This is a genomic window from Tropicimonas sp. TH_r6 (genome assembly GCF_033101155.1).
GTDB lineage: Bacteria > Pseudomonadota > Alphaproteobacteria > Rhodobacterales > Rhodobacteraceae > Tropicimonas.
The window spans coordinates 1-56,634 of the sequence record NZ_JAWMPX010000001.1 but is presented as its reverse complement, the minus strand read 5'-3'; the positions used below and the strand labels follow the sequence as shown (position 1 = coordinate 56,634).

Here is a 56,634-nt window from a genome sequence, read left to right as displayed (position 1 = left end):
TCATGCGAACGTGCTGACAGATTTCCACAGCAGAGTCGGATTGTTGCGGTTTTTCCAAGCCTTGGCAGGGTTTGCCCTGACGGTTGCGCTGACTTTCCTGGGCCTGCTGGCGATCACCTTCTTTATTGGGCGGGTGGTTCCGATTGACCCGGTGCTCGCGGTTGTGGGCGATCGGGCGACTCAGGAGCAATATGACGCGATGAAGATCGCCATGGGTCTGGACCGCCCGCTGTTCCTTCAGTTCGTTTCCTATGTCGGCGACGTGGTTCAGGGCGATCTTGGGCGCTCGGTGTCGACCAACCGGCTTGTCGCCGACGATCTCGCACGCGTCTTCCCGGCGACGCTCGAAATGGCAACGCTCGGCATCATGATCGGTGTCGGCCTTGGCGTTCCCATGGGTGTCATGGCCGCCGCGCATCAAGGCAGCTGGCTGGATCAGGGCATTCGAGTGCTGGCGCTGCTTGGCTATTCCGTTCCGGCTTTCTGGCTGGGCCTCGTCGGGCTGGCGCTCTTCTATGCCAGCCTTGGCTGGGTCTCGGGCCCCGGACGTGTCGATATTTTCTATGACGGGGTGGTGGATCCGGTCACTGGCCTGCTGCTTGTCGACAGTATCCTCGCCGGTGACTGGGAAGTGTTCCGGAACGCGCTTGGCCATCTCGTCCTGCCGGCCGCGATCCTCGGGTTCTTCAGCCTCGCCTATATCGCCCGGATGACCCGTTCTTTCATGCTGGACCAGCTGGGGCAGGAATACATCACCACCGCGCGGGTCAAGGGCGTGTCGGAATGGCGGGTGATCTGGGTGCATGCCTTCGCGCCGATCCGGGTGCCACTGATCACGGTGATCGGCCTGTCCTATGCTGGCTTGCTGGAAGGGTCGGTGATGATCGAAACCGTCTTCAGCTGGCCGGGGATCGGCAATTACCTGACCGTCGCGTTGCTGAATGCGGACATGAACGCGGTGCTTGGCGCCACGCTGATCATCGGCGCTGTGTTCATCGGCATAAACAAGACCTCGGACGTGCTCTATCGCGTCCTCGACCCGAGGAGCACGTGATGCGCGCGCGCGACTGGCTCCTCGACGAGTCCCCCAATTCCCGCATACAGGCCAGTGCCGGCCGGTTCTACCGCATGGGACTTGCTCTCTTGCACAACCCGCTGGCTGTGCTCGGCGCGCTGATCATCCTGTTGCTGATCGCCACGGCGCTCTTCGCTCCCTGGATCGCCCCCGAAAGCCCTGTCGGACAGATGCTCGATCGCCGACTCCTGCCGCCGTCCTCTGCCAACTGGATGGGGACCGACGAGCTGGGACGGGACATCTTTTCCCGCGTTGTCTACGGCGCGCGGATCACCCTGATGATCGTGGCGCTGGTGGCGATCATCGCCGCGCCGCTCGGGCTGATCATCGGCGCGGTCGCGGGGTATTTCGGCGGCTGGGTCGACAAGCTGCTGATGGGCTTCACCGACATTTTCCTGTCGATGCCCAAGCTCATCCTGGCGCTGGCCTTCGTCGCCGCGCTTGGGCCGGGTATCGAAAACGCCATCATCGCCATAGCCATCACCGCCTGGCCCGCCTATGCCCGCATCGCGCGGGCCGAAACCATCACCTTCCGCCGGTCGGAATTCATTTCGGCAGTCAAGCTGATCGGCGCCTCTGACGCGCGCATCATCGGCCTGCATGTCATTCCGCTGTGCATGTCCTCGATGATCGTCCGGGTCACGCTGGACATGGCCGGGATTATCCTGACCGCGGCGGGTCTGGGCTTTCTGGGCCTTGGCGCGCAGCCACCGCTGCCGGAATGGGGCGCGATGATCTCGCGCGGACGGGTGTTCATCCTCGACCAATGGTGGGTGGCCACCATGCCCGGCTTCGCGATCATCCTGGTTTCCCTTGGCTTCTGCTTCCTCGGTGACGGGCTGCGCGACGTTCTGGACCCCAAACAGGCGGGCAAGTCATGACCCCGCTGCTCGAAATCGACAACCTGCGCGTCAGCTTTCCCACCCCCAGGGGGCGCATAGACGTGGTCCAGAATGTCAGCTTCACCCTTGGGCGGGAACGGCTCGGGATCGTCGGCGAGAGTGGATCGGGAAAGTCGATGACCGGCCGCGCGATCCTGCGGTTGATCCGCCCGCCCGGCGAGGTCACGGCAGACCGGATGATCTTCGACGGCACGGATCTGCAAACCCGCAGCGAACGGGCGATGCGGCCGCTGCGCGGGGCGCGGATTTCGATGATCATGCAGGATCCGAAATTCTCGCTCAACCCGGTGATGACCGTCGGCTCCCAGATCGCCGAAGCGGTGCGTGCGCATGAAAGCGTGCCCCGCCGGGCGCTGGCCAAAAGGGTGCGCGAGATGCTCGAAGCCGTGCGCATCAACGATCCCGACCGGGTGGCGCGCATGTATCCGCACGAAGTGTCCGGCGGCATGGGGCAACGGGTGATGATCGCCATGATGCTGATCCCCAAACCCGATTTGCTGATCGCCGACGAGCCGACAAGCGCGCTGGATGTCAGTGTTCAGGCACAGGTTCTGGACCTGATCGACGAGTTGATCGTCAATAACGGCATGGGCCTGATCCTGATCAGCCACGACCTGAACCTGGTGGCGCGCTATTGTGATCGGATCCTGGTCATGAACGGCGGTCGGGTGGTGGAAAGCTGTGCCGCGGCGGATCTGCACGCGGCCACGCACCCCTATACACGCGGTTTGTTGGCGTCGATCCCGCGGATCGATGAGACGCGCGATGTGCTCCCGGTTCTCGATCGCAGCAGCTGGGGCGGAACATGAGCGCAATTTCCCTCAACGGGCTGACGATCTGCTATGGCGGCATTCCCGCCGTGCATGACCTGTCGCTGGACGTGGCCGATGGAGAGAGCTTCGCCCTTGTCGGCGAAAGCGGATCCGGCAAGTCGACGGTTCTGCGCGCGATTTCCGGTCTTGCGCCGGAATGGACAGGCCAGATCAGCGTGCTTGGCGCGTCGCGCGGCCACGGGCCGGATCGCGCGTTCGCCCGCACCTGCCAGATGGTGTTTCAGGATCCGTATGGATCGTTGCACCCGCGCAAGACGATGGATTCGGTTCTGAGCGAACCGCTGATCGTGCATGGCCTGTCCGACCGATCCGAGCGGGTATCCGAAGCGCTTGACATGGTCGGCCTCGGGCAGGACTTCCGGTTTCGCTTCCCGCACCAGCTATCGGGCGGCCAACGTCAACGCGTGGCAATCGCGCGGGCCTTGATGCTCAAACCGCGGATCATGTTGCTGGACGAGCCGACCAGTGCGCTCGACGTGTCCGTACAAGCCGAGATTCTGAACCTGTTGAAACGGCTGCGCCGCGATCAGGGGCTGACCTATCTGATGGTCACACACAACCTGCCGGTGGTGGCCTTCATGTGTGAACGTATGGCGGTGATGAACGGCGGCCGCGTGGTGGAAACCGCGCCGTCATCGGCGCTTCGAACAGGCGATTTCTCCGACCCCTACGCCCGGCATCTCTATGCCGCAAGCGGCGGTGACGAAATCGTACCAGAGGACCAGGAATGACCGACACTTCCCGCCATCTTCAGATCTTTCGCGTGGCCCTGGCCGCCGCAACGACACCAGAGGCCGCTTTCGAGGCGCTGTGCATGCTGACGCAGGCCACAGTCGGGGCCAAGTTGTTCACCATCATGAGCGTCGACATGGCGGCCGGTCTCGCCCGTCGGAACTTCTCGAATGATCCGGTGAGCTATCCGACCTCGGGAACCAAACCGGTCCAGCACAATTCCTGGTTCGATATCATCCATGTCCGCGGCGAAATCTTTGTCGCCAACACCCTGGCCGAGATCGCCGACGTGTTTCCGGACCATGCGGTGATCGGCGGCCTTGGATGCGGCTCCGTCGTGAATCTGCCGATTGTCCTCGGTGGGTCTCTCGTTGCCACGATGAACATCCTGCACGAGGAACACTATTATACCGACGCCCGCGTCGATACTGTCCGCGAAGACCTGTCCTTGCCGTGCATGGCCACATTGGCTGTTGCGCGTGCGCTTGAAGGGGACATGGATCGGGGTATCTTGCAAGGCTGAACAGTCTCGTCCTGCCTGGCTAGCGACATCGCATCATGCCACACCGCGAGAAATAGATCCGGACACCGGAGCCTGAGCGCCTTGAGATCCGAAAGCGGTTCGGTTCGCCTGCTGCCGTTGAAATCCCCGATGCGGATCGATGCGCGTCGCGCAGCGAACGGCACCAACGAGCGCATTCTGGGAAATCCCACCGAGGAATGAACAATGTCTATGGCGGAAGGCATAATCTGAAGGGCAGGCAGAGGCGACCGGCCTCGTGGTCGAACGCGGCTCTATTGGGCCTCGCCCTGCCGAATGATCTCGAAGTTGAACAGGCGCGATGCCTTGCCGTCATCATTCACGATATAGAGACGCTCCGCCTGCGCATCCTGGGCGATGCCCTCGGCATGGGAGATCTCGCGCCGCTTCTTCCCGTCCAGCCATTCAAGCGGGTAGCTGCGGGCCGGGCTATCACCGTCGGGACCGAACAGGAACAATCGCCTGGCGCGATCGCTGACGATCCAGAGACATCCCGTGGCAGCGTCGACGCTCAGCCCGGAGACGTCGAGGTCGTGGTCGGACTCGTCATCGTCGACGAAGCCGAGCGCGGGGGTCAGTTCCGTCACACGGCGGATCTCGGTCAGATCCATCGAGATTTCCAGCAGAAGCCTCGGGCGTTTCTCCTTCAGAAGGAAGATCCGCTCCCTTTGCGGATCGACTGCGATCCCCTCCAATCCGTCATTCGGGTCGGACGTCTTGAAGTCCCGCTTGACGGTCACATATCCCGCCATGTCCTTCAGCGAGACCTGTGTCGCAGCGCCGGACTGCGCATCCACCACCAGAAGCCCGTTCATCGCTTCGCTCACTGCCAGGATCCGGTTTCCGACGGGATCGAGGGCGATCCCTTCAAGGTCGTCGACCTCGAAACTCGCCTGGGGCGGTGTTCCCTGCGCACCGTCCAGGTCGAGCAGGAACAGCGCCGACATGTCGTCGCTGACGCTCAGAAGCGTGTCAGCCTCAACACCCAATGACAGGCCCGAGGGTTCGGAATAGCCGAGCGTCTTGCTGGAGATCCGGTCGCTCTTCAGGAACCGCACGGAGGGGTGGCCGCACTCGGCCAGCGCACCTTGCGCGAGGCCAGTCAGGGCGAGCGCCGCAAGGATGCGGACTATCCGCAGGTGGGTCATCAGGATGGTCCTTTCACGCAAGATTCCAATCCACGATGAACTCCGGGCGCGCCGCGTCCCGCTCCATCGCCGCCGTCATCGCTGTCACCGCGATGAGACTGAACAGAAACTGACCTATCTTGGCCAGCGGCGTCAATTGCCTCCAACGCGAGCCGCCCAACGAAACCCGATCTACAGGCCGCAGCTCCTGAGCCGCTCAAGATCGCTCTCGTCGAAAGACGGGTTTTGCGCAGCGAAGCTGCGTGGCAGTTCCAGATCATCGAACACGTCGAACCCGCCGGCAATCGCGGCGAAGCCGCAGACGGTTTCTGGTTCCGGCGAGCTGCGCAGAAGTTCACTCAGGATGTCCAGTTCGCCGTTTCCGAACATGATAAGGGCGCCGGCGCGGATCAGCGGTTCGATCGCCGCGAGATAGGCCTCGCCGGAGAGCTTTCCATCGAGGAAAAGACGGTTGAGGGTGCCGATTACCACGGCGCCCTGGCCGGTCTCGACCGGGTAGCCGGCATCGATCAGCTTTTGCACATTGCGTCCGGGCGCGTCCGAATAGGCGGCAAAGCCCATCGACTGGGGATCGATCTGGCCAGTGGTGATATCACTGCGCACACAGTCGCTCAGCTTGTCATTGCCTTCGGGCACCGGGTCCTTGAGCAGCACCTTGACGTAGTCGATACACTGTTCGCGGTAATCAGAGGCCAGAGCCACGTCTTGTGAGGCAAGCACGGCAATCGCGCAAGCGGCGAGGGTTGGAAGCACCGTTCGTCTGTGCATAGTGCGTCTCCAATCCTCCCGCGCGTCCTGCCCGAAAATGGGCCGTCAATCCTCGGCCTGCGCCTCGCTGCGGCTCTTGCCGGCGACATCCTGTGCCAGGGTCGCGGCCATGAACCCGTCGAGATCGCCATCGAGCACGCCGGAGGTGTCGGAGGTCTCGTGGTTCGTCCGCAAGTCCTTCACCATCTGGTAGGGTTGCAGCACGTAGGAACGGATCTGGTTGCCCCAGCCGGCCGAACCCTTGGCGGCATGGGCCTCGTTGATCGCCTCGTTGCGCCTGTCCAGCTCCATCTGGTAGAGCCGCGACTTCAGCGCTTTCATGGCGATGTCGCGGTTCTGGTGCTGCGACTTCTCCGAGGAGGTTACCACGATCCCGGTGGGAAGGTGGGTGATCCGCACCGCCGAGTCGGTGGTGTTCACGTGCTGGCCGCCCGCGCCCGAGGAGCGGTAGGTATCGAGGCGGATATCGGCCGGGTTGACCTCGATCTCGATATTGTCGTCGACCACCGGATAGACCCAGACAGAGGCAAAGGAGGTTTCGCGCGTGCCCTTGCCGAAGGGCGAGATCCGCACCAGCCGGTGCACACCGCTCTCCGATTTCAGCCAGCCATAAGCGTTGTTGCCGGAAATCTTGTAGGCAACGGATTTGATCCCTGCTTCCGTGCCGCCTTCTTCCGATTGCAGTTCGACCTTGTAGCCGCGCTTTTCGGCCCAGCGGACATACATCCGCTGCAGCATCGCCGCCCAGTCGCAGGCCTCGGTCCCGCCGGCGCCGGCATTGATCTCAAGGAAGGTGTCGTTGCCGTCAGCCTCGCCATCGAGCAGCGCCTCCAGCTCTTTCTCGGCGGCCCTGATCTCGAGCGCCTTCAAAGCCGCTTCGGCCTCGGCGACGACATCCGCATCGTCTTCCATCTCGCCCAGTTCGATCAGCTCGATATTGTCTTCGAGCTCCTGCGCGATGCTCTTGTAGAGGGCAATGGAATCCACCAGCGTCTGGCGCTCGCGCATCAGCTTCTGGGCCGCGTCCGGATTGTCCCAGAGACCCGGATCCTCGACCCGGGCATTGAATTCCTCCAGCCGGAAATCTGCCGTCTCCAGGTCCATCCGCTGCCCCAGCAGGGCGAGGGATTTCCGGATCGCATCAACAGTGTTCTGGACTTCGGCGCGCATGTCGTTCTCCTGGATCAGCCCTGCTCATACAGCGCCCCGGCAGCAGCGGCAAGCGAGCAGCCTCGTGCAAGGTACCGTTCCAGCGGCGCAAAAGCGGGGACACCGCGGACCCTGTCCGGTGCTACTCGGCATCTGTTGATGTGTCCGGGGCGGATTGTACGGAGTCTGCGGTCCAGTAGGTGTAATGCGGGCCCACATCGATCACCTCCAGACCCGTCACATAGGGCTCGACTGTGTACATGTCCTTGGTCCTGCAGAGCCCGCGCATCGGGCCAACCAACGCGCCGCTTTCGACCATCATCGAGACGCCATCAACACCCTCGCGCATGAAGAAGGGGCGGTTCGCCGTGCCGTAATAGGAGATCGCGCCGGGCGGGATACGCTCCCGCGAGCGTATATTGCAGAAGACCAGCTGCTCGGAGGGATCCTGATCCTCGGCGACACGCTTGAGTTGTTCGATCTGGTGCAACCGGAGATCGCGCGGGAAGAGCCGCAGGTCCATGGCCGAGCGTACCGGCCCGCCAATGGCCAGCGCCAGCAGGACGATGAGTGCTGTCAGGGTCCGGGGCTTGATCGGCAGTGTGACCAGCAGGGCCGCCAGCCCGACGACGAGCGTGGAGAGGATGTAGAGTGCGTAGCGCGGCGACAGTCCGCCGCCGGAGAAGCCAACCGCCACGAGATAGCCAAGCACCATCAGCGGCAAGGCCAGCAGGTCGTATCGCTTGAGCCAGAACGGCAGGACCACCAGCGCAATACCGGCCGGAATGCGCAGGATCTCCTCATTGCCGAGGAAATGGCTGACGACATAGGATATTCCCTTTGTCCGGGCGGGTTCGGTCACGGGCGCGAAACGGTCGAACATCTGCTCGCCAAAGCCGATTTTTAGAACGACGAGCCCGTGCTGCGCCACCTGCACGACATACCAGGAGGCCCAGATGGCGACGGCAAGGAGCAGAGAGAGCTGGAAATGCCGGTTGCGCAGGAAGGTTCTGAAGCCATGGTCATGCCAGCGCGCGGTCAGTCCGGTGGCGGTCAGGAAGAGCGCGATGAAACAGAAGGCGATCGGCGCCTTCTGAAGCGCGCCCAGTCCGATGCACAGGCCCGCGACATACCACCAACGCGGACGGCGCAGCGCAAAGATCGTCGCCGCCAGCGACATGGTCACGAAGAACAGGGCGCCGGTGTCGAGCATCGCCTGCGAGGCGTTGATCCAGAAGGGGCGCGAGGTTGACAGGAACAGGACGGCGACCGGGATGGCCCAGGGCTGGCCGGGCAGGACGGCCGCAGCCAGCAGTCCGGTGGCGATCAGGCAGCCGAGCGCGAAGATCATCGACGGTCCACGCACCGCCACGGTCAGGTCCAGTCCCTGCTCGAGCAGGGCGGCGCCAAACCAGTAGTGCAGCGGCGGCTTGCGGAAATTCAGCTCGTTGAAAGTGTAGACGTTGAACCAGTCATTGGCACGGGCAAAGCCGGTTGTTCGGTCCAGAGTGTAAAACTCGTCATAGAGATCGAGCGCGCCAAGATGGATCATCCGTCCCTGGAAGGACCAGACAAAGAGGATGAGGATCGTCGTTACGAAGATCGGCAACCAGGTCGAGGGCGTCTCGAAAAAACCGATGGAATACATCTTCTCGTGCCGAGTGGATGTCTCGGTCTCTGTGTCTTTCGAAGTCACCTTTGGTCCCCCGTGCGGCCTGCACCCTCGCTAGGCCAGATCGATCCGCTGGACAAGGCATCAGCATGACGGAGCGACCGGTGCCGCCGCAATGGCAACTGTTCCCCATGAGGGGACTTCCGTCAGGACGGGCTTGACGAGTCAGTAGAGACCGCCGGAACTCAGTGAGCCGAAGCTTGCCTTTGGCGCAATCCGAACCTTCTCGCCTGTCGCTGTCGTTACGGTCTTGGACGAGAAGGTCTCGTCCTCGCCGCGCGCGAACATCGGCACGTTTGATCCCATCACGAACCCGCCATCGACAACGGCTGCAATACCGAAGATCGGCTCTTCACCCTCGCGGAAATACTCGGCAACGACGTTTTCGCCACTTGCATCGTCCGAAAGGCGTGCGCCGCTAAACCGGTCGATCTTTACGAAATAGCCGCCCGGCGGCACCTCGAAGGGCCCGCCGCCATATTTTGCGATGGCTTCCTTCATGAAGCGCGAGAAGACCGGGCCGCACATGCCGCCGCCCGAGGCGCCGCGCCCCATCGATCGGGGTTGATCATAGCCGATATAGCAGCCGGCCACGATGTTTGAGGTGAAGCCGATGAACCAGACATCCTTGGCGTCGTTGGTCGTGCCGGTCTTGCCGGCCACCGGCACGCCCAGACCGGCCCCGCCGACTGTCCGCGCCGCGGTGCCGCGCTCGACCACGCCGCGCATCATCGAGGTCAGCTGATAGGCGGTGATTGCGTTGATCGCCTGTTGGCGGTTGGAAACGATCCGCGGCGACACCCCTGACGGCAGCGCCACGATCTCACAATCGGGGCAGCTTCGCTGGTCCTGCCGGTAGACCGTCTCGCCCCAGCGGTCCTGGACCCGGTCGACCAGTGTCGGCTCGATCCGTTCGCCGCCATTTGCGAACATCGCATAGGCCGAGACCATCTTGTAGAGGGTGGTCTCCTGGGAGCCGAGCGCATTGGCGAGATAGCGACCCAGATGGTCATAGACGCCAAAATCCTCGGCATAGCGGGCAACCGTGTCCATGCCGACTTCCTGCGCGAGGCGGATTGTCATCAGGTTCCGCGAGCGTTCGATGCCTGTCCGCAGCGGTGTCGGCCCGTAGAACTTGTTGGAGGCGTTCTTGGGCCGCCAGACACCCTGGGGCGTGTCGATCTCGATCGGGGCGTCGACGACGATGGTCGCGGGCGTGTAGCCGGAATCCAGCGCGGCGGCATAGACGAAGGGCTTGAAGGACGAACCGGGCTGGCGTGTCGCCTGGGTGGCGCGGTTGAGTTCCGAGCTCTGATAAGAGAAGCCGCCCTGCATCGCCAGAACGCGCCCCGTATGCACGTCCATCGCCACGAAGGCGCCCTGCACGCGCGGCTCCTGCCGCAGGCTCCAGCGCTCGAACGCACCGTCCTGGGTCCGTTGGCGGACATGAACCACGTCGCCGGTCTCGAAATTGTCGAAGAAATTGCCCTTGATCCACTTGATGTCCTCGCGCGGGACCTGGATCGTGCCGTCGACCTCTTCTGCACCGAGCGTCATCGACTGCTCGGAAATGCCGAGAACAACGGCCGGGTGCCATATGCCGTTCAGCTCGATGTCGCGGGCAATATCGACATTCGACAGTGCCGCGCGCCAGGTCGCTTCGTCGCCAAGCTGGTCGGCGGGGATCTTCTTGGTCGACTTGCGCCAGATCCCGAGAGAGCGGTCGTAATCTTCCAGAGCCTTGCGCAGCGACTTCGTCGCATCGTCCTGCAGCTCGGGATCGACCGTCGCCCGGATCGCAAGCCCGCCGCCATGGAATTCATCCGTGCCGAACTCGCCGGACAGCTGCCGGCGGATCTCGTCGGTGAAATAGTCGCGCGGCGGAAGGGAGCGGCGGAAGGAGGGGAAGTCGCCATTCTGCACCGTACGCAGCGGCAACTCGCGCTCATATGCATAGGTCTCCTGGTCGAGAACGCCGTTCTGGTACATCTCGCGCAACACGTAATTGCGCCGCTCGGTGGCCCGCTCGACCTCGCGGACAGGGTGGTAGTTGGACGGCGCCTTGGGCAAGGCGGCGAGATAGGCCGCCTCATGCGGCTCCAGTTCGTTGAGATTCTTGTTGAAATAGGTCTGGGCGGCAGCTGCCACGCCATAGGAGTTCTGCCCGAGGAAGATCTCGTTGAGATAGAGTTCGAGGATCTTTTCCTTGTCCAGCGCCTGTTCAACCCGCGCGGCCAGCAGGATTTCCTTCATCTTGCGTTCGATGGAACGGTCCGAGGAGAGCAGGAAGTTCTTCATCACCTGCTGCGTGATGGTCGAGGCGCCGCGCAAGCGCGCGCCCTGGGCGGCGTCCACCACGGCGGAGGCGATGCCCATCGGGTCATACCCCTTGTGCTCGTAGAAATTCTTGTCCTCGGCCGAGATGAAGGCCTGTTTGACAAGATCCGGGATGTCCTCCGCCGGCACGAAGAGACGCCGCTCCAGCGCGAACTCATCGATGATCTTGCCCTCGACCGAGTAGACCCGGCTGATCGTCTTCGGTGTATAGCGGGCGAGGTCCTCGTGCGCGGGCAGGTCGCTGCTATACATCCAGATCACGCCGCCAGCGATCAGTGCCACGAAAAGCGCACCGGTAACGATCAAGGTGAAGATGCCTCCGAAGAAGCGGAGAAGTGCGCGGAGCATGAAATGTCCTGTCTCTGGTTGGCGCGGTTATACGCAAGCCTTCAAGGGCGGTCAAAAGCATCTGTCGCGGGAATGCGCGACCTTCAGCCGGTCGGGGTGATCACGTTTGCGTTTTCCAGTTGCCAGTGAGACGCAGGCCGAAGCGGGATTCTTGGTGGGATGGGCGCCGAGAGGTCTTCCGGCTTCTCCGGTGACGTCAACATGTCGCCGAGAGGCAGCGCCTGCCCACGGTGAGCCGCAGGCACGGCGCTCTACTGCCGCGTCAGAGCCTTGCGGGCCCGATCCGCCTCGTCCCAGGCGCGCAGGGAGGAGACGATCGCCGCCTGCGCGGCAGCCCGCCAGTCTGGATTCTGCAGCTTCTCAAGCTCCTTCGGGCTGGACATGAACCCGACTTCGACAAGCACAGAAGGGATATCCGGTGCCTTGAGAACCGAGAAGGCCGCGTGTTCGCGCGGCCGCTTGTGCAGCTGGACACCGCCCTCCCGGAACCCATCGACCAGCGCGTCGGCGAGGGCCTCGGTGCGCGGTGCGGTTTCGGTCCGGGCAATGGACATCAGCACGCGGGCCATTTCGTCATCCTGCCCTGAGAGATCCACGCCAGAGAGAAGATCGGCCCGATCATGCCGTTCCGCGAGCTTGGCGGAGGCGGTGGAAGAGGCTTCTTCCGAAAGAGTATAGACCTGCGCCCCGCTCGCGATGCCCTCGCTGACTGCGTCGGCGTGCAGGGAAAGCAGGATCTCCCCGCCTGCGCGCCGCGCCCGGTCGATTCGCGCTTCCAGAGAGACAAAGGAATCGTCGCTCCGGGTCAGGGCCACATCGAATCCGCCTGCGCGCAACAGCACGTCGCGCAGTTCCAGCGCGAAGGTCAGCACGAGATCCGCCTCATGCACATCGTCGCGCACGGCGCCGGGGTCGATGCCGCCATGGCCCGGATCAAGCACGACCGTCAGCCTGCCGTCATCGGGGGACGCGGGCAGGGCCGGTTGCCCGGCGCTCGAGGAGACCGGGTCCGCAGAGGGACCGGCTCGGGCGGCGAAGGTGGTCGGGTCCGTCTCGCGCAGGGATATTTCGATCCGCGCCGTGCCATCCTCGGCGCCGGTCTGCATGCCAGCGCTTTCGACGAGATAGGGGCCGGTGAGGTCGATCACCATCCGTGACCAACCTGCCTGGATCGCGCCGAAGCGCACTGTTTCGATTGAGGAACTGTCGCCGAGCGCTCCCGTGCGCAGCCGGTTGAACTCCAGTTCCCGGAAGTCGAGCACCAGCCGGGGCGGGGTGTCGAGCAGCGTGACCTTGTAGGGAATCGGCTGGCTGAGGGTCAGCGCGAGGTCGAACCCGTCGGACCGGTCCTCGATGGCGGATCGTTCCGGGTCCAGCCGCGCAACGGCGAAAAGGTTCTGCGCTGACGCCGTGAGCGGCAGGCAGGACATTGCCAGAATCAGCAATGCGAGAAGAGATTTCATGTGACTGCCCGGGATTTGCCCCTGTTGGCCGCGACCATAGTCGTCCCGGCCCGATATGGCAAACTGCGAAGCGTTACCTGCGGCCCATGAAGTCGCGCAGCCGCGTCAGCCCCTCGGCGATATCCGCTGTCGCGCGCGCATAGGAAAAACGCAGCGTCCCGGCACCCCGAGCCGGGTCGAAATCCAGCCCGGGGGTGACGGCGATGCCGGCTTCGGCGAGGATCTCACGCGAGAAGGCGAGGCTGTCGGAGGTCAGCTCCGAGACGTCGGCATAGACATAGAAGGCGCCGTCGGGCGGCGCGATCCGGTCGAACCCGGCCTTCGGCAACCCCTCCAGCATCAGCCGGCGATTCTCCGTGTAGACCGCGAGATTGGCCTGAAGCTCCCCGTCGCAGTCCAGCGCGGCAAGGGCGGCGACCTGGCTGACATGGGGCGGGCAGATGAACATGTTCTGCGCCAGCCGCTCATAGCGGCGCACCTCGGCCTCCGGCACGACCATCCAGCCGACCCGCCAGCCGGTCATGGAGAAATATTTCGAGAAGGAATTGATGACACAGACATCGTCGCTGATCTCCAGCGCCGAGATCGCCCGGCCCTCATATTGGATGCCGTGATAGATCTCGTCGGAAACGAAGGCCGCGCCGATCTCGGAGGACCTCTCGATCAACGCGGCGAGCGAGTCGCGGCTCAACATGGTCCCGGAGGGGTTGGCCGGCGAAGCGACGATCAGGCCCGCGAGATCGGATGGGACATCCTCCGGAACGGGTTGCAACCGATTCTCGGACCGTGTGGGCAGGCCGACCGGTTCCAGGCTCAACGCCTTGAGGATCTGGCGATAGGACGGATAGCCCGGCTCCCCGAGCCCGACCTTCTCGCCGGCCTCGAACAGCGCGGTGAACGCCAGCAGGAAGGCACCGGAAGAACCCGGCGTGACGATCACGCGGTCCGGGTTCAGCTCGATCCCGTACCAGTCGCGATAGAGTCGGGCGATGCGCTGTCGCAGCGCGGGCAGGCCGAGGGCAACCGTGTAGCCAAGCGGATCCGCTTCCAGCGCGCGGGAGAGCGCGGCGCGCGCACCGGCCGGGGCGGGGGTGCTCGGTTGGCCGACTTCCATGTGGATGATGCTGCGTCCGGCGGCCTCAGCCTGTCGCGCTGCCTCCATCACGTCCATCACGATGAAGGGATCGACCTCGCTTCGTCTTGATGCGCGCATGGCTTTCTCCTTACTCTGGCCGACAGACAGGGATATCTCAATCGCGACAGGGGCAGTCAATGGCGGCAATGCAGCAAGGAGGCAGGACACGCCATGTCTTTGCGCTGCGCGGCCTCTCCCGCGACAGCCTCACTCCCGGCATTGCTCTGGCCTGTAGCGAGCAGACAGGCAAATCCCCGCGGGCCATAGCTGAACGGAATGCAGTCTCCGGCCTGTTGAAGGAAGACGCCATCCATGCCAAACGCGCCGTGGGGCGTCTGCCCCGCGGATCCACCGGGTGGCGTCGTGTTGAATACATCCTGCGCGCGCCCGAGACCCAAGAGAAAAGGAATAAGCGGAAATGAAAGCCCTCTTCCCCGCCGCGTTGCTGGCGGCCGGACTTGCCCTGCCTGCCGGGGCCCTCGACCTGACCAGCATGAGCGCGGCCGAGCGTGCCGCTTTTCGCGCCGAAGTCCGGGCCTACCTGATGGAGAACCCGGAACTGATCATGGAAGCCGTCGCGGTGCTCGAGGAACGCCAGCAGGCGCAGCAAACCGCCGACGATGTCGCGCTGGTCAAGACCAATGCGGACGATCTCTTCGAGGACGGCGTGAGCTGGGTTGGCGGCAACCCGGAGGGCGATGTGACAATCGTCGAATTCGTCGATTACCGCTGCTCCTATTGCCGCAAGGCCTATCCCGAAGTGAACCAGCTGGTTTCGGATGACGGCAATATCCGTCTGATCCTCAAGGAATTCCCGATTCTCGGCGAGCAATCCGTCGCCTCTTCGCGCATGGCGCTGGCCGCGAAGCTGGCGCTTGGCGACGAGGCCTACAAGCAGGTCCACGATTCGCTGATCGCCTTCCGGGGGGAGGTCAACGATATCAGCGTGAAGGCGCTGGCCTCCGATCTGGGGCTCGACGGCGACGCGATCCTCGCGAAGATGAACGCGCCCGAAGTCGATGCCATTCTGGCCGGAAACCATGCCCTTGCGCAGCGAATGCAGATTTCCGGCACCCCGACCTTCGTCGTCGGCGACCAGCTTCTGCGTGGCTATCTCCCCTATGACGGCATGCAGCAGGTCGTCGAGCAGGTGCGCGACGAGGGGTGAGCGTTTCTCAGCTGGGCAGGTTGTCCAGCCAGTGCCGTGCGCCAAGACCGGCCCACCGGCCACTGGCAAGGCAGGCGGTCAGCAAGTAGCCGCCCGTCGGCGCTTCCCAGGACAGCATTTCGCCCGCGCAGAAGACGCCCGGGCGGGCATGCAACATCAGATTCGCATCCAGCGCATCGCGCCGCACGCCGCCGGCCACGGAGATCGCCTCGTCCAGCGGACGCGTCCCGTCATGGCGCAGGGGGAGTGACTTGATCCGGTCCGGGAGGCTGTCATCCAGCGCGATGCTGCCACCGAATTCTCGCAGCAAAGCGAGCTTCACCGCGTCGAGGCGCAGTGCCTTGCGCAGGAAATTCGTCGTCGATTGCTTGCCGCGCGGCTGTTTCAACCGGTCCCGGAGCCGCTGCACCGGCCATTCCGGCATCAGGTCGATCCGGATCTCCTGGCCCTCGCGCGCGGGGCGGCTGATCGCGTAGATCCCGCTGCCTTCGAGCCCGCGGCTGGAGATCACGAATTCTCCGCGATGCCGCCGTCCGCCCTCAAGCAGCGCAGCGCCTTTCACCGGCTGTCCGAAATGCCGTTCCATATGCGACGACCATCCAACACGCAGCCCGACATTTGCCGGCGCAAACGGGTCGAGTCCGATACCATCGTCCTCCAATGCCTCGCGCCAGAGCCCGTCCGATCCCAACCGCGCCCAACTTGCCCCGCCAAGCGCCAGGACCTGTGCCCTGGCCGCTATCTGTCGCGTGCCGTCCGGCGTTTCGAAGCGACAACCTGCCCCGTCCCAGCCAGAGAACCGCCACTTGGCCCGCATCTCGACGCCATTGTCACGCAGGCGTGCCAACCAGGCGCGCAGGAGCGGCGACGCTTTCATGGCAACCGGAAAGACCCTGCCGGCAGACCCGGTAAACACCTCCTGCCCAAGCCCGCGCGCCCAGTCCTGAACCTCTTCCGGCCCGAACGCGTCAAGCATGGGGGCAAGCCAGCCCTCCGCTTCGGCATAGGCCGCGCGGAAGGCGTCCTCCCGCTCTGCCTTGGTCAGGTTCAGGCCGGATTTGCCGGCCATGAGCAGTTTGCGTCCCGGCGAGGGTTTGGCTTCGGTCAGGACCACCTGCCGGCCATCGGCCGAGAGCATCTCCGCAGCCATGAGACCAGCCGGGCCCGCCCCGATCACCAGCGCTTCAACCTGTTCCGTCATCTTCGGCCTGCATTCCCTGATTTGTGCCGCCACGGCGGCAAGAGCATGTCTAGGGCAGAGAGGCCCGGGGCGCCACTGTTTGCCAAGGCGTAGGCGCATGGCAGGGCGGACGGGTGTTCGCGAGGTGGGGCTCTCATTCGAAAGGTTTGATCGACTGATAGAACTCGAGATCTGACATATACTTGGAATGACAGGTCAGGGCGGCAGGGGACTCGCTCCCTGCCGCCCCTGCGTGGAGGCAGAGCTCTCCACGCAACTGCTGACCGGCGTCCTGAAGGAAGCCGGTCGCCTCAAACTCACTGGATGCGGAAGCCTTCGCGCTTCAGGCAGTTGCGTTTCCACCCGGTCAGGGTCTTGCGCCCACCGCGGACTTCGATGGCGCGCTCGCACCGGTCGGGGAGTTTCGAGACCCGGACGCCCTCATTTATCAGGCAACGCTTCATCAGGAAGGTTCGCCCCCCGTTTGCCACATTGAAATTGCGCTCGCAGGCCCGCGGCAGCACCCGGCGCTTCTTCGCGGGCTTGACGACGACGGCCTCGCGCGGCCGTTTCACCTTGGCGACCTTTGGTTTGGGCGGCTGAACCGGGGCTTGCACGGCCGGTGCCGGTTTGGCCCGCGCGACCGGCGGTGCGGGACGGTGCTTCTTCCTGGCCTTCTTCTTGTCGTTGTTGTCATGCATCGCGGCTGCGGCAATCGCAAGGACACTGAGGCCGAAGAGAATCGGAGCGACATTTTCGCGATTCTGCGCCATGGCCGGGCTTGGGGCGAGGCTCGTGGTCGCGAGGGCAATGGACAGGGTCGCGGCGGTCAGGGTCTTGAACATCAGGAGGCTCCCGTGGAGGTCAATGTGGGGCCGGGGCGCTCACCGCCACGGCCTGGACATCCCAGCAATCGCCCCTAGCGCCGAAATCAGGCAATATCGCCGGCCTGTTATCCGATATCCATCCTCCAGGCCCCTGCTGTTATTGAATATAGCCGCGTTTCCGCGCAGGTTGCGGATATGCGAAAAAGATCCTTCTTCCCGGCCGTTCTGGTCCTTAGCGCCCTTCTCGCCGCGCCTGCAAGCGCCGCCTGCTATGCCGATTACAAGGCTAAGCGGGACGACCCTCTCCGCCTACACTACGGCACGGCGCGCATCGACGGCGCCACCTGCAACACCACCGTCGCCGAGGCGCAGATTCGTGACCGGATCGCGCGCGACGGATGGACCCTTCTGAATGTGCTGGGCGTCTTCGACGAGTCTGGCCTGGCCCAAAGGAAAGATAGTGCCGGACAATACCATCTCCGTTATTGACGCCCGCCGGGCTGGCGGTCGCGTGCTCATCGTTGGAGTGTCGGCAATTGTCGGCATCCTCGCGCTCGCTGCGGTCCTTCTCTTCGCCAACCTGCCCGATGCGGATGCCTTCAACGCCCGGGTCGAGCAGATCTTCGTGGAGAACGACAACCTGACATCGGGCGCCGAGATCCGGCTGCTGGAGATTCTCGCGGAGAGCGGGACCTCCTTTTCCGATGTGCTGCAGAGCTATCGACAGATCATCTTCGTCCTGCTGATCTTCGCCGCCGCGCTCCTGGTCGCGGCGCTTGGGCTTCTCGTGACTGTGGTTGTCATGAACCGGCGCATGAGCGAGATCGAACGGCAGGGGATTCAGGTCACGGACCTGATCATCAGCCGTCAGGAGCGGCTGGTCTTGCTCAACAACATGGAGTTCAAGCTGACAGAGGCGGCCATAGAGACCCTTGCCGTGCTGGCGGAAGCGCGGATGGACGAGGAAGTTCTGACCGGTGCACAGCTTGAATCGGTGATCCAGGGGCGGCGTCCCGAGGATTGCGAGGAGGCAGCTGGCGCGACCCGGATCAAGCGCCTGCGCGATTCACTCGGCAACCAGATGGTCAGCGAGCTTCTTGTTCGCAACATTGCCCGCAAGGGCTATGTGTTGGCGATCAACAAGGATGTCATCCGGATGCTGTGAGACGGTCGCCGTCTGTACTCGCGAAAGCTCATGTGAAGAGCCGACATAAAAAACGAAAAAGGCCCGGACAGATCCGGACCTTTCCATGGATTTTTGGCTCGAGACCCCTTCGGGAAACGGATCAGTTGGTTCCGGTCGTACCGGAGGTCGAGCCGGAGCCGCCATCGTCGTCGCCGGCAAGCGCCCCCAGCAGGAGAAGCGCAGCCACACCACCGGCGGCCAAAGTGCCATTGTCGAGCGCGACGCCGGCATTGTTGCAGGTCACCTTGAGGACCTCCTTCGTCGCATCTTCCCAACGTGCGGAGGCGATACCGCCGCGATCGTCACAGAAGCCACTCGCAACAGCTGCGTCATAGGCGTCGTCTGCCAAGGCTTGTCCGGCGGTCAGAGCGAGGCTGACCGTCGCAATCTTGATCAAATGTTTCATTTGCCAAACTCCAAAAGGGCGCATTTGATCACTGGTTACCATAAGGCCGTAATCAGAACAACTGCTGGCGTTCGGCGGTGGAAGTGATCCGGTTTCGATGGGGCCATTCGAAAGAGTTCAAACATGGTAACTAGCCGTAAACCCTGACGCGTTAGCCAGATGTGGGATGAACCAGAAAGGCGCCCACATGTTTGCAACGATTTCCGGTCCGTGCCCAACCATGGGGCGTTGGTGCAGTGGCGTTTTCAGTACATTCACGCATGTCGCATGTTTCCTGAGCGCGTTATGCATTTCCGGGGCGGTCTTGGCCTCGTCGGGAGCCGATATCTGCCTCGAAGCCGCCTCAAGATCGGCGACGCAGCATGGCATTCCCGAAGCCGTGATGCAGGCGGTTGCAACCGCCGAGAGCGGAAAACTTCAAGGAGAGACCGTTCGTCCCTGGCCCTGGACGGTTGAAGCGGATGGAAAACGGCGCTGGTTTTCGGATCGCGACTCGGCTCAATCCTATCTGGGTCAGCTGCGTAGGTCCGGGCGGGACGACTTCTTTGTCGGTTGCTTCCAGCTCAGCCACTTATCGCATGCCGCGGCGTTTGCCTCTTCGGATGAGATGATCGACCCGGCCCGCAATGCCGATTTTGCCGCCCGGTTCCTGCTTGAGCTGCATGATCGTGCAGGAAGCTGGGAGGCAGCGTCCCGTCTCTTCCGGATCGCCAATCCGGTTGCCCCGCCAGAGCTGGCTGTCTCGGAACCCCGTGCGCCGGCAGAAGGCTCCGTTGCGCCGCGAATGGCCGCCCGGTCGGCTTCCGCCGGCCTGGGGTCGCTCGTCCCGGTGGCCTCTCCCTGGCGGAAAGTCGACTGAACATGGAGCAACTGAACCTCCGGAGCATCTTCAACCCGACTGTTCTGCTCTCCGTCGCATTGATGGCGGTCATCGTCATGATGGTCCTGCCGATGCCGGCCTGGGTGCTGGATCTCGGCCTGGCGTCTTCCTTCGCACTCGCGATTTTGATCTTCACCGTGACGCTCTTCATCGAGCGGCCGCTGGATTTTTCGGCCTTTCCGACGATCCTTCTCGCATCGTTGATGCTGCGGCTCTCGCTCAACGTCTCCTCGACAAAGCTCATCATCGGGCAGGGCCATACCGGCACCGGTGCCGCGGGCGACGTGATCGAGGGATTCGCCATGTTCGTCATGAGCGGCAGCGTGTTCCTTGGTTTGGTCGTCTTCTGCGTCCTCCTGATCGTGAATTTCATCGTCATCACAAAAGGTGCGACCCGGATGGCCGAGGTCGGCGCCCGTTTTGCGCTCGATGGTATGCCGGGCAAGCAATTGGCCATCGACAGCGACATGTCGGCGGGGGCGATCGATCATGCAACCGCCAAGGCGCGGCGGGAACTCGAACAGGCAGAGACGACCTTTTTCGGATCATTGGACGGTGCGTCGAAATTCGTGAAGGGCGATGCGATTGCCGGATTGCTGATCACGCTGTTGAACCTCGTGATGGGCCTGATCATGGGGCTCGCAATACACGGGATGCCGCTCTCCCAGGCGCTGGAGACCTATGCGATCCTGACCGTCGGCGACGGCCTGGTCTCGCAGATCCCGGCGGTCATCATTTCCGTGGCTTCGGCCCTCCTGCTCGCCCGCGGTGGCGAGAGAGGCGCGACGGACCTGGCGATTTTCAAGCAACTTGGCCGTTTCCCCGCTGCACTGATCACTGTCGGGTCCCTGATGCTCGTCTTTGCCGTCGTTCCCGGCTTTCCATTCTTGCCCTTCGTACTGGGCTCGGCTGCCCTTTTCTACGCAGGGTTTCGGGGGCTGCAGCGACAACGCGAGGCCGACGCGCAAGAAAACCAACCCGAGGAGTCGCCGGATGCTGCCCCGAGCGAGAAACCGATCGGCGACCTGCTGGATCTCGACGACATTCACCTCGAATTCGCACCGGATCTGGTGTCGATGGTGCTCGATCCGGGGACCGGGCTCGATGCCCGGATCTCGAATATGCGCAATCACGTCGCTGCGCAGTTCGGCGTTGTCCTGCCCGAGGTGCGTCTGACTGACAATGCCGGCCTGCCACACGGGACCTACGTGCTGCGGATCCAGGGCGTCGAGCAGGCGCGCGACAAGCTGCGGCCCGACAATGTTCTGGCGCTCGTCTCCGACCCCAACAATCCTTATCCCGAGGGCGAGTCCGTGAGTGAGCCGGTCTACGGTGCGCCGGCGCGGTGGATTTCTCAGGCGCAACGCGAAGAGGTTGCGCTGGATGGCACCACCATCGTCACGCCGACCGAAGTCCTTGCGACGCATCTTCTCGAAGTCATCAAGCGCAACTTCTCCCGCCTCATGACCCTCAAGGCGCTTCGCCGGCTGCTCAGCGAATTGAGCAATCTGTCAGATTCGCGCCGTGCTGAGGCCAACCGTAAGCTGATCGACGAGCTTGTCCCCGATCGGGTGCCTATCGACATGCTTCTGGCAGTCCTGCGGCTGCTGCTGGATGAGCAGGTTTCGATCCGCAACATGCCACTGATCCTTGAGGCGATCTCAGAAGCGCGCGGCAGCTTCACGACACCGGAGGCGATCTGCGAATATGTCCGTCAGCGCCTCGGCTTCCAGATTATCTCAGAGTTGCGGCGCGAAGACGGGACCCTCCCGCTCCTGCAACTGGCGCCGGAATGGGAGGAACGATTCACGACCTACCAGATCGACGGTCCGGGCGGGACGAATGAGGTTGCTCTGCCTCCCGAGGATTTCGGTCGCCTCGCTGCCGGTGTGTCGGAGAGACTTGCCCGCGCAGCGGAGACCGGTGTCTACCCGGCGCTCGTCACCTCCAGCCGCCGACGTCGGTTCCTGAACAACGTGCTGGCCGCGAAGGGGGTAATGTCTCCTGTTCTGTCCTTTGAGGAGATCGGCCTCGATGCCCGTCCATCCATGGTCGGGGTGGTTCCCGCATGATCGAGTTGCCGCCGGACCTTCTTGCAATCAGCCAAGAGGGCCTGTTGCAGGCCGTCGTGGTCTTCTTGCGGATCGGCGCGATCGTTTCCTTCCTTCCTGCCTTCGGAGAACGGCTGGTTCCGCAGCGTGTCAAGCTCTCGGTCGCCTTTGCCTTCACATTCATGGTTTTCCCGGCCGTGCCGGATGTCGCCTTCCCGCCAGACGGCGCGGAGCTCTTTGCGCTTATCCTGTCGGAGACCGTGATCGGTGTCGTGCTCGGCCTGACGCTTCGTTTCATGATCATTGTGTTGCAGATGGCGGCTTCGATGGCGGCGCAATCGACCTCCCTTGCCCAGATCTTCGGTGGGTCCGCGACAGAGCCGATGCCGGCCATCGGCCATGTGCTGGTGATGGGTGGTATCGCCCTTGCCGTCATGGCTGACCTGCACATTTTCGTCATCTCGGCCATGATCGACACCTACCGACAATTCCCGACCGGCACCGTTCTGCAGCCCGCCGATCTCGCCGAGTTCGCCGTCGCGCATGTCTCCTACTGTTTCCGCCTTTCCTTCTGTCTCGCGGCGCCCTTCGTTCTTTCGGCCTTCATCTATTACCTGGCGCTCGGCGCCATCAATCGCGCGATGCCGCAACTGATGGTCGTCCTCGTTGGTGCTCCGGCAATTACCGGTGCCGGGCTTGCCATGCTCGCCATGCTCGCTCCCTTCCTCCTGCAAATCTGGCTCGATGCGTTTCACGGCGTGCTCGGCGATGCTTTCGGAGTGCGGTGATGGCTGACGACGAACAAGACAAGCAACACGAACCCAGTCAAAAGAAGCTCGACGACGCACGCAAGAAAGGGGACCTCCCGCGCTCGCAGGATGTGAACGCCGCGATTTCTTACGGGACGATCCTGATCACTTTCGTCGTTATGGGGCCATGGATCGGAAGTCATTTTGGCGATCTGGGGGTTTCGATCCTTGGGCGGATCGGACATTCCTCAGCGACACGCGCCCATATGGGGGTGCCGCTGGATGCGGCCTCCCTCCTGCGCGAACTCGGCACCGGCCTTGTCCCTATGATCGTTCCTCCGGGCCTGCTCGTGATTGCCGCCCTGCTGGCTCAACGCAACCTTGTCTTTGCGCCGAGTAAGCTCGCGCCGAAGCTGTCACGAATATCGCCTGTCTCGAATGCAAAGAACAAATACGGGCGCTCCGGACTGTTCGAGTTTGCCAAGAGTTTCCTGAAACTCGTGATTGTTTCGAGCGTCCTTGCACTCTTCCTGTCGCGACGGATGGACATGATCGTGACCACGATGACCTCGACGCCCGGCGGTGTCTCGCAGCTGATGGCGCGGCTGGCAACGGAGTTCCTGACGATCATCGTCATCGTGTTTGGCTCGATCGGCGGCATCGATCTGCTCTTCCAGCACGCCGAGCATATTCGCCGAAACCGTATGTCCCACAAGGAACTCAAGGACGAGATGAAGGAGTCGGAAGGCGATCCCTACATGAAGATGGCCAGGCGTCAGCGGGCCCAGGAAATCGCCCTGAACTCAATGCTGGCAGATGTGAAAGAGGCGAACGTGATCATCGTCAATCCCGAGCACTACGCCGTCGCGCTGAAATGGGACACAACATTCACAGGACCGCCCATCTGTGTTGGCAAGGGCGTGGACGAGGTCGCCGCCCAGATCCGCGAAGTGGCCATGGAGGCCGGCATTCCGATTCAGCGCGATCCACCGACCGCACGTGCTATCTTCGCAGCAACGGAGATCGGTCAGGAGATCCATCCGGATCACTACCGTCCTGTCGCGGCGGCCATCCGTTTCGCCGAAGAAATGCGGGCCAAGGCGCGCAAGAGGTTCATCGATTGAGGCCGGGATGAGGAATCGCAGACAGGACTTGCAGAGATTGAAACAGGTTACGGAGGCGGTCTGGCTCGCCTCCAGCCAGATGTTGCGACACAAGGCCGAGGCGGAGCGCGCGGCATCCGCGCGCCTTGGCAACCTGCAGAAAGATCGCGAGAGCTGCATGGAAATGGTCACTGGGGAAGGGGAGACAGATGGCGCGGTGATCGTGTCCGCCGCGCGTTGGATGCGCTGGTCGGAAAAAGAACGTGCGCGGTTGAACATGGATCTCGCGCGTGTTCGCGCAGACCTCGCCAAGGAGCAGGAGGTTGCCAGGAAGTCCTTTGCCAAGGACCAGGCACTCGACAAGCTGCTGCGTCAGATGCCGCGAAATCCCAAGGGCTGAGCGCACGACTATAGCGAGCAGCTCAAGGCGTTCGTGGAAATAATATCTATATTGATGTTTGACATATCAATTCTTTTACTTTAACGGCGACTTATCCTGCCAAAGGCATCAATATGATCACATCTGCACAGATGCGCGCCGCCCGGGCGCTTCTCGGACTCGACCAGAAAACCCTGGCCGAGCTGTCGGGACTGTCCGTGCCGACGATCCAGCGCATGGAGGCGAGCCCGGGCAATGTCCGCGGTGTCGTGGACAGCCTGATCCGGGTGGTCGAGGCGCTGAACGCGGCGGGTGTCGAACTGATTGGTCCGGGGAGCGCGTCGACGACGGGAGGACGTGGCGTGCGGCTGACATCCCCGGATCCGGAAACTGACAAGCAATCTTTGCGACGGTGACCGCCGACGATATGCCGACGATCCCGCCGCTTCCTTCGAAAAGGCGCGGCAAGACATGGACTCCAGCACGCAAGCGCGGAACCAGACTCCCGGTTTCGCCGAACTCTACACACCGAAACTCGTCACCGTTTTGCGAGAGGGTTACGGGTTGGCGCATTTGCGGGCCGATGCGACATCCGGACTGACGGTTGCGGTCGTTGCCCTGCCGCTGTCGATGGCAATTGCCATCGCCTCCGGGGCGACGCCTGCACAGGGGCTGATCACAGCTATTGTCGGCGGCTTCTTCGTCTCGTTGCTCGGCGGCTCGCGGTTCCAGATCGGCGGACCGGCAGGGGCCTTCATCGTGCTGGTCGCGGCCACCGTGGCGGAACATGGGATCGACGGGCTGATCCTTGCGACTTTCCTGTCGGGCCTGCTGCTGGCGACGGCAGGTTTCCTGCGGCTGGGCACGTTCATCAAGTTCATTCCCTTCCCGGTCACGGTCGGTTTCACGGCCGGGATCGCGGTGATCATCTTCGCCAGCCAGTTGCGGGACCTGTTTGGTCTCTCGCTGGTCGCGGAACCCGGTGCACTTGCGGACAAACTGCCGGCGCTCTGGCAGGTTCGGGATACGCTGACCCCCGCGGCTCTCGGCCTGTCGGCCGTGACAATGACAATCATCGTTGGGCTCGGGAAGCTTCGTCCGGGCTGGCCGGGCATGCTGATCGCCGTCGCATTTGCGGCCATTGCGGTGCGGGTCTTCGGATTGCCGGTGGAGACCATCGGGTCGAAATTCGGTGGCATCCCCTCGACCCTGCCAATGCCGAGCCTGCCGGAGTTCTCGCCAGTGAAGGTTCGCGCCGTTCTGCCGTCTGCCGTTTCTTTCGCGTTGCTCGGGGCCATTGAATCGCTCCTCTCGGCGGTTGTGGCCGACGGCATGACCGGGCGTCGCCATCGGTCAAATTGTGAATTGGTTGCGCAGGGGGTGGCGAATCTTGGATCGGCGCTCTTTGGCGGCTTCTGTGTCACCGGTACCATCGCGCGGACGGCGACCAACGTTCGCTCAGGGGCGCATGGGCCGGTCTCTGGCATTCTGCACGCGGCCTTCCTGCTGATCGTCATGCTGGTGGCCGCGCCTCTGGCCGCCTTTATCCCGCTCGCGGCGCTGGCCGGGGTGCTGGTTGTTGTCGCCTGGAAGATGGTTGAGAAGACGGCGATTCGGACCCTCCTTCGGTCTGGGCGAGGTGAAATCGCCGTACTCTCCGCCACTTTCCTTCTGACCATCTTCCGCGATCTGACGGAAGCGATCGTGGTTGGCCTTGCCATTGGTTCAGTAGTGTTCATCCAGCGTATGGCGCAGGCAACCGAGGTGGATTCCCATATGCCGCTGGTCAGTGGAGACCTCGCGGACAGCACGTCGCCGCGCGGAGCCTATCATGAGGAACTGGCGGCTGATCCGGATGTCGTGGTCTACCGAATCAAGGGCGCGCTCTTCTTTGGTGCTACCGCGTCGATCGGCACCGTGCTTGACCGGATCAACGATCACCACAAGGCGCTTGTGATCGACTTCTCGGCCGTGCCCTTCCTCGATTCCACAGGGGCGCAGATGATCGCGGAACTGGCGCGCAAAGCAGAGCGGCAGGGCGTGATTCTCTGGCTGACAGGCGCAGATCGCGCCATTCGCCGCGCGTTTCTGGCGCGCGGGCTACGTCGGCCACAGGTTCGATATGCACCGACGGTGGAGGCTGCGCTGCTCTCCATGAAGGAAGAAGATGAAAGGCATGAAAGCGGAGGCTCGGCCTCCATGTCCGCGTCCAACCCGTTGGCAAATCCTGCGTGACTTGACCGAAACCGTCGGTCCCAAGACTGCCCCGCAGGCAGTGGGGGAGCTCTCAATCCTCTGAAGGCGCTGCCAGAACGAAGAGAGGGTCGCCGCAATCCCGTTGCATCCTGGCGGCAAGGCCGACCAGTTCGGCGGTGGACCGGACCTCCAGCTTCTCGAGGATCCGAGCCCGGTGATGGTCGATCGTGCGCGGGCTGATCCCGAGATGGCGGCCGATCTCCTTGCTGCTGATCTCTGCCGGGCAAGCCACGATCCGGGAAACGATCTCGGCTTCACGGGCCGTCAGCCGCTCGAAACGCATCCGGATATCGGCGCATCTGTCTTGCAACTCCAGCCGATCACGCACTTTCGCGAAGGCAGCCTCGATCCGCTCCACAAGGGCTGAAGTTCTGAAGGGTTTCTCGATAAAGTCCATCGCCCCTCCCTTCATCGCCTGTACAGATTCCCGAATGCCGCCATGGCCGGAGATGAAGATCGTCGGCAGAAGGTGCGCGCCGGCACCCAGTCGTTGCTGCAACTCCAACCCGGACATCTCCGGCATCCGCAGGTCGAGCACCAGGCAACCAGGTGTCTTGCCGTCATGATGCTCCAGAAAGTCCGGTGCCGAGGCGAAAACTTCGACCTCGTAGCCGCGCATGCGCAGGGTGCGCGGAAGGGAGTTCCGCATCGCCGGGTCGTCATCGACCACAAAAACCGTCAAGGCCGGCTCAGACATCGTTTTTCTCTCCATGCGTGCCGTGAACAGGCAAGGTAAAGCAGAAACGCGCGCCGGAAGCGCAGCTGCTATCATGCCAGATTTTGCCGCCATTGGCTTCCACCAACGAGCGGCTGATGGACAGGCCCAGCCCCATTCCCGTTGGCTTCGTGGTTTCGAAATCGGAGAACAGGCGGATCGTCGGATCCAACCCCGGACCGCTATCTTCGACGTAGACGGTAACCATCTTGTCCGAGAGGCTGGCCCCGACACGGATCAGCGGCGCGCCGGAGTCAGCGTCCGTCGCCATCGCTTCGATCGAATTGTGCAGCAAGTTCACGAGTACCTGAGCGACCTGCACCCGGTTTGCCTCGACCAGTGGCAGCCCCTCCAGCTCGGTTTCTATCCGGGCGCCGATCTCGGCGGCCTCGGCATTGACGAGCCGCCAGGATTGCTCGACCAGCAAGGCGACGTCGAATGCACTTCGTCCGCCTTCGTCGCGCCCGATGAAGCCACGCAGCGCACGGATGATCTCGCCGGCGCGGATCGCCTGTTCTTCGATCTCGCTCAGAATCAGTTGAAGGTCTTTGTTTTCGGTTCCCATCTGCGCCACCGTCAGCATCGCGGAGTCAACATTCTGGGCGATGGAGGCGAGCGGCTGGTTCAACTCGTGGGCCAGTCCGGCCGCGAGTTGCGACATGGTGGTGGTCCGGGCCAGGTGGGCGAGTTCGCGGTTCAATGTCTGGATCTGGTGGTCCTGGTCGCGCGCGCGGGTCATGTCCTCGACGGAGAGCACGATATGCAGCGCCGTGCCTGCCTGGTCGCGCACCACGATGCCGTTGACCTGCAGCCAGACCGGCTCGCCGTCCTTGCGTCGGCAACACAGCTCCGTGTGCAGCGGCAGGTTGAATTTACTCAGGTCTCTGGCCTGGGCGATACCGGTCGGGTCTGAGGGCATGGCCAGATCAGTGGCGCGCATCTCGAGCAACTCAGCGGCCGAATAGCCGGTCAACTCGCAGAACTGCTTGTTGACACGCAGAAAACGGCCATCATCGGCGGTGATTTGTGCCATTCCGCGAGAGGCCATCTCGAAGGTCTGGCCATATTCCTGCTCCACCTTGCGGCGTTCGGCAATCTCCTGGACAAGCGCGTCATTGGCCCGTTCAAGCTCGCCATAGGTGCGCGGCAGCGGCTCGGACGGGTCGAGCTCGCCCTGTGCAACCAGGGCCGAGCGCACCGCGAAGGCGCGCACCGGGCGGTAGACGAGATTGGCCAGAATCAGGCCGACCAACCCGGTGGCGATGGCCAGCGCGGCGGCAATCCAGATGTTGACGGCGCGGTTCTGCTCGATCTCGGCGGTAAAGTCGCTCTTGGGCGCGTAGACCGCGATCGTCCAGGGCATGATGTCATTGCCGACGGGCATGACCTGCGCGACATAGGTTTCGTCGCCGTACTGAAAGTCGCTCCGCGTGGCGCGTCCCGGTGGCGCGCCTGCCTCGAACAGCGGCCCGAAGGCGGCGCGCGCGATCGGGTCGCCGAGCTCCCCGATGGTGGCAAAGCGATAGGTCCCGTCAGCATTTCCGGTCTTGATCAGCGACTTGTCCGGATGTGCGATAACATCGCCATTCTCGTTGATAATCAGAGCTTGCCCACGCCTTCCGATCTTCAACCGGGACAGGAAATCGGAAATCGAGCTGATCTCGATATCGACGCCCATGACACCGAGCAGGCTTCCGTCAGGGTTGGTCACAGGCGCGGCGAGCGTGATGCCGGGGCGCTGCGAGGTGAAGAAAATATAGGGATCAGTCCAGACGGAGCGCATTTCGGCCTGGGTTTGCTGGTACCAGGGGCGCACCCGCGGATCGTAGTTGTCCTGTGGGTCGAGGCTTTGGGAGTCGATGCTGAAATCCGTGTCGCGCCAGATCAGCTCGGTGCGCCGCGCGCCTTCGGGAAAAGTGACGAGCTTGGAGCGGATCAATCCGGTCTTCTCATCCCGCATGACATAGTAGAACTCGCCCTCTTCGGTCCCGAAGAAGATCCCGGAGACCTGAGGCACAAGCTGCAATTGCTGGAACAGGAGCTTTTCGAGCTCGCTGGGATCGTCGCTTGCCACCACTTCATTTTGCGCCAGCCGGGCGGCCAGAACCGCCGCGCCGCGGGCCGGGCTCAGGAAGCTCCGGGAATGCTCAATCGTGTTCGTGCCGACATCGCGCAGGATTTTCCGCGCATGCCCGACAAGGGCGGCCTCCGAGGACAGGTAAGACGAGAACACAACCAGCATGACGGCGAGGAACTGGATGCCAGCAAAGCCGAGCGCCAGGAGCGGTCCGAGAGATCGTTTCATTGCGCGGCCTCGCGGCGCGAACTCATGCCCCGACAAGGATGTGCTCCGAGGGTGGCGTCGGCGGCGGGCCATGACGGTTCCCCATTGGTCAATTCACCATCTCTCCCAGCATTCGATTTCGGGTTCCGGCGCATTTGCAGCGGCGACAAACTATCGCCGGCATCGGGGCGAAACAAGCAAATAGGTAGGTTTGCCTACGCAATGCTGCGAATTTCCAAAGCTCAGGAATTGTGAGATTCATAGTCTCAAGCCGGTTGGATTTTATGTTCAGGCAGCCCGGTCGCCTCAAAAGGACATCCTCCCTTGGTGACGAATTTTGTTGGTACGAGTTTTTTTGCAAAAGTCCTTAGTCAATAACCTGTTTGTGTGAGTGGTGGCCTCTTCGGAGGCCGGTTACGGGAGATCGGTGTCGCGCCTTGCGTGTGATGCCGGTCTCCTTTTTCATTTCCGGGAGGTGCTGCGGCACCGACGGGCGCGTGAACAGAAACCGGTCTGTCCTGCTGACGGAGGAAGAAATGCCGGTTTTCAGGCCTTGGCGCCCTTTTTCCCGGAGCCGAGAAGGGCTGCCTGGCGGGTATCGAGCGGCCAGCGCGGACGCGCGACCAGGTCACGGTCCTCCGCTAAGCCAAGGCGCATCTTCTCGATCCCGGCCCATGCAATCATCGCGGCATTGTCGGTGCAGAGCCGGAGCGGCGGTGCAACGAAGCGCACCGCCATCTCCGCGCAGAGTTCAGTGAGGCGGGTTCGGATCGCCTGGTTCGCGGCAACACCGCCGGCAACCGCCATGGTCCGGCGCTCCGGTGACAGCGCCAGATACCCCTCCAGGGCACGTCGGCTCTTCTCGGCCAGCACGTCGGCGATCGCCGCCTGGAAACCGGCGCAGAGATCGGCCCGATCCTTGCGCAGGAGGCCTCCATGTTCGGCTATGCAAGCGTCGCGCGCTCGCAACAGGGCGGTCTTCAGGCCGGAGAAAGACATGTCGCAGCCGGCGCGATCGAGAAGTGGGCGCGGAAAGGCGAACCGGCGCGCGTCCCCATCCAGAGCGGCCGTCTCGACGTTCGGGCCCCCGGGTTGAGGCAGCCCAAGAAGGCGCGCCGTCTTGTCGAACGCCTCTCCGGGCGCGTCGTCGATTGTGCCGCCGACCCTGTGAAACCGGTCCGGCGCCTCGACGAGCAGGAACTGGCAATGGCCGCCCGAGGCGAGCAGGACGAGATAGGGAAAGGCAATGTCGTCGGTCAGGCGCGGGGTCAGGGCGTGGCCCGCGAGGTGGTTGACGCCGATCAGGGGCAGCCCGCTCCCCGCCGCCAGCCCGCGCGCGCACATCACGCCGGAGAGCACGCCGCCGATCAGGCCCGGCCCGGCGGTCACCGCAATCGCATCCAGCGCATCGAGCCCGAGACCTGCCTGCTCAAGTGCCGCCTGAACCGTGACATCCAGCTTCTCGGCATGGGCACGCGCGGCGATCTCCGGCACGACGCCGCCAAAGGCCGCGTGCAATTCCGCCTGCCCGGTCACGACATTGGAGAGGATCCGGTCTTGCTCCGAGCGAACGATTGCCGCCGACGTATCGTCGCAGCTGCTTTCTATCCCGAGGATCGTGAGCGGTTTGTCTGAAGCTGAATGTTGCACTGGGAGGGGACCGGAGGTTAGGACTACGCAACCCAGATAGTTCGGAAACCTGCTGAAGTGAACCTGCGCGCGACGTCCTTGCTCCTGACGCGGCCGGAAAGAGCAGCGCTACGGTTTCAATCCGAATGCGAGGCGCGGCTGGGCCGGTTTGCCCATGTGGTCGTTTCGCCCTTGATGAAGATCGTTCCGCTTCCCTTCGAGGACCCGCCCGGATCGAACGATATTCCGATCTTCACTTCGGAGAATGGCGTGGCGGTGCTCGCTGAACGGGATTTCGTACCCGATCACCCCGTCTGGTGTGTCGGCGCCCGAACAGCTTTGCGTGCGCAAGACGCAGGATTTCTAGTAGCTGGAGTAGAAAAAGACGCGGAGAATTTGGTGAATCGGTTGCTGTCCAGTCATCCTGCCGGGGCGCTTGTCCATGTCGCGGGACGGCATCGGCGCGGAGATATCGTCGGACGGTTGTGCGCGGCGGGTCATGACGCGCGCGTTGTCGAGGTTTACGATCAGGCGGCCCGGCCGCTCTCCGGTCCGGCTTCTCGTCTGCTCCAAAGCGACGAAACCATTGTCGCGCCGTTGTTTTCCCCGCGATCCGCGCGTTTGTTGGCGCAGGAAGCGGGGGAACGTCGGGCGGTTGTTCACGCGATCTGCATCAGTGAAGCGACCCGGGCGGCCTGGTCCGCGCGCGACGGCGAGATTTGCCTGACCGCGCCGTCCCCGGACGCAGAGGGAATCCTCCAGACAATGGTCAGGCTGTTTGACGCAGATACCTCCGCTTGAGGCGATCCCTGCGCCAAGCTAAGTTCGGCCCGGATAACCGTCAGGCAAAGCATGCCGAGATTCGGGGGGTATATTCAGTGGCCGATACTAAAAAGTCCGATACGGCATCCGAGGCAACCGAACGGTCCGAGGACGACATCGTCGAGGAACCGCAGAAGGCCGATGTCGAAACGGGTGAAGAGGACACCACTTCCGTGCAGGAAGAGACTGTCTCGGAGGATGGCATCGAGGATGCCGAGATCCTGGACGAGGTTCCAGCGGAAGAGACGACCGATGCGGAGGTGCCCTCTGAGGAGGGTGCGGATGATCCGTTCGACGGTTCGGACCCGGACAGTGCCGATTTGGATCCCTTTGCCGAACCCGAAAGCGACGAAGATATTCCTGACCTCGAAGCGCTGGATGGCGTCGAAAGCACGGAAATAGAGGCGTCCGAGTCCTCTGACGACGCGATTTCGGAAGAAACGGAAGAAACGGAAGAGCCGGAGGCCGAGCCCGCCGAGAGCCCGGCGTCGGCAGAGACGGTCACTGAAGCCCCGGTTTCAGAGCCGACCGAACCTCATGTCATCGAGAAGGAAACCGTGGTTGTCGAACGCAAGGGCGCGGTTGTCCCCGGCTTCCTTGGAGGCGCCATCGCGGCAATCGGGCTCGTATTCGCAGCGCCCTACGTGATCCCACCGAAATACCTGCCCTCCAATCCGCAGATCGAGGAGGCGATTGATGGCCAGGCCGAAACCATCACTGCGCTCGAAGCCGAACTCGCAGCCGTGAGAGGACAGCTTGCCGAAACCGTGACGGCCGATGCCCTTTCAGACCTCAAGGCCGAATCGGAAAGCGGGCTGTCCGAACTGAAAACGCTCCTGGGTGCGGCTGCGACCGCCGCTTCGGTGGATGACGTTGCGTCTTCTGTCGCTTCTGTCGCTGATCGGCTTGGCGACCTCGAGAAACGCCCGCTGGATCAAACAGCCGACCCGGCCGCGATTGCCGCGGTCGAGGCGTATGGGCGCGAAATGGCGGACCTGCGCGAAAGCGTCACCGCCCAGATGGCGGAAGCTCAAACACTGGTCAAAGACGCCACGTCCGCCGCGCAGACAGCCGTAAGCGAGGCGATCGCAGCCTCTGATACGGCGGTTGCCGATGCGGAAGCCGCCGCGAAGGCCGCCGAAGAAAAGGCCGCTGCCGAGGCCGCCCTCGCCGCCGAGAAAGCGCTCCGAGCGGCGCGCGCGCAGGCGATGGTCGATATTCAGTTGGCTCTGGAAAACGGATCTGGCTATGCCGAATTGTTGACAGCGCTGGACGGGATCGACATTCCGCCCGCCCTGCAAGGTGCGGCCGGGGATGGCGTCGCCACTCTGCCCGAACTGCGCGAAGCCTTCACTTTGGTGGCGCGAGAGGCCTTGAACGTTTCGCGGACCGAGGTTTCCGACGGGTCTCCGGGCGATCGGGCCTCGACCTGGATACAGAACCAGCTCGGGGTGCGGTCGCTTGCGCCCTCCGAAGGGGATGACCCCGATGCCGTGCTGAGCCGCGCCGAGGCTGCCCTTGCGGAAACGCGCATCACGGATGCAATCGCCGAATTGTCTGCCCTTCCCGAGGGCGGACAGGAAATCATGGCCGAGTGGGTGGCGACCGCCACTGCGCGGGCCGAGGCGCTTGCCGCCGCCGATGAACTTGCCGCCAGCCTGGCCACCAACTGAGGACGCCCATCATGCTTTGGTCTCTCATCAAGATCCTGTTGATTGTTGCGGCGGTCGCGGCCTTGGCCGTGGGCGCTGGTTATGTGATGGAAAACGGTCCCTCGGTGGTCGTCTCCATTTCCGGCTTCAAGGAGGTCGAGCTCGGTCCGCTGCAAGCGGTGCTCGTCGTCCTTGCACTGCTTGCCGCGCTCTATATCGCCTTCAAGCTGGTCAGCCTGGCCATCGCCTTCCTGCGGTTCCTGCTGGGCGATGAAACCGCGCTGTCGCGCTATTTCGACCGCAACCGCGAGCGTCGCGGCAACCGTGCGATGGTTGATGCCATGATGGCACTGGCTGCTGGCGAGGGCCGTCAGGCCATGACGAAAGCGGCGAAGGCCGAGAAGCTGCTGGACGCGCCGCAAGTTACCAATGTGATCACGGCGCAAGCCGCCGAGATGATCGGCGACCGAAAAGTGGCCGAGGAATCCTACAAGAAGCTGCTCAAGGACGACCAGACGCGGTTTGTCGGCATTCGCGGTATCATGAAGCAGAAGCTCTCCGAGGGTGATACCGACACGGCGCTGAAGCTGGCCGAGAAGGCCTATGCGCTCAAGCCGAAGCATGAGGAAGTGCAAGACACGCTGCTCAAGCTGCAGGCCGAGCATCACGACTGGACCGGCGCGCGGAAGACCCTGGGCACCAAGCTGCGCACGGGCACCATGCCGCGCGACGTGCATCGCCGGCGCGACGCCGTGTTGGCACTGTCTGAGGCCAAGGATGTGTTGGACGCCGGCAAGTCGATCGAGGCACGGGAGGCGGCGATCGAGGCCAACAAGCTGTCGCCGGATCTGGTGCCGGCCTCCATCATGGCGGCGCGGGGCTATATCCAGAAGGAGAAGCCGCGTCTGGCGACGCGGGTGCTTCGCAAGACCTGGGAATCGCAACCGCATCCGGAACTGGCCGTCGCCTTTGCCGAAATCGTTCCGGACGAGGACCCGAAGGCGCGGCTCAAGCGGTTTGCCGAGCTGACCAAGACCCAGCCCGACCATCCGGAGACAAAGATGCTCCTGGCTGAGTTGAACATCGCAGCCGAGGATTTCCCTGCGGCCCGCCGCGCCATCGGCGACCTGGCCAGCACGGATCCGACTGCGCGGTCGCTGTCGATCATGGCGGCAGTGGAACGAGGCTCGGGAGCCGCTGAAGCGGTTGTGCGCGGCTGGCTGGCCAAGGCCGTCACGGCACCGCGTGGCCCGCAATGGGTTTGCGATAATTGCCACAATACAGAGGCGACCTGGGCGCCGGTCTGCTCCAATTGCGGTGGTTTCGACACGCTGAGCTGGAAGGAACTGCCGAAATCCGAGCTCTCGATGCCGACCGGGGCCGAGATGCTGCCGCTCATCGTCGGGCAGACGCCGGAGGCCGAAACGGTCGAGGCGGAAGAGCCTGCACCGACAGCGGAGGAAGCGAGCGCGGCGGTCGAGGGTGACGAAAACGAAGCCGAGATCGTCGACGCCACGCCGGTCGAGCCGAAGCCCTAGTCGCTCCGCCGCGTCCCAATCTGAAACCCTCCGCGATGCCAGCCTCGCGGAGGGTTTTTCATTTGCTCCGGGCTTCGATCGGGGCCCGGGATGGGACTTCTCTCTCAGGCGTCTTTCTCGGAGATGCGATCAGCTCGCCCGAAGAGGCAGAAAAGCGCAGAACCAGTGGTATTTGGACGGCCTTTCACCAACCAATATCCGCTTCTGGACGACATGTAATCGCGCTTTGCAGCGGTCCGGACCCGTTCACCGGGTGTGGTCGTTTTGGCGAGAGAGCACGCTGTCAGATACCAGCTCCCGATGCCGCGCGAACGGGGCGGCAGCTGGCCGTTGCGTCGCGAGTGGCGTCAAGCGGCGGATTTTGGTTGCTTGAGGTCAGTCGGGTAGCGAAACGCGTCCATATCCGCATTGCTGCTGCAGGCAACAATCAACCAGCCGTCATCAGGATCGAGCCGAATGACACCCAGGGCCGTCCCCTTCTGAACCGTGCTTTCCTGCGAGGCAGGATCGACGATCAGGTCCCGGAAACGCCAGATGGCGTAGACATGGTCGCCCATCCTCTCGATCTGCTGGACCTGCATCTCACGTTCGACACGGTGTTCCGAGACCCAGAACTGGTGAAGCTTCTCAACTTGCGACTTCCCGTCCAGCACACCGCGCGGTGTGATGAACCGGCAATTCTCGTCGAAGAACGCGAGGCACGCCTCCAGATCGCGGGCGCGGTAATCCTCGGCATAGGTGTCGAGCATGAACTGCAGCTCATTCTTCAATGACATGTCTTTCTCCTGAGCCTGCGTTCGAATGAACGGACGACATCGGGCATTGGGCCGAATTGGGGCCTTTGCGTTGATGCGAGACCTAAGCCTGGCTGGGGCAATTTCTCAGATAATCGTTAGAAGAAGCTGAAGAGCACCCGTGCGAAGAGCGGATTTTGCCAAGCCCTGCTCCGCCATCTGTGATGTGCGTGGCCGCACATGAGCCCGATATCCACGCCGGTTTTCGTTCGGGAACCGCAGACCCATCTCATAATCATCGAAGGCGCAAACAGCGCCGCCACCAAAACCGCATCACTGACCAAACGCTTCGAAAGGACCATCCCCATGAACCGCATTGCCCTGACCACCGCACTCGTCTTTGCTCTGGCTGCCCCTGCTTTCGCGTCCGACCAACTCGCCAACCAACTCGATGTAGAGCCCGGTGTGTACAGCACAGCCGAACTCATCGCCCTTGATCGCGCTCTGCAGGACGGCAACCAGGCCGCTGCCAATGCGATCCGCGCCAACCCCGGCGGCTTCGACACCGTCGATGCGGACACGGTCCGCGAGATCGCCCTGCGCAGCGCCGAGCAGGATCACGAGCAGGCCGCCGCCAACCAGCTCCGTAAGGAAACCGGGTCCGACAGCTTCACCGCATCGACCAAGAGCGGGGTTTCCGCCGGGCGGGCCCAACTTGCCGCCTCCCTTGGGGTCGATGCGTCCGACTACTCGCTGGCTGAATTGGTGAAGCTGAAGTCCGTTCAGTCGTCGGACAACGGTCGCGACAGCTGATCCCCATTCATCTGAAAGACTTCATGCAAAGGCCCGCCCCCGATTGGGGCGGGCCGATTTCGTTCTGGCAGGGGCGCCGCTGGACTGGTACCAGCTCCAAAGGCGCCTTGTTCAGCCGATCCAGCCCTTGAGGTTCTCCGCGATCACTCCGCTCAACGCCGAGATATGCGCCGGATCATCGTTGAGACAGGGGATATAGGTGAAGCTCTCGCCCCCGGCCTCCTCGAAGCTCTCCTTGATCTCCTCGTTGATCTCTTCCAGCGTTTCGATGCAATCGGCGGAGAAGGCCGGCGCGATCACTGCGATCCGCTTCTTGCCGTCCCGCGCCAGTTTTGCCACGTGTTCGACCGTGTAAGGCCGCAGCCAGTCCTCCGGTCCGAACTGGCTCTGGAAGGTCGTGGTAATCTTCTCCGGATCCATTCCCAGCTTCTCTTGCAATAGCCGCGTCGTCTTCTGGCAGTGGCAATGATAGGGATCGCCTTCCATGTGATAGCGCTTGGGCAGCCCGTGATAGGAGCAGACCAGCATGTCGGGTGCGTCTTCCATCGCGCCGAAGCCACGTTCCACGGACTGGGCCAACGCGTCGATATAAGCAGGCTCATCGAAATACGGCGGCACGATCCGCACGGTTGGCTGCCATTTCTCTTCCATCAACACTCGGAAGAACTGGTCATTGGCCGTGGCCGACGTGGCACCGGCATAGTGCGGGTAAAGCGGGAAGAAGAGGATCTTGCGACAGCCCTGTTCGATCAGCGCCTTGACCCGCTCCTTCGTCGAGGGGTTGCCATAGCGCATACAGAGATCGACCACGACCTTGTCGCCGAACCGTTCGGCCATATCCGCCGCGATCCCTTCCTTTTGCGCCCGGCTGATGGTCATCAGCGGACTCTCGTCCAACTCCTCGTTCCAGATCGAGCGATAGGCCTCGCCCGAGCTGAAAGGCCGCTTGGACAGGATGATGAGCTGCAAGAGCGGCTGCCATTTCCAGCTTGGATAGTCGATCACCCGCTTGTCGGAGAGAAATTCGCCGAGATAGCGTCGCATCGACCAGTAATCGGTGCCGTCCGGTGTGCCGAGATTGGCCAGCAGGACGCCGATCTTCTCCTCCGGGAATTTCGGGTGGTCGGCGGGTTTCGTCATGATCATCTGGCTGTCCTGCTTTCTGCTGGTCTCTGGCGAGATAAGATCCCGGCCTATCGAGTCAATCCTTCTTCGGCATTCCGCCCGGTTGTGCGGGATCGTTCAAGCCGAATTCCTCAGATCCGAGCGCATCGGCAAGGCGGGTCGTCGCGGATCCGGGTTGAAGCGGCTTCGGTTGCGAGGCATCCGGCGCCCAGCCGGTCAGCACGAGGATCTCGAAGGTTGCGCCAACCCGGCCATCCGCGTCGCCATGCGCCCGGGCATATTCCTCCGCAGCCCGCAAGAAGAGCTGTCGCGGTGCAAGGGCCCGGTGCCGCGTGGCCAGCACGTTGCCTTCGCCCATCGCCCGCAGGTCCCGCATCAGGTGGAACATGGTCTCGTAGCTTGCCGTGAGCGGCAGGCTGTCGGCGACAGGCAACGCAAAGCCGGCCCGCTGCATCAGCGAGCCCATATCCCGGATTTCTCCCATCGGCGCGACGCGCGGTGACAGCCCGCCCATCACCTCCGTCTCCGCCACGGCCAGCGCATGGCGCAGTTCGGTCAGGGTCTCGCCGCCGAAGCTGAAGCCGATGAACAACCCGTCCGGACGCAGCGCGTGGCGCGCCTGTGCGAGCTGCCCGACCGGATCATCCGCCCAATGCAGCGCCATCGCATGCACCAGCAGGTCGCAGCTCCCGGTTTCCAGATCCAACATCTCGGCATCGGCGACCTGCCGCGCAGAGGGCATCAATTCGCCCCAGAGCTCGGGAAAACCGGAGACCACGACCGGGTCCGTAAACGTCCTGTTAACCATCATCAGTCTTTCCTCCAGATCATCCGCCATTGTGCGGTGGAGGAAGTCCGCCATGCCGCCGGGCGCCTTCCGCGCTCGGGCGCGGGCGCGGGTGAGGGCGGCGCGGTCGGTCAATCGGGGTGTGCTCATGATGGGAAATGCCGTTCTGCGGTCCGGGGTCGAGGCTGTGCTGCGCATTGTCTACCCTCCCCATTGCCTGAGCTGCAATGCAATCGTGGGGACAGATGACGGTCTTTGTCCGGAGTGCTGGGGGCGGACGCCCTTCATCACCGGGCTGGTCTGCGATCTCTGCGGCGTGCCTTTACCCGGGGACGACCCGACCGAGATCGTGCAGTGTGACGACTGCCTGCGCATTGCCCGTCCCTGGAGCCGAGGCCGCGCCGCACTTGCCTATCGCGACAATACCCGCCGGCTCGTTCTCGCCTTCAAGCGCGGTGACCGCACCGATATCGCCCGTGCGGCCGGCACATGGATGGGGATCGCGGCGCAGGATATCGCCCTGCCGGATCAGATCGTGGCCCCGACGCCACTCCATTGGCGCCGCCTCTTCCAGCGCCGCTACAATCAAGCCGCGTTGCTCAGCGCCGAGATGGCGCGCTACCTCGCGCTGGAGCATTGCCCGGACCTGCTGCTGCGCACCCGCAATACCGGCACCCAGGAGGGCAAGGGCCGCGATGCGCGTTTCGCCAACATGGTAGATTCCATCGCCGTGCATCCGCGCCGCCGGGCACTGATCGAGGGACGGCCTGTCTTGCTGGTCGATGACGTGCTGACCACTGGCGCCACGCTCGCGGCCTGTGCCGAGGCCAGCTATGCTGCGGGTGCAAGTGACGTGCGGGTCGTTGCACTGGCGCGGACAGTCAAGGACGGGTAAGGTCCGCGCCGGAATGTTCGGAATGCCGGTGATCATGCAACCTGTCGAAATCTATACAACGCCTTTCTGCGGCTTCTGCCATGCCGCCAAACGCCTGCTGACGCAGAAGGATGTGTCCTTCGCGGAGGTCGATGTCGCGCGCGAACCGCAGCGGCGTCAGGAGATGATGGACCGTGCGAATGGCGGTTACACCGTGCCGCAGATCTTCATCGGCGGCACCCATATCGGTGGCTGTGACGAGCTCTACGCGCTGGAACGCGCCGGAAAGCTCGACCCGATGCTGAACGCGGAGGGCTGAGCGACCGCCATGCGCGCCGGGCTGCTGCAACTCAATGTGTCGGATGACCCCGAAGCGAACCTGCCGCTAACGCTGTCCCTGCTGGACGAGGCGGTCGGAGAGGGGGCGGGCTTCGTTCTGACGCCGGAGGTGACCAATTGCCTGTCTGCCAGCCGGACCCGACAGCAGGAGGTGCTGCGTCCTGAGAGCGAGGACATAACGCTCGCCGGTCTGCGCGAGGCTGCGGCCAAACACGGCATCTGGCTGCTGATCGGGTCGCTGGCGCTGAAGACCGACGATCCGGACGGGCGCTTTGCCAACCGTTCCTTCCTGATCGACCCGGCGGGCGGGATCGTCGCGCGCTACGACAAGATCCACATGTTCGACGTGACGGTCTCCAAGGTCGAAACCTACCGCGAATCCGCTGGCTACCGGCCGGGCGAGGCGGCTGTGCTGGCCGAGACGCCCTTCGGCAAGATCGGCATGACGATCTGCTACGACATCCGCTTCCCGTATCTTTATCGCGGCCTGGCCGGCGCCGGCGCCGATATCCTGACCATCCCGGCGGCCTTCTCGCCTGTCACCGGAGCGGCCCATTGGGAACCGCTCCTGCGCGCCCGCGCGATCGAGAACGGCGCCTATGTGCTCGCACCCGCCCAATGCGGCCAGCATGCCAGCGCGCGGGGCAAGCAGCGCTCGACCTATGGCCACACAATGGCCGTCGCCCCCTGGGGCGAAGTTCTGGCGGATGCCGGTGAGACGCCCGGGGTCACGTTGATCAATCTCGACAAGGAGGCCATCGCCCGCGCGCGTGCCCGTGTCCCGTCCCTGAGCCATGATCGGCCCTATGGTGACCCGAGATGACGCAGCCAAATGACAGCCTCGCCGTCGCGCTCTTCTCCGAGATATTCACCATCGACCAACTGGCACATAATCGCCTGACTAAGGCGCTCCCCAAGGGGATGGAGCTGAGCCAGTTCTCGGTGCTGAACCATCTCGCCCGCGTCGGCGAGGAGCGCACCCCCGCGCAGCTTGCGCAGGCCTTCCACCTGACACGCGGCGCGATGAGCAACACGCTGTCCAAGCTCGAATGGGCCGGGCATATCCACGTCCGCCCAGATTGGGATGACGCGCGGCGCAAGTTCATCACCATCAGCCCTTCGGGGCGCGCCGCGCGCGAGGCGGCCATCGCGGCGGTCTCGCCGATCATCGCCGAGGTCGTGGCGGAGATCGGCCCCGAGCGGGTGCGCCAGGCGCTGCCGGTGCTGCGAGAGCTGCGCGAGAAGCTCGGCGCGAGTTGAGCCATGCGCTGCTTCATTGCCATCACGCTGCCCGAGGCCGCGCTTGACCAGCTTGAAGCGCTCGCCGCCCGCATCCCGGCTGGCCGCATTTCACCGCGCGAGAACATGCATCTGACCTTGGTTTTCCTGGACGAGATCGACCACGATCAGGCCGAGGAGCTGCATCTTGCGCTGTCCGAGATCCATCACCCGGCGTTGGATATCGACATCAAGGGTCTCGATCTTTTCAGCAGCCCGACCCCGGACCTGCTCTTCGCCGCCATCGATCCCAGCCCGGCATTGGTCCACCTGCAAGAGAAGGTCTCCACGGCGGCTCGCAATAGCGGCATCTCCCTGAAGCGCCGCCGCTTCCGCCCACATGTCACGCTCGCCCGATTCAACCGCGCGCCGACCGGGCCGGCAGCCGAGCGCCTCGCCGAGTTCCTTGGTGTCTACAGCCTTGAGATGACACTCTCATTTCATGCAGAGAGAGTCTCGCTGATCCAGTCGGAGCTTGGCAGGGGGCCGTCCCGCTACACCGAGTTGGCCGCCTATGACCTGATATCCGTCATCTGAACGCATCGCGTTCTGGCGCGGTTCGCCTTGCGCGAAATGGCTCAGGCCGGCCGCGTGCTCGCTGTCACGTAGTTCACCGAAAGGTCCTTCGACGAGAGCGACCAGCTCCACAAGACCGGGTTGAAGACGAAGCCCGTCGCATCTTCCGGCCGCAGACCGGCGCGGGAGATCAGGTCCTTCAGCTCGTCCGGGGTGATGAACTTGTTCCACTCATGGGTGCCCTTGGGCAGCCAGCGCATCACCCATTCCGCCCCGACAATGGCCATCGCGAAGCTCTTGGGGTTGCGGTTGATGGTCGAGCAGATCATCAGCCCGCCGGGTTTGAGAAGGTCATGACAGGCCGTCAGATAGGCCAGCGGGTCGGAGACATGCTCGACCACTTCCATGTTCAGCACCACGTCGAATCGCTCGCCTGCAGCCGCCATCTCTTCGGCGGTGATGCAGCGGTAGTCGATCTCCAGCCCGCTTTGCTCTGCATGGATCTGCGCCACGGGAATGTTCCGTTCCGCCGCATCCGCTCCGACAACCGTTGCGCCAAGCCGTGCCATCGGCTCCGAGAGCAGCCCGCCGCCGCAACCGATATCGAGCAGGCGCAGCCCTTCGAAAGGTTTCGGCGCGGTGAGGTCGCGGTCGAACTCGGCGGCAATCTGACGCGTGATGTAGTCGAGCCGGGTCGGGTTGAGCATGTGCAGCGGCTTGAACTTGCCCGTCGGGTCCCACCAATCGGCGGCCATCGCCTCGAATTTGGCAACCTCGGCCGGATCGACAGTGGTCTGGCTCGTGTTCATCATGCGGCTCCTTCAATCGGGGCGGTCGCTTCGGCGTGGCGCCGGGTTTCAGACCGCTATATAGCTCTCATATGGATCGGGTTGCAGGACAGAAAAGCGCACTGCACTATCTTTTCCCATCGATCGAGCCTTTCGACCGGTGTCTGCTGGATGTTGGCGACGGCCACAAGCTCTATGTGGAGCAATGCGGGCATCCCGACGGGATTCCGGTCGTGGTGCTGCACGGTGGGCCGGGTGGAGGCTGCTCGCCTGCTATGCGGCGCTATTTCGACCCCAATCACTATCGAATCGTCCTTTTCGACCAGCGCGGCTGCGGCATGTCGCGCCCCAATGCATCGGTCGAGGCCAACACGACGTGGCACCTTGTGCACGATATCGAGGCGATCCGGGAGCGGCTCGGCATCGACCGTTGGGTCGTCTTTGGTGGCTCCTGGGGGGCGACGCTGGCGCTGCTTTATGCGCAGACTCACCCGGATCGTGCGGCCTATCTCGTTCTGCGCGGCGTTTTCCTGATGATGCAACGCGAGCTCGACTGGTTCTATGGCGGCGGCGCTGGGCAATTTCATCCGGAGGAATGGCAACTCTTCTCTGGCATCATTCCCGAGGATGAAAGGGGCGACCTGATCGCCGCCTATGGCAAGCGGCTCTTCGGCAATGACATCTCCGAGCAGACCCATTTCGCCCGCGCCTGGTGTCGCTGGGAAAATGCGCTGGCGACGGTGCGCAGCGAAGGTGCGCATGGCGAGGCTCCGGGGCAATATGCCCGTGCTTTCGCAAGGCTGGAGAACCATTATTTCCGACACAAGGGCTGGCTGGAACGGGATGCGCAGATACTCGAGGACATGCCGTTGATTGCCCATATCTCCGGCACGGTCGTGCAGGGACGGTTCGACATGATCTGTCCGCCGCGCTCGGCCTGGGAGGTGACGGAGCGTTGGTCGCGCGGCGAATTGTGGATGGTCGGGATGGCGGGTCATGCGCTGAGCGAGGCGGGGATCTCGGAGCAGCTTGTGCGCGTGACGAACGCCATTGTGCGTCAGGCCACGAAACTCGGTCTGTAGAAAATACGGGCTTTCGGCCTATCCTGGTTGGAATGTCAGCAGGAGGAGGGCCAGCCATGAGCGAGCAGGACACGTCCATCGAGGAACGCGAGAACGGACCACTCATCGTCAAGGGGGGGGCCATGATCGCCCGAATGGATGGCGAAGCTGTCGAAACGAGACCCGTGATGGCGCTTTGCCGCTGCGGGGCGAGCGCCAACAAGCCCTTCTGCGACGGAACGCATGCGAAGATTGGTTTCGAGAGCCGGGGCGGAACGCCGGCCGGTCGGGATCGGGTCATCGCCTATGAGGGCGCAGAAGTAACCGTCCATTTCAACCCGCGCCTGTGCGCCCATGCCGCCGAGTGCGGCCGTCTGGCGGCACATATCTTCTCCGATCAGCAACGGCCCTGGATCCAGCCGGACAAGGGAAGCGTGGCGGAGGTCGAGGCGGTTGTGCGCGCCTGTCCCTCGGGCGCGTTGCAGATGTCGGCGCCCGGAGAGGAAGCGGGACAGCTCTTCGCGGACCGTGCCGGAATTTCCGTGCAAAAGGACGGTCCGTATTGGGTGCAGGGGATTGCCCCGCCGGTACCGATGGATGCGGAGGGCGGGAGTGCCGCGAAATTTGTGCTCTGTCGCTGCGGCCAATCCGGAAACAAGCCTTTCTGCGACGGTTCGCATCGGGACGCGGGCTGGCGCGACGACGCCGAAGAAAGCTAGAAAGGCGCGACGGAAAGCGCGCCCTGCTGCGTTTGACGTCTTGAAGTGACGTCAAACCGGGAGCGGCCATGCGCAACGCCCTGCGATTTTTTCTCAAGGAACAGCCTGTGGCCTTCGGCATCTTTGCCGCGGCACTCCTCGTGATGCTGTTCTTCGGAGGCAAATTCCTGCTGCATTTGGGCGATTTTCACGGCCGTGTCCCGCGTGAGCAGGCGCTGGAGGCGTGGATGCGTCCGCGCTACGTGTCCATGTCCTATCATCTGCCGCCGAAGGTCCTGCGCGAGGAAATCCTGAAGATCGGCCCGCCGCCCAAGGATCGAGAGCGTGAGCCGATCACCATGGAGGAGATCGCGGCGCAAAAGGGCGTCACGCTTGAAGAACTGACCGGGATCGTCCGTGCCGGCGCCGAAGCCTTCCATGAAGAGCGCCGGAAATGATCGACACGCTGCTCGCACTTGTGCCCCTCTACGGGCTGTTCCTGATTGCAGGCGTCGTGTCGGCGTCCTGTCTCGCCATCCCGTTGCCGTCGTCGATGCTCGTCATGGCCTCGGGAGGGTTCGCCGCAGCCGGGGATCTCGTGCTGTGGCAGGTCATCGCGGTTGCGTTTCTCGGTTTTGTCCTCGGCGACCAGACGGCCTTCGGCATTGCCCGCCTGGGCGGACCGAAACTCATGGACCGCCTCAAGGCCAGCCCCTCCCGCGCCGGGCTTATCGCCCGCGCCGAGGCGCTGGTCGACCAGTGGGGCGCGGCGGCGGTGATCGGCGCGCGGACTGTCGTCTCTCCAATGGGGCCCTGGACGTCCTATATCGGTGGTGCAGCAGGGTTGCGCTGGATGACCTTCACCGCCGCAGCTGTCTTGGGCGCGGCTGTCTGGTCCACGGGATACGCGCTTCTGGGCTACTTTTTTGCCGACCAGATTTCGGTCATCGCTTCCTTGATCGTCAATGGCGCGGGCGTGATCCTTGCCGCAGCGGTTGCCTTGGGCGCTGGCTGGTGGCTCTGGCGGAACTGGACGGCCTATCGCAAGCAGGCGAGCGGGGCCTAGTGTTCCTCACCGGACAAGAGAGACGCGATTGAGGCAGGGCATCGGGTGGGGGTCCAATATCCCTGTGCGAAACCATCAGTTGGTGGTCAGGAACCCCTGGAAACTTTGTATTTCGATGTGACCAAACCAGAGGCGAATGACTTCGAGTCCAGGAGTTGCAGGTCAATATCCGCGTTCAGCGGCCCGAACATTCGTTTGCCTTCCCCGATAAGGATTGGGACAATCGTCACGATCATATCTGCGATGAGACCCTCACGAATGAAGCTCTGGATTATTTTTCCGCCGTCGATGTAGGCACGTTCCCAACCTTGTTCCGACAGGGACGCCATGAGGCGTTGAGGTGCTTGATCGCTAATGCTGACCTTATCGCGCAAATCCGCGGGAATATCTTTTGGTTTCAGGGTTTTGCTCAATACCACAACGGGCTTCTCGTAAGGCCAGGCATCAAATGTCAACATGGTCCGAAACGAACCACTCCCCATCACAAGCCCATCAACGGACTCCATGAACGCTTCATAGCCGTGATCTTCACCGTCGGTCTTTTGCTTCATCAGCCAATCAAGGCCGAAGTCGTCTCTCGCAACAAATCCATCGAGGCTCATCGCCATGAATATGTGACCTGTCGTCATTTCAGCTTCTCCGATATGCGTCTGACATGAAAGCCTTTTCACTGCTGATGGGCGCAATCGGTTGAAGCGTCTAACGGCAAACCGGTCTCGGGTCGCAGCTCTCTGAATCGCCCTCCCGGAAACCAAGCGCGCATCAAGGGTCGGCAGGAAATCCTTTGTTAGGCGAGAGGAGCCTAGCTGTCCTCATCCTCACCTTCGAGGCGGAAGATGTCGCAGGCGTATTTCGCCGTGATCCCATGGACGAAGGCCGAGATCAGAACCGCCATGATCGCCGTGACGAGAAGCGGGTTCCCCTTGTCGAGCTTTTCGAAGTCCATGATCACGAAAACCGCAAATAGGGCGGTGGCCAGCCCGCGCGGGCCAAACCAGCCATAGAAGAGCCGTTCGTTCGGGCGGCAATCGGTGCCGATCAGCGAGATCCAGATCGCAACCGGCCGTACGACGAGGAGCGAGAGTGCGATCAGCAGAAGGCCGGTCACCGAGGCATGTTCGATGGCCACCGGGGCGAACAGCGCACCGATGAAGAAGAAGCTCAGGATCGCGAAGAACTGCCCGTCTCCCTCGATGAATTCTCGCGCCTGGCTCACCGTGCCCTTCGCGGTATTGGCATAGGCCATGCCGGAGACGAAGACGGCGACGAAGGAATTGCCGCCCACATGTTCTGCAGCGAAGAAGATCAGCGCGATCAACGCCAGCGTTGCCACCTTCCCCAGCCCGTGATCGATCAGACCGCGATCTTCGGCGGCATTGCGCGCCAGCCCCGCCAGCGCTCCGACCACCAGCCCGAGCAGTGCGCCGAGACCAATCTGGGCCGCCAGAAGCCTGAGGAAAGACCCGCTGCCGAGATCCGGATCGCCTTCCGCCACCGCCATGCCAGCGAAGAAGAGCACAAATGGCAGGGCAAGCCCGTCATTGAGCCCGCTTTCGGCGTTGAGCGTGTTTCGGATCGTCTTCGGGATTCGTTCATTGGATTGGATGGACTGGCCGAGCGCGGCATCGGTCGGGGCCAGCAGCGCGGCGAGCAGGCAGGTCTCCCAGAACGGCCAGCCGGGCAGCAGGGCGAAATTGATCAGCGCGCCCAGGAGGATCGCGACAGGCAGGCCGATCAACAGCATCCGCGCGGCCCGTGCGCCGAGCCGGTCCAGCGCATCGCGGTCGAGCATGGTGGCATCGGCAAAGAGCAACAGCGCCAAGGTGACTTCCGCCATATCGTGAAAGACCGAGGCCGAGTCGTGGCTCAATTCCAGCCCGGTCGAGCCGATCAGGACGCCAACGCTGAGAAAAACCATCGGCATGGTGATGCCACGACGCCCAATTCCGGCGGAGAGCAGGCAATAGACCAGGATTGCTGCGCTGATGAGGACGGGATAGGCATGCATCCGGTTTCTCCCTTGCTGACCCGCAGCTTAGGGGCGAGCCGGGCCTCGCACCACCCACCATTGCGGGAATATGCGGAAACGGGGCCTTGCCATGCGGCATCCGAGCACGTATATGCCCTCTCAACAGCGGCGCTGTCGGGGTTACTCCGAAAGTTCCACCGGGAAACATCGACGGGCCGCGCGCCCGTTTTTTTGTTCTGGACCGGAAATGACCGACCTTATCGCCAAGACCAATATCGACCAGAGATTGTTCGAAATTCTCTCCCCCGTCATCGAGGGGATGGGGTTCGAATTGGTTCGAATCCGGCTGATGTCCGGCAATACGCCGATCCTTCAGATCATGGCGGAGAAGCCGGAAGGCGGCATAGAGGTTGATGATTGCGCCGGGATCTCCACCGCTGTTTCGGCGGTGATGGATGTCGAGGATCCGATCGAGGACAATTATACGCTGGAGGTCTCCTCGCCCGGTATCGACCGGCCGCTGACCCGGCTGAAGGATTTCGAGACCTGGGCCGGCTATGTCGCCAAGCTGGAAACCGAAGAGCTGATCGACGGTCGCCGCCGCTTCAAGGGCGCGCTCAAGGGGGTCGAGGGTGACGAGGTTCTGGTCGAGATTGACCATGAAGGCGGTCCGGTGACCATCGGGCTCAAATTCGACTGGCTCTCTGATGCCAAGCTGGTGCTGACAGACGAGCTGATCCGCGAGATGCTCAGCCAACGCAAGCATGCGGGCCAGATTGACGAAGCCCAGTTCGACGAAGTTCAGACATTCATGGCGTCCGAGGACGACGCCGCCGCGAATACGTAAGAGGAAGAGCAAGAGATGGCCATCACATCCGCCAACCAGCTGGAATTGCTGCAGACCGCCGAAGCAGTCGCGCGCGAGAAGATGATTGACCCCGAGCTGGTCATTGAAGCGATGGAAGAAAGTCTCGCCCGCGCCGCGAAGTCGCGCTACGGCTCGGAGATGGATATCCGCGTTGCCATCGACCGCAAGACCGGCCGCGCGAGTTTCACGCGCATCCGCACCGTGGTCGAGGACGAGCTGCTTGAGAATTACCAGGCCGAGCTGACCGTTGATCAGGCCAAGCAATACATGGCCGATCCGCAGATCGGTGACGAGCTGCGCGACGAGGTGCCGCCGGTCGAGATGGGACGGATCGCCGCCCAGAGCGCCAAGCAGGTCATCCTGCAAAAGGTGCGCGAAGCCGAGCGCGACCGCCAGTTCGAGGAGTTCAAGGACCGCGCCAACACCATCATCAACGGTGTCGTCAAGCGCGAGGAATATGGCAACGTCATCGTCGATATCGGCCGTGGCGAGGGCATCCTGCGCCGCAACGAGAAGATCGGCCGCGAGAGCTATCGCAATGGCGACCGCATCCGCTGCTTTATCAAGGATGTACGTCGTGAGGCCCGTGGCCCGCAGATCTTCCTGAGCCGCACCTCGCCGGAATTCATGTCCGAGCTGTTCAAGATGGAAGTGCCGGAGATCTATGACGGCATCATCGAGATCAAGGCTGTTGCCCGTGATCCCGGTTCGCGCGCCAAGATCGCCGTGATCTCCTATGATGGATCGATCGATCCGGTCGGTGCCTGTGTCGGTATGCGCGGCAGCCGGGTTCAGGCCGTGGTCAACGAGCTTCAGGGCGAGAAGATCGACATCATCCCCTGGAACGAGGATATGCCGACCTTCCTGGTGAACGCGCTTCAGCCGGCCGAGGTCTCCAAGGTCGTTCTCGACGAGGAAGCCGAGCGGATCGAAGTTGTCGTTCCCGATGAGCAGCTGTCGCTGGCCATCGGACGGCGCGGCCAGAACGTGCGGCTCGCCAGCCAGCTCACCGGCCTCGATATCGACATCATGACCGAGGAAGACGAATCCGCCCGTCGCCAGAAGGAGTTCGAGGAGCGCACCCGTCTCTTCATGGACACGCTGGATCTCGACGAGTTCTTCGCCCAGTTGCTGGTCTCCGAGGGCTTCTCCAACCTGGAGGAGGTCGCCTATGTCGAACTTGATGAACTTCTGGTCATCGAGGGCGTCGACGAGGATAATGCCAACGAGCTTCAGGCCCGCGCCCGCGATCATATCGATGCGGCGAACCGCAAGGCGCTGGAGCGCGCGGTCGAGATGGGTGTCGAGCAGAGCCTGATCGATTTCGAGGGGCTGACCCCGCAGATGATCGAGGCGCTGGCCGAAGATGGCGTCAAGACGCTGGAAGATTTCGCCACCTGCGCCGACTGGGAGCTGGCCGGTGGCTGGACCACGGTCGATGGCGAGCGGGTCAAGGATGACGGCGTTCTGGAGAAGTTCGATGTCGCCCTTGCCGAGGCGCAGGACATGGTCATGACCGCGCGGATCCAGCTCGGCTGGGTCGACCCTGCGGATCTTGCCTCCGAGGAAGACGAAGAGGTTGAGGCCGAGGACGTGCAGACAGAGGAGGCTGGCGCCTGATTGCTGGCGCCGGTGGGTGTCGGACCATGGGTCGCGGTGGCATGAAGAAAGACCGGGAGGCGGCGGCCGAGCGCAAATGCGCTGCCACCGGCGAAACCCGGTCAAAGGCGGAGATGGTCCGTTTCGTGGTCGGGCCGGATGGCGGTATTGTACCGGATTTTGCCGGCAAACTGCCGGGCCGCGGCATTTGGGTCACGGCCACGCGAGACGCGTTGGCGCTGGCGGTTAAGAAGAAAGCCTTCGCGCGGGGAGCGAAGCGGCAGGTTGCGGTCCCCGACGGGCTGGTGGACGCCATCGAGGCGGGGCTGGCACGGCGTCTGACCGATATGCTGTCGCTGGCGCGCAAGGCAGGGTTGGCGATCGCGGGCTACGAGAAGGTTCGCGGGCTGATCCAGGCGGGTGACGCCACCGTTCTCCTGCAGGCCAGCGATGGCTCGGAGCGCGGAAAGAGCAAATTGCGCCTCTCCGAAGAGGAAGGTGCCAGTTTCGACTGTCTGACAGCCCATGAAATGGGTTTGTCCTTTGGTCGAGACCATGTAATACACGCGGCGCTGTGTGCCGGAGGACTCACGACTCGTGTCGTGGAGGAAGCCACACGGCTTTCCGGCCTGCGTGGCAATATCGGGGCAACCGGCCCCGGAAAGGACGATGGTATCGCATGAGCGAGAATGACGGCAAAAAGACCCTGGGCCTCAAGAGCGGAGCACGCTCCGGTTCAGTGAAGCAGAGTTTCAGCCACGGGCGGACGAAGAACGTCGTGGTAGAGACGAAGCGCAAGCGGGTCGTCGTGCCGAAACCGGGCGCCGGCAAGTCCGGCGGTGGCGGTGGACAGGCGGGCGGGGATCCCTCGCGCCGTCCGGCCGGCATTTCCGACGCCGAGATGGACCGTCGGCTGAAGGCTTTGCAGGCGGCGAAAGCCCGCGAGTCCGAAGAGGCGGAGCAGCGCGTCCAGGACGAGAAGCGCCGTGAGGAAGAGCGTCAGCGCCGCCGCGAGGATATGGAAGCCAAAGAGCGCGAAGAACGTGCGCGCGAAGAGGCTCTGAAGGCGAAGGCCGAGGAAGAAGAGCGCAAGAAGCGCGAGGCGGCCGAGGCCGTGAAGCGCGAGCGCGAAGAGCGTGAGGCGGCCCGCAAGGCAGTCCTGTCCACGCCGTCGCGTTCGGCTCGCAAGCCCGAGCCCGCCACTGCCAAGAAAAAGGAATCGGAGAGTGAAGCTCCGGCCCGGGAAGCCGCCCCCGCGCGGGAAGCGACGTCCCAGCCCAAGACATTCACCAAGCCCGATGCCACGCCCCGCAAGGGTGGCCGCAATGATCGCGACCGCGACAGCCGCGGCAAGGGTGCGCGCGACGACGCCCGTCGTACAGGCAAGCTGACGCTGAACCAGGCAATGGCTGGCGGCGGCGGTCGGCAGCGATCGATGGCGGCGATGAAGCGCAAGCAGGAGCGTGCGCGGCAGAAGGCCATGGGCGGTGCCGAGATTCGCGAAAAGGTTGTGCGTGACGTGCAGGTCCCCGAGACGATCGTCGTTTCGGAACTGGCCAACCGCATGGCCGAGCGCGTCGCGGATGTCGTGAAGGCGCTGATGCAGAACGGCATGATGATGACGCAGAACCAGGCGATCGACGCCGATACTGCCGAGCTCATCATCGAGGAATTCGGTCACAAGATTGTCCGTGTCTCCGATGCTGACGTCGAAGACGTGATCGACGCCGTCGAGGACAAGGACGAGGATCTGGTGTCCCGTCCGCCGGTCGTGACCGTGATGGGCCATGTCGACCACGGCAAGACCTCGCTGCTCGACGCGATCCGCCACGCCAAGGTTGTCTCGGGCGAGGCCGGGGGCATCACCCAGCATATCGGCGCCTACCAGGTGACCACGGATAGCGGCCAGCTGCTGTCCTTCCTGGATACGCCGGGCCACGCTGCCTTCACCTCCATGCGAGCCCGTGGTGCGCAGGTGACGGATATCGTCATCCTCGTGGTTGCCGCCGATGACGCGGTGATGCCGCAGACCATCGAGGCCATCAACCACGCCAAGGCGGCTCAAGTGCCGATGATCGTGGCGATCAACAAGGTCGACAAGCCCGATGCCGATCCGAACAAGGTGCGGACCGCACTGCTGCAGCACGAGGTGATCGTGGAGCAGATGTCCGGTGACGTGCAGGATGTCGAGGTCTCGGCCATCACCGGTCAGGGTCTGGACGAATTGCTCGAAGCCATCGCGCTGCAATCCGAGATCCTCGAGCTCAAGGCCAACCCGACACGCGCCGCCGCTGGCGCCGTGATCGAAGCCCAGCTCGACGTGGGCCGTGGCCCGGTTGCGACGGTTCTGGTTCAGAACGGCACGCTCAAGCAGGGCGACATCTTCGTCGTCGGCGAGCAGTGGGGTAAGGTCCGGGCGCTGGTCGATGACAAGGGCAACCGCGTCAAGGAAGCCGGCCCGTCGGTCCCTGTCGAGGTGCTCGGCCTGAACGGTACGCCCGAAGCGGGCGACGTGCTGAACGTGGTCGAGACCGAGGCCCAGGCCCGCGAGATCGCCGAATATCGGGAGCAGGCCGCCAAGGACAAGCGTGCTGCCGCCGGTGCCGCCACGACCCTCGACCAGCTCATGGCCAAGGCCAAGGCGGACGAAAACGTCAGCGAGCTGCCAATTCTTGTCAAGGCCGACGTTCAGGGCTCTGCCGAGGCCATCGCCCAGGCGATGGAGAAGATCGGCAATGACGAGGTGCGTGTGCGCCTGCTGCACTCTGCGGTTGGTGCCATCACGGAGAGCGATATCGGTCTGGCCGAAGCCTCCGGCGCGCCGGTCATCGGCTTCAACGTTCGTGCCAATGCGCCCGCACGCGCCGCGGCGAACCAGAAAGGCGTGGAGATCCGTTACTATTCGGTGATCTACGACCTCGTGGACGACGTGAAGAAAGCCGCCTCCGGTCTGCTTTCGGCCGAGGTTCGCGAGAACTTCATCGGCTATGCCGAGATCAAGGAAGTCTTCAAGGTTTCCAATGTCGGCAAGGTCGCCGGCTGTCTGGTCACCGAAGGCGTCGCCCGCCGGTCCGCCGGTGTGCGCCTGCTGCGCGACAACGTGGTGATCCACGAAGGCACGCTGAAGACGCTCAAGCGCTTCAAGGACGAGGTTGCCGAGGTGCAGTCCGGTCAGGAATGCGGCATGGCCTTCGAGAATTACGACGATATTCGCGCTGGCGATGTCATCGAGATCTTCGAACGCGAGGAAGTCGAGCGCAATCTCGACTGATCGGCGCGCCGATTATGACACTGGAATAGAGGCCGCGATCTTCGGGATCGCGGCCTCCTTTCGTTTCTGCAATCCTCTATATCCACGCACAGGTGCGATCGGCTGCCCGGCCGGACCTGTATCAGCACAAGGAGTATGGATTGGGATCCTGCCGGCGCCAACAAGCAGGTCTTCAGCCACTGTCAAACGGTCAGGCTGGGAGGCGCGACGCCGCCTGACGCGCGCTGATAGGGGCCCGTCTCCGTGCTTCCCTCTCAGAGCAGGAAGTCGCTCGTATCGAGATTTGTCAGGCCGCGCACCAGAATAGAACTGTCATAGGTCGCGTCATCCGCGAGGAAGATCAACACGAGGCTGTGCCCCTCGGCCGTTACGGAGATGTCGAGATCTGGCGCCTCGCCGCCATTCTCCGCTGTGATGCCGGTAAGGTCGATCAGGTCTTCACCGCGGGTGAAATCGGTGATCACGTCGCGGCTCGCGCTGTCGAGCCCGCTCTCCGCAATCGTGTTGAAGACGAAATGATCGTCCCCCGCTCCGCCAGCCATGCTGTCCGCGCCATTGCCGCCGAAAAGCCGGTCGTTGCCACCGCTCCCGTCAAGCAGGTCCGCGCCGTCGCCGCCCCAGAGCGTGTTGGCGTTGTCGTCCCCTTTAATAGTGTCGTCATGGCTCGAGCCGACGACCTGTTCGACCGAGACGTAGCTGTCACCGCCCGCCTCGCCAGTGTTCCGGTTTGTATCGGAGAGATCTACCACAACCGAGCTTGTCGCCTGATTGTAGAGTGCCCGGTCAACGCCGTCGCCGCCATCCAGACGGTCGCCGCCGAGCCCGCCGCGCAGCTTGTCATTGCCGTCGCCGCCATAGAGCGCATCCGCACCATCGCGCCCGTCGAGCAGGTCGCCGAAATTCCCGCCCCAGAGGCTGTTGTCGCCGATGTCGCCGGCGATCTGATCGGCATGGTTTGTCCCGACCACTTGTTCCACCGAAGAATAGCGGTCGCCTTCCGCCTCGCCGGTGTTCAGGGAGCTGTCGGCAAGATCGACCCGGAGGCCGCTTGTCGCCTGGTTGTAGAGAACCCGGTCGACGCCGTCGCCGCCGTTCAGCAGGTCGCCGCCGAGCCCGCCGCGCAGCTTGTCGTTGCCGTCACCGCCATAGAGCGTGTCATTGCCATCGCCCCCGTCGATCAGGTCGATGCCGAGCCCGCCCCAGAGGCTGTTGGCGGCGTCATCGCCGAAGATCTGGTCGTCATGGTTCGAACCGACGACTTGTTCGACAGAGACAAAGCTGTCGCCGGATGCCTCGCCGGTGTTGCGGCTGGAATCGGCGAGATAGACCTTGAGGCCGCTTGCCGCCGAGTTGTAGAGCGCCCGGTCGATGCCGTCGCCGCCGTTCAACAAATCGCCGCCAAGTCCGCCACGGAGCTTGTCGTCACCATCGCCGCCATAGAGCACATCCGCGCCATCGCGCCCATCGAGCAGGTCGCCCAAATTGCCGCCCCAAAGGCTGTTGTCGTTGTCATCGCCCCAGAGTTCGTCGGCATGGTTTGTCCCGACCACTTGTTCCACCGATGTATAGCGGTCGCCTGCAGCCTCACCGGTGTTCAGGGAGCTGTCACCGAGATCCACCCGGAGGCCGCTTGTCGCCTGATTGTAGAGCGCCCGGTCGATACCGTCGCCGCCGTTCAACATGTCGCCGCCGAGCCCGCCGCGGAGCTTGTCGTTGCCGTCGCCGCCATAGAGCGTGTCATTGCCATCGCCCCCGTCGAGCAGGTCGATGCCGAGCCCGCCCCAGAGGCTGTTGGCGGCGTCATTGCCGATGATCTGGTCGTCATGGTCAGAGCCGACGACCTGCTCGACCGAGACAAAGCTGTCACCGGCGGCCTCGCCGGTGTTGCGGCTGGTATCGGCGAGATAGATGTTGAGGCCACTGGCCGCCGAGTTGTAGAGCGCCCGGTCGATGCCGTCGCCGCCGTTCAACATGTCCCCGCCAAGTCCGCCACGGAGCTTGTCGTTGCCGTCACCGCCATAGAGCGTGTCATTGCCCTCGCCCCCGTCGAGCAGGTCGATACCGAGGCCGCCCCAGAGGCTGTTGTCGGTGCTGTCACCGAAGATCTGGTCGTCATGGTCCGAGCCAACGACCTGTTCGACCGAAACAAAACTGTCCCCGGCGGCTTCGCCAGTGTTCCGGCGCGCGTCACCTAGATCGACAAGGAGGCCGCTTGTCGCTTGGTTGTAGAGCGCCCGGTCGATGCCGTCGCCGCCATCGAGACGGTCGCTTCCAAGCCCACCGCAGAGTTTGTCGTCGCCGGCCTGACCGAAAAGGCTGTCATCGCCTCGTCCTGCGTCCAGAAGATTATCGAAGGCATCCCCCGCGATGGTGTCGTCGAATCCCGTTCCAATCACGGTTTCGATGGAGGTGAACGTGTCGCCCTCGGCGAGCCAATCATGCGTGAGCGACTGGTCAAGAGAAACCGTGATACCGCGGCTCGCCGAGGAATAGTCTATGCTGTCGCTTCCGGTGCCGCCGTCATGCGCATCCGTACCGGACCCGCCGAGGAAACGGTCGTTCCCATCTCCCCCCAGCAGGGTATCGTCGCCGATGCCGCCATCCAGAAGGTCGTCGCCCCCCTGGCCTGAAAGGTGATCGTCTCCGCGTTCTCCAAAAAGGCTGTTCTTCGCTATGTCGCCCTGCAACCGATCCGCAAAATCCGTGCCGATGAGATTCTCGATATCGGTCAGGCTGTCACCGCTCGCGTAACCGCCTGCTGCCACGTCATCGAGCAGGTCGACATCCACAGCGGCATTGGACCCCCGGTAGTCTACGAAATCCGACCCCGTGCCGCCATCGATGGTCTCCGCGAGCAGGCTGGCAATGATGAAATCATCGCCCGCGCCGGCATTGATCCGATCTGCTGTCCCCAGACCGTCCAGCAGATCGTCCTCCGTGCCTCCGTTGACGATCCCGTTCCGGGTGTCGATCGTGGTTCCTATCGCGGCCTCGATTTCGGCTGCAGACCTGAGACCGGAAATATCCGCGGTCAACCCGTTGAACAGGACCTGTTCAACCATCTGGCTGCCGGATTGGAAATGCGCGTCCACCAGGACCGACGAGAAGCGGTTGCCGAAGCCATCTACCGAATAGAAGATCAGGTCGTTCCCGGAGAGGACAACCTCGATCTGGCCCTTGCTTTGCACGAAGCCCGTCAGGTCGAGCGTATCGGTCCCGCCGTCTCGATCGCGGATGATCACGTCCTCTGGCCTGTAGGACAGCGCTTCGTCGCGCTTGACGATGTAGATGTCGTCGCCGGCGCCGCCGATCAGCGTGTCGATCCCGGTCTGGCCCGTGGAAAGCGTGTCATTGCCGCCAAGCGCATCAAAAGTGACATTCTCGTTCGAAGCCTGGAAGACCTCATCCGCGTCGGTCCCGACCTCGCTCACATTCGATCGGACCGGGACATTGGAGGTGACCCCGAGTGCGGCCAGAATTCCCTCGGCCGTATAGGCAAGGGAGATGTTGTATTCGGTCGAGCCGAAGACCACCGTCTCGATCTTGTGGTTGCCGTTGAAATGCTCGTCCAGTTCGATCGCGGTGATCCGGTTGCCATAGGCATCGGTCGCAAACAGGAACAGATCGTCCCCGGACCTCTCCGCGTCCAGAAGACCGATTTCGCGGACAAAGCCTGTCAGGTCGAGCCTGTCATTCGAGCCGGATTCGTCCCGTATGAAGACATCCTCATGGCGGTACTCCAGCCGCGGATCGCGTTGGATCACATAGGTGTCGTTGCCGGAGTAACCGAAGAGATGGTCAAAACCGGAGCCGCCGGTGCCGAGCAGATCATCTCCGGCGAGCGCATGGAGGTTGTCACTGCCATCCCCGCCACGCAGGATATCCGCACCCAGACTCGCGCGGCCCAAGACCAGAGCCAC

At 63.1% G+C, this 56,634-nt stretch carries 53 protein-coding genes; 32 read left to right on the top strand and 21 right to left on the bottom strand.

The window, feature by feature from the left end; genetic code table 11:
- Positions 1-40 precede the first annotated feature (40 nt).
- Genes R3X27_RS00265 through R3X27_RS00245 form a run of 5 tightly spaced genes read left to right on the top strand, consistent with a single transcriptional unit; the run spans position 41 to position 4,065 of the window.
- Complete coding sequence (locus R3X27_RS00265) at positions 41-1,054, top strand: ABC transporter permease (RefSeq protein ID WP_317706803.1); 1,014 nt, start codon at positions 41-43, stop codon at positions 1,052-1,054.
- Positions 1,054-1,956 (top strand): ABC transporter permease, encoded by a 903-nt coding sequence (locus R3X27_RS00260; RefSeq protein ID WP_317706802.1) that lies wholly within the window; start codon positions 1,054-1,056, stop codon positions 1,954-1,956. The genes R3X27_RS00265 and R3X27_RS00260 overlap by 1 nt, the downstream gene beginning before the upstream one ends.
- Positions 1,953-2,786, top strand: coding sequence for an ABC transporter ATP-binding protein (locus R3X27_RS00255; protein ID WP_317706801.1), 834 nt, complete (start codon positions 1,953-1,955; stop codon positions 2,784-2,786). The genes R3X27_RS00260 and R3X27_RS00255 overlap by 4 nt, the downstream gene beginning before the upstream one ends.
- The gene (locus R3X27_RS00250) at positions 2,783-3,541 is read left to right on the top strand and encodes an ABC transporter ATP-binding protein (protein ID WP_317706800.1); all 759 of its coding nucleotides are present in this window, start codon (positions 2,783-2,785) and stop codon (positions 3,539-3,541) included. Before R3X27_RS00255 ends, R3X27_RS00250 begins: the two co-directional genes overlap by 4 nt.
- Positions 3,538-4,065, top strand: coding sequence for a GAF domain-containing protein (locus R3X27_RS00245; protein WP_317706799.1), 528 nt, complete (start codon positions 3,538-3,540; stop codon positions 4,063-4,065). The genes R3X27_RS00250 and R3X27_RS00245 overlap by 4 nt, the downstream gene beginning before the upstream one ends.
- Before the next feature lie 272 nt (positions 4,066-4,337).
- On the opposite strand, the gene R3X27_RS00240 is transcribed toward R3X27_RS00245, so the two are convergent.
- From R3X27_RS00240 to R3X27_RS00205, 8 genes are all read right to left on the bottom strand, one after another.
- Positions 4,338-5,252: an SdiA-regulated domain-containing protein gene (locus R3X27_RS00240; protein ID WP_317706798.1), complete on the bottom strand. Its 915-nt coding sequence runs from the start codon at positions 5,250-5,252 to the stop codon at positions 4,338-4,340.
- Complete coding sequence (locus R3X27_RS00235; protein ID WP_317706797.1) at positions 5,245-5,367, bottom strand: hypothetical protein; 123 nt, start codon at positions 5,365-5,367, stop codon at positions 5,245-5,247. The genes R3X27_RS00240 and R3X27_RS00235 overlap by 8 nt, the downstream gene beginning before the upstream one ends.
- Positions 5,368-5,402: 35 nt before the next feature.
- On the bottom strand, positions 5,403-5,999 hold the full coding sequence (locus R3X27_RS00230) for a hypothetical protein (protein ID WP_317706796.1): 597 nt from the start codon (positions 5,997-5,999) through the stop codon (positions 5,403-5,405).
- Between the two features lie 45 nt (positions 6,000-6,044).
- Positions 6,045-7,169, bottom strand: coding sequence for a peptide chain release factor 2 (gene prfB, locus R3X27_RS00225; RefSeq protein WP_317706795.1), 1,125 nt, complete (start codon positions 7,167-7,169; stop codon positions 6,045-6,047).
- A 121-nt stretch (positions 7,170-7,290) separates the two neighbouring features.
- Positions 7,291-8,844 (bottom strand): ArnT family glycosyltransferase, encoded by a 1,554-nt coding sequence (locus tag R3X27_RS00220; protein ID WP_317706794.1) that lies wholly within the window; start codon positions 8,842-8,844, stop codon positions 7,291-7,293.
- Between the two features lie 141 nt (positions 8,845-8,985).
- Positions 8,986-11,505, bottom strand: coding sequence for a PBP1A family penicillin-binding protein (locus R3X27_RS00215; protein WP_317706793.1), 2,520 nt, complete (start codon positions 11,503-11,505; stop codon positions 8,986-8,988).
- 251 nt (positions 11,506-11,756) lie between these two features.
- The gene (locus tag R3X27_RS00210) at positions 11,757-12,968 is read right to left on the bottom strand and encodes an N-acetylmuramoyl-L-alanine amidase (protein WP_317706792.1); all 1,212 of its coding nucleotides are present in this window, start codon (positions 12,966-12,968) and stop codon (positions 11,757-11,759) included.
- A 73-nt stretch (positions 12,969-13,041) separates the two neighbouring features.
- Entirely contained in the window at positions 13,042-14,181 is a 1,140-nt protein-coding gene (locus R3X27_RS00205) for a pyridoxal phosphate-dependent aminotransferase (RefSeq protein ID WP_317706791.1), read from the bottom strand.
- Positions 14,182-14,521: 340 nt separating this feature from the next.
- On the opposite strand from R3X27_RS00205, the gene R3X27_RS00200 reads away from it, so the two are divergent.
- On the top strand, positions 14,522-15,271 hold the full coding sequence (locus R3X27_RS00200) for a DsbA family protein (protein ID WP_317706790.1): 750 nt from the start codon (positions 14,522-14,524) through the stop codon (positions 15,269-15,271).
- Between the two features lie 7 nt (positions 15,272-15,278).
- Here the strand turns inward: R3X27_RS00200 and R3X27_RS00195 are convergent, their stop codons facing one another.
- Together R3X27_RS00195 and R3X27_RS00190 are read right to left on the bottom strand one after the other, a co-directional pair.
- Positions 15,279-16,472, bottom strand: coding sequence for a TIGR03862 family flavoprotein (locus R3X27_RS00195; RefSeq protein WP_317706789.1), 1,194 nt, complete (start codon positions 16,470-16,472; stop codon positions 15,279-15,281).
- A 296-nt stretch (positions 16,473-16,768) separates the two neighbouring features.
- Positions 16,769-17,296 carry a hypothetical protein gene (locus R3X27_RS00190; protein WP_317706788.1) on the bottom strand — a complete coding sequence of 176 codons (528 nt, stop codon included), beginning with the start codon at positions 17,294-17,296 and terminating at the stop codon, positions 16,769-16,771.
- Between the two features lie 177 nt (positions 17,297-17,473).
- On the opposite strand from R3X27_RS00190, the gene R3X27_RS00185 reads away from it, so the two are divergent.
- On the top strand, positions 17,474-17,767 hold the full coding sequence (locus R3X27_RS00185; RefSeq protein ID WP_317706787.1) for a hypothetical protein: 294 nt from the start codon (positions 17,474-17,476) through the stop codon (positions 17,765-17,767).
- Positions 17,739-18,443: a hypothetical protein gene (locus R3X27_RS00180; protein WP_317706786.1), complete on the top strand. Its 705-nt coding sequence runs from the start codon at positions 17,739-17,741 to the stop codon at positions 18,441-18,443. Before R3X27_RS00185 ends, R3X27_RS00180 begins: the two co-directional genes overlap by 29 nt.
- 121 nt (positions 18,444-18,564) lie before the next feature.
- Here the strand turns inward: R3X27_RS00180 and R3X27_RS00175 are convergent, their stop codons facing one another.
- Positions 18,565-18,870: a hypothetical protein gene (locus tag R3X27_RS00175; protein ID WP_317706785.1), complete on the bottom strand. Its 306-nt coding sequence runs from the start codon at positions 18,868-18,870 to the stop codon at positions 18,565-18,567.
- A gap of 304 nt (positions 18,871-19,174) precedes the next feature.
- Between R3X27_RS00175 and R3X27_RS00170 the strand changes: the two genes are divergently transcribed.
- From R3X27_RS00170 to R3X27_RS00140, 7 genes are all read left to right on the top strand, one after another.
- Entirely contained in the window at positions 19,175-19,729 is a 555-nt protein-coding gene (locus R3X27_RS00170) for a hypothetical protein (protein WP_317706784.1), read from the top strand.
- A gap of 2 nt (positions 19,730-19,731) precedes the next feature.
- Positions 19,732-21,822 carry a flagellar biosynthesis protein FlhA gene (gene flhA, locus R3X27_RS00165; RefSeq protein WP_317706783.1) on the top strand — a complete coding sequence of 697 codons (2,091 nt, stop codon included), beginning with the start codon at positions 19,732-19,734 and terminating at the stop codon, positions 21,820-21,822.
- Positions 21,819-22,589 carry a flagellar biosynthetic protein FliR gene (locus R3X27_RS00160; RefSeq protein WP_317706782.1) on the top strand — a complete coding sequence of 257 codons (771 nt, stop codon included), beginning with the start codon at positions 21,819-21,821 and terminating at the stop codon, positions 22,587-22,589. The genes flhA and R3X27_RS00160 overlap by 4 nt, the downstream gene beginning before the upstream one ends.
- Complete coding sequence (locus tag R3X27_RS00155) at positions 22,589-23,674, top strand: flagellar type III secretion system protein FlhB (protein WP_317706781.1); 1,086 nt, start codon at positions 22,589-22,591, stop codon at positions 23,672-23,674. Before R3X27_RS00160 ends, R3X27_RS00155 begins: the two co-directional genes overlap by 1 nt.
- 37 nt (positions 23,675-23,711) lie before the next feature.
- Positions 23,712-24,053 (top strand): hypothetical protein, encoded by a 342-nt coding sequence (locus tag R3X27_RS00150; protein WP_317706780.1) that lies wholly within the window; start codon positions 23,712-23,714, stop codon positions 24,051-24,053.
- A gap of 113 nt (positions 24,054-24,166) precedes the next feature.
- Positions 24,167-24,448 carry a helix-turn-helix domain-containing protein gene (locus R3X27_RS00145; protein WP_317706779.1) on the top strand — a complete coding sequence of 94 codons (282 nt, stop codon included), beginning with the start codon at positions 24,167-24,169 and terminating at the stop codon, positions 24,446-24,448.
- 55 nt (positions 24,449-24,503) lie between these two features.
- Positions 24,504-26,267: a SulP family inorganic anion transporter gene (locus R3X27_RS00140; protein ID WP_317706778.1), complete on the top strand. Its 1,764-nt coding sequence runs from the start codon at positions 24,504-24,506 to the stop codon at positions 26,265-26,267.
- A 52-nt stretch (positions 26,268-26,319) separates the two neighbouring features.
- On the opposite strand, the gene R3X27_RS00135 is transcribed toward R3X27_RS00140, so the two are convergent.
- From R3X27_RS00135 to tsaD, 3 genes are all read right to left on the bottom strand, one after another.
- Positions 26,320-26,985, bottom strand: coding sequence for a response regulator transcription factor (locus tag R3X27_RS00135; RefSeq protein ID WP_317706777.1), 666 nt, complete (start codon positions 26,983-26,985; stop codon positions 26,320-26,322).
- Positions 26,978-29,308 carry a cache domain-containing protein gene (locus R3X27_RS00130; RefSeq protein WP_317706776.1) on the bottom strand — a complete coding sequence of 777 codons (2,331 nt, stop codon included), beginning with the start codon at positions 29,306-29,308 and terminating at the stop codon, positions 26,978-26,980. The genes R3X27_RS00135 and R3X27_RS00130 overlap by 8 nt, the downstream gene beginning before the upstream one ends.
- 525 nt (positions 29,309-29,833) lie before the next feature.
- Positions 29,834-30,937 carry a tRNA (adenosine(37)-N6)-threonylcarbamoyltransferase complex transferase subunit TsaD gene (gene tsaD / locus R3X27_RS00125; RefSeq protein WP_317706775.1) on the bottom strand — a complete coding sequence of 368 codons (1,104 nt, stop codon included), beginning with the start codon at positions 30,935-30,937 and terminating at the stop codon, positions 29,834-29,836.
- Between the two features lie 57 nt (positions 30,938-30,994).
- On the opposite strand from tsaD, the gene R3X27_RS00120 reads away from it, so the two are divergent.
- From R3X27_RS00120 to R3X27_RS00110, 3 genes are all read left to right on the top strand, one after another.
- Positions 30,995-31,717, top strand: coding sequence for a uroporphyrinogen-III synthase (locus R3X27_RS00120; RefSeq protein WP_317706774.1), 723 nt, complete (start codon positions 30,995-30,997; stop codon positions 31,715-31,717).
- Positions 31,718-31,794: 77 nt separating this feature from the next.
- Positions 31,795-33,411 (top strand): hypothetical protein, encoded by a 1,617-nt coding sequence (locus R3X27_RS00115; protein WP_317706773.1) that lies wholly within the window; start codon positions 31,795-31,797, stop codon positions 33,409-33,411.
- 11 nt (positions 33,412-33,422) lie between these two features.
- Entirely contained in the window at positions 33,423-34,928 is a 1,506-nt protein-coding gene (locus R3X27_RS00110) for a heme biosynthesis protein HemY (protein ID WP_317706772.1), read from the top strand.
- A 347-nt stretch (positions 34,929-35,275) separates the two neighbouring features.
- Here R3X27_RS00110 and R3X27_RS00105 read toward each other — a convergent pair whose 3' ends face one another.
- Positions 35,276-35,704 (bottom strand): nuclear transport factor 2 family protein, encoded by a 429-nt coding sequence (locus tag R3X27_RS00105; protein WP_317706771.1) that lies wholly within the window; start codon positions 35,702-35,704, stop codon positions 35,276-35,278.
- A 324-nt stretch (positions 35,705-36,028) separates the two neighbouring features.
- Between R3X27_RS00105 and R3X27_RS00100 the strand changes: the two genes are divergently transcribed.
- Positions 36,029-36,475: a hypothetical protein gene (locus R3X27_RS00100; RefSeq protein WP_317706770.1), complete on the top strand. Its 447-nt coding sequence runs from the start codon at positions 36,029-36,031 to the stop codon at positions 36,473-36,475.
- 111 nt (positions 36,476-36,586) lie between these two features.
- Here the strand turns inward: R3X27_RS00100 and hemH are convergent, their stop codons facing one another.
- Together hemH and R3X27_RS00090 are read right to left on the bottom strand one after the other, a co-directional pair.
- Positions 36,587-37,621, bottom strand: coding sequence for a ferrochelatase (gene hemH, locus R3X27_RS00095; RefSeq protein ID WP_317706769.1), 1,035 nt, complete (start codon positions 37,619-37,621; stop codon positions 36,587-36,589).
- A gap of 55 nt (positions 37,622-37,676) precedes the next feature.
- Positions 37,677-38,537 (bottom strand): methyltransferase domain-containing protein, encoded by an 861-nt coding sequence (locus R3X27_RS00090; protein ID WP_317706768.1) that lies wholly within the window; start codon positions 38,535-38,537, stop codon positions 37,677-37,679.
- 1 nt (position 38,538) lies between these two features.
- On the opposite strand from R3X27_RS00090, the gene R3X27_RS00085 reads away from it, so the two are divergent.
- From R3X27_RS00085 to thpR, 5 genes are read left to right on the top strand one after another with little or no spacing between them, the layout of a single operon-like run.
- Entirely contained in the window at positions 38,539-39,282 is a 744-nt protein-coding gene (locus R3X27_RS00085; RefSeq protein WP_317707167.1) for a ComF family protein, read from the top strand.
- 34 nt (positions 39,283-39,316) lie between these two features.
- Positions 39,317-39,580 carry a glutaredoxin 3 gene (gene grxC, locus R3X27_RS00080; protein ID WP_317707166.1) on the top strand — a complete coding sequence of 88 codons (264 nt, stop codon included), beginning with the start codon at positions 39,317-39,319 and terminating at the stop codon, positions 39,578-39,580.
- A 9-nt stretch (positions 39,581-39,589) separates the two neighbouring features.
- Positions 39,590-40,423, top strand: coding sequence for a carbon-nitrogen hydrolase family protein (locus tag R3X27_RS00075; RefSeq protein ID WP_317706767.1), 834 nt, complete (start codon positions 39,590-39,592; stop codon positions 40,421-40,423).
- The gene (locus tag R3X27_RS00070; protein WP_317706766.1) at positions 40,420-40,860 is read left to right on the top strand and encodes a MarR family winged helix-turn-helix transcriptional regulator; all 441 of its coding nucleotides are present in this window, start codon (positions 40,420-40,422) and stop codon (positions 40,858-40,860) included. Before R3X27_RS00075 ends, R3X27_RS00070 begins: the two co-directional genes overlap by 4 nt.
- A 3-nt stretch (positions 40,861-40,863) precedes the next feature.
- Positions 40,864-41,415 (top strand): RNA 2',3'-cyclic phosphodiesterase, encoded by a 552-nt coding sequence (gene thpR / locus R3X27_RS00065; RefSeq protein WP_317706765.1) that lies wholly within the window; start codon positions 40,864-40,866, stop codon positions 41,413-41,415.
- A gap of 41 nt (positions 41,416-41,456) precedes the next feature.
- Here thpR and ubiG read toward each other — a convergent pair whose 3' ends face one another.
- Positions 41,457-42,203, bottom strand: a complete 747-nt coding sequence (ubiG, locus tag R3X27_RS00060; protein ID WP_317706764.1) for a bifunctional 2-polyprenyl-6-hydroxyphenol methylase/3-demethylubiquinol 3-O-methyltransferase UbiG — start codon at positions 42,201-42,203, stop codon at positions 41,457-41,459.
- 71 nt (positions 42,204-42,274) lie between these two features.
- Between ubiG and pip the strand changes: the two genes are divergently transcribed.
- The 4 genes from pip (at position 42,275) to R3X27_RS00040 (ending at position 45,007) form a co-directional block, all read left to right on the top strand.
- Complete coding sequence (gene pip / locus R3X27_RS00055) at positions 42,275-43,264, top strand: prolyl aminopeptidase (RefSeq protein ID WP_317706763.1); 990 nt, start codon at positions 42,275-42,277, stop codon at positions 43,262-43,264.
- A gap of 56 nt (positions 43,265-43,320) precedes the next feature.
- Entirely contained in the window at positions 43,321-43,962 is a 642-nt protein-coding gene (locus R3X27_RS00050) for a CDGSH iron-sulfur domain-containing protein (RefSeq protein ID WP_317706762.1), read from the top strand.
- A 68-nt stretch (positions 43,963-44,030) separates the two neighbouring features.
- Complete coding sequence (locus tag R3X27_RS00045) at positions 44,031-44,399, top strand: hypothetical protein (protein ID WP_317706761.1); 369 nt, start codon at positions 44,031-44,033, stop codon at positions 44,397-44,399.
- The gene (locus R3X27_RS00040) at positions 44,396-45,007 is read left to right on the top strand and encodes a DedA family protein (protein WP_317706760.1); all 612 of its coding nucleotides are present in this window, start codon (positions 44,396-44,398) and stop codon (positions 45,005-45,007) included. The genes R3X27_RS00045 and R3X27_RS00040 overlap by 4 nt, the downstream gene beginning before the upstream one ends.
- Positions 45,008-45,093: 86 nt before the next feature.
- Here R3X27_RS00040 and R3X27_RS00035 read toward each other — a convergent pair whose 3' ends face one another.
- Together R3X27_RS00035 and R3X27_RS00030 are read right to left on the bottom strand one after the other, a co-directional pair.
- Positions 45,094-45,636 (bottom strand): dihydrofolate reductase family protein, encoded by a 543-nt coding sequence (locus tag R3X27_RS00035; RefSeq protein WP_317706759.1) that lies wholly within the window; start codon positions 45,634-45,636, stop codon positions 45,094-45,096.
- Positions 45,637-45,809: 173 nt separating this feature from the next.
- On the bottom strand, positions 45,810-47,015 hold the full coding sequence (locus R3X27_RS00030; protein ID WP_317706758.1) for a sodium:proton antiporter: 1,206 nt from the start codon (positions 47,013-47,015) through the stop codon (positions 45,810-45,812).
- 208 nt (positions 47,016-47,223) lie between these two features.
- Between R3X27_RS00030 and rimP the strand changes: the two genes are divergently transcribed.
- The 4 genes from rimP to infB are packed head-to-tail and all read left to right on the top strand — an operon-like array spanning position 47,224 to position 52,714.
- On the top strand, positions 47,224-47,823 hold the full coding sequence (gene rimP / locus R3X27_RS00025; protein ID WP_317706757.1) for a ribosome maturation factor RimP: 600 nt from the start codon (positions 47,224-47,226) through the stop codon (positions 47,821-47,823).
- Between the two features lie 15 nt (positions 47,824-47,838).
- Positions 47,839-49,464 carry a transcription termination factor NusA gene (gene nusA, locus R3X27_RS00020; protein ID WP_317706756.1) on the top strand — a complete coding sequence of 542 codons (1,626 nt, stop codon included), beginning with the start codon at positions 47,839-47,841 and terminating at the stop codon, positions 49,462-49,464.
- A 26-nt stretch (positions 49,465-49,490) separates the two neighbouring features.
- Complete coding sequence (locus R3X27_RS00015; RefSeq protein WP_317706755.1) at positions 49,491-50,126, top strand: RNA-binding protein; 636 nt, start codon at positions 49,491-49,493, stop codon at positions 50,124-50,126.
- Complete coding sequence (infB, locus tag R3X27_RS00010) at positions 50,123-52,714, top strand: translation initiation factor IF-2 (protein WP_317706754.1); 2,592 nt, start codon at positions 50,123-50,125, stop codon at positions 52,712-52,714. The genes R3X27_RS00015 and infB overlap by 4 nt, the downstream gene beginning before the upstream one ends.
- A 254-nt stretch (positions 52,715-52,968) precedes the next feature.
- Here infB and R3X27_RS00005 read toward each other — a convergent pair.
- On the bottom strand, positions 52,969-56,634 hold a 3,666-nt coding region (locus R3X27_RS00005), incomplete at its 5' end, for a calcium-binding protein (protein WP_317706753.1).

Bases quoted from the DNA above. Each gene is read 5' to 3' on its own strand.
- R3X27_RS00260 (WP_317706802.1), top strand. From the start codon at position 1,054: ATGCGCGCGCGCGACTGGCTCCTCGACGAGTCCCCCAATTCCCGCATA.
- R3X27_RS00255 (WP_317706801.1), top strand. From the start codon at position 1,953: ATGACCCCGCTGCTCGAAATCGACAACCTGCGCGTCAGCTTTCCCACC.
- R3X27_RS00250 (WP_317706800.1), top strand. From the start codon at position 2,783: ATGAGCGCAATTTCCCTCAACGGGCTGACGATCTGCTATGGCGGCATT.
- R3X27_RS00245 (WP_317706799.1), top strand. From the start codon at position 3,538: ATGACCGACACTTCCCGCCATCTTCAGATCTTTCGCGTGGCCCTGGCC.
- R3X27_RS00230 (WP_317706796.1), bottom strand. From the start codon at position 5,999: ATGCACAGACGAACGGTGCTTCCAACCCTCGCCGCTTGCGCGATTGCC.
- prfB (WP_317706795.1), bottom strand. From the start codon at position 7,169: ATGCGCGCCGAAGTCCAGAACACTGTTGATGCGATCCGGAAATCCCTC.
- R3X27_RS00215 (WP_317706793.1), bottom strand. From the start codon at position 11,505: ATGCTCCGCGCACTTCTCCGCTTCTTCGGAGGCATCTTCACCTTGATC.
- R3X27_RS00210 (WP_317706792.1), bottom strand. From the start codon at position 12,968: ATGAAATCTCTTCTCGCATTGCTGATTCTGGCAATGTCCTGCCTGCCG.
- R3X27_RS00205 (WP_317706791.1), bottom strand. From the start codon at position 14,181: ATGCGCGCATCAAGACGAAGCGAGGTCGATCCCTTCATCGTGATGGAC.
- R3X27_RS00200 (WP_317706790.1), top strand. From the start codon at position 14,522: ATGAAAGCCCTCTTCCCCGCCGCGTTGCTGGCGGCCGGACTTGCCCTG.
- R3X27_RS00195 (WP_317706789.1), bottom strand. From the start codon at position 16,472: ATGACGGAACAGGTTGAAGCGCTGGTGATCGGGGCGGGCCCGGCTGGT.
- R3X27_RS00190 (WP_317706788.1), bottom strand. From the start codon at position 17,296: ATGTTCAAGACCCTGACCGCCGCGACCCTGTCCATTGCCCTCGCGACC.
- R3X27_RS00185 (WP_317706787.1), top strand. From the start codon at position 17,474: ATGCGAAAAAGATCCTTCTTCCCGGCCGTTCTGGTCCTTAGCGCCCTT.
- R3X27_RS00175 (WP_317706785.1), bottom strand. From the start codon at position 18,870: ATGAAACATTTGATCAAGATTGCGACGGTCAGCCTCGCTCTGACCGCC.
- flhA (WP_317706783.1), top strand. From the start codon at position 19,732: ATGGAGCAACTGAACCTCCGGAGCATCTTCAACCCGACTGTTCTGCTC.
- R3X27_RS00160 (WP_317706782.1), top strand. From the start codon at position 21,819: ATGATCGAGTTGCCGCCGGACCTTCTTGCAATCAGCCAAGAGGGCCTG.
- R3X27_RS00155 (WP_317706781.1), top strand. From the start codon at position 22,589: ATGGCTGACGACGAACAAGACAAGCAACACGAACCCAGTCAAAAGAAG.
- R3X27_RS00145 (WP_317706779.1), top strand. From the start codon at position 24,167: ATGATCACATCTGCACAGATGCGCGCCGCCCGGGCGCTTCTCGGACTC.
- R3X27_RS00140 (WP_317706778.1), top strand. From the start codon at position 24,504: ATGGACTCCAGCACGCAAGCGCGGAACCAGACTCCCGGTTTCGCCGAA.
- R3X27_RS00135 (WP_317706777.1), bottom strand. From the start codon at position 26,985: ATGTCTGAGCCGGCCTTGACGGTTTTTGTGGTCGATGACGACCCGGCG.
- R3X27_RS00130 (WP_317706776.1), bottom strand. From the start codon at position 29,308: ATGAAACGATCTCTCGGACCGCTCCTGGCGCTCGGCTTTGCTGGCATC.
- R3X27_RS00110 (WP_317706772.1), top strand. From the start codon at position 33,423: ATGCTTTGGTCTCTCATCAAGATCCTGTTGATTGTTGCGGCGGTCGCG.
- R3X27_RS00105 (WP_317706771.1), bottom strand. From the start codon at position 35,704: ATGTCATTGAAGAATGAGCTGCAGTTCATGCTCGACACCTATGCCGAG.
- R3X27_RS00100 (WP_317706770.1), top strand. From the start codon at position 36,029: ATGAACCGCATTGCCCTGACCACCGCACTCGTCTTTGCTCTGGCTGCC.
- hemH (WP_317706769.1), bottom strand. From the start codon at position 37,621: ATGATCATGACGAAACCCGCCGACCACCCGAAATTCCCGGAGGAGAAG.
- R3X27_RS00090 (WP_317706768.1), bottom strand. From the start codon at position 38,537: ATGAGCACACCCCGATTGACCGACCGCGCCGCCCTCACCCGCGCCCGC.
- R3X27_RS00085 (WP_317707167.1), top strand. From the start codon at position 38,539: ATGGGAAATGCCGTTCTGCGGTCCGGGGTCGAGGCTGTGCTGCGCATT.
- grxC (WP_317707166.1), top strand. From the start codon at position 39,317: ATGCAACCTGTCGAAATCTATACAACGCCTTTCTGCGGCTTCTGCCAT.
- R3X27_RS00075 (WP_317706767.1), top strand. From the start codon at position 39,590: ATGCGCGCCGGGCTGCTGCAACTCAATGTGTCGGATGACCCCGAAGCG.
- R3X27_RS00070 (WP_317706766.1), top strand. From the start codon at position 40,420: ATGACGCAGCCAAATGACAGCCTCGCCGTCGCGCTCTTCTCCGAGATA.
- thpR (WP_317706765.1), top strand. From the start codon at position 40,864: ATGCGCTGCTTCATTGCCATCACGCTGCCCGAGGCCGCGCTTGACCAG.
- ubiG (WP_317706764.1), bottom strand. From the start codon at position 42,203: ATGAACACGAGCCAGACCACTGTCGATCCGGCCGAGGTTGCCAAATTC.
- pip (WP_317706763.1), top strand. From the start codon at position 42,275: ATGGATCGGGTTGCAGGACAGAAAAGCGCACTGCACTATCTTTTCCCA.
- R3X27_RS00050 (WP_317706762.1), top strand. From the start codon at position 43,321: ATGAGCGAGCAGGACACGTCCATCGAGGAACGCGAGAACGGACCACTC.
- R3X27_RS00045 (WP_317706761.1), top strand. From the start codon at position 44,031: ATGCGCAACGCCCTGCGATTTTTTCTCAAGGAACAGCCTGTGGCCTTC.
- R3X27_RS00040 (WP_317706760.1), top strand. From the start codon at position 44,396: ATGATCGACACGCTGCTCGCACTTGTGCCCCTCTACGGGCTGTTCCTG.
- R3X27_RS00035 (WP_317706759.1), bottom strand. From the start codon at position 45,636: ATGACGACAGGTCACATATTCATGGCGATGAGCCTCGATGGATTTGTT.
- R3X27_RS00030 (WP_317706758.1), bottom strand. From the start codon at position 47,015: ATGCATGCCTATCCCGTCCTCATCAGCGCAGCAATCCTGGTCTATTGC.
- rimP (WP_317706757.1), top strand. From the start codon at position 47,224: ATGACCGACCTTATCGCCAAGACCAATATCGACCAGAGATTGTTCGAA.
- nusA (WP_317706756.1), top strand. From the start codon at position 47,839: ATGGCCATCACATCCGCCAACCAGCTGGAATTGCTGCAGACCGCCGAA.
- R3X27_RS00015 (WP_317706755.1), top strand. From the start codon at position 49,491: ATGGGTCGCGGTGGCATGAAGAAAGACCGGGAGGCGGCGGCCGAGCGC.
- infB (WP_317706754.1), top strand. From the start codon at position 50,123: ATGAGCGAGAATGACGGCAAAAAGACCCTGGGCCTCAAGAGCGGAGCA.